Raw genomic sequence first — 55,130 nt, 5'->3', positions numbered from 1 at the left:
GGAACATCAGGGTCGCCACCGCCGCGCCCATGGTCGGGCTGCCGATCTGCGCCTGGTAGCCGAAGAAGGTGCGGTAGAAGAAGGTGCCCAGGATGTCGGTGGTGTAGTTCGGACCGGCCAGCGCGCCCTTGACCGAATAGATCAGGTCGAAGGCGTTGAAGTTGGCGACGAAGGTCAGGATGGTCACCAGCCCCAGCGTCGGCAGGATCAGCGGCAGCTTGATCTGCCAGAAGATGCGGAACGAGCTGGCGCCTTCGGCATAGGCTGCTTCCAGCACTTCTTCCGGCACCGCCAGCAGGGCGGCGTAGATCAGCATCATCGGGATGCCGACGTATTGCCAGACCGAGACCAGGCCGAGCGTCAGCAATGCGGTGCTTTCCTGTCCCAGCCACGGCGCAAAGTAATCGCCCAGGCCGACATGCGTCATCAAGCCTTCGCCGACGCCCCACAGCGGCGACAGGATCAGCTGCCAGATGAAACCGATGATCACCACCGACAGCAGGGTCGGCAGGAAAATCAGGGTGCGGTAGGTACGCGCGCCGCGCAGGCCCTTGAGGCTGAACAGGGTGGCCAGCAGCAGGCCGATCGGATTTTGCAGCAGCATGTGGATCGCGAAGAATTTCACGTTGTTCAGCATGGCGTTCCAGAACGCCTTGGACCAGTCCGAATCGAACAGGATGGTGTGGTAATTGGCGAGGCCGACGAAACTGTGGACGCCGGCGTCGTTGCTGGTGTAGAAGCCCAGGCGCAGGGTGTCCAGCAAAGGCAGGGCGCTGAACATGGAGTAGATGATGACCGCTGGCGCCAGGAATACCACGATGTGCCAAGGGAATTTCTTGTTTTGAAGATTCATTCGGGTTTTCGGTGATGGCAAAAAAATGCGCAGGTCTCCGCGGGCGCGGATGAAACACGGGGGAGATCGTGTTTCATCCGCGCCCGGCTTGGTCGACCATGGAATACGGGCATGACGACGGCTTATTTTTGACTTCCGTGCCGTAGATCACGGGCTTACCCGGCGGCAAGCCTTGGCTGCTGTGTGGCTTGCCGGCCAGGGTAGAGTCAATCTTAAACTCTTCCCCGGCCGGCGAACAGCAGTGCTTATTGTTGCGGTTTATACCATTTGGCAAAGCCGGTCTGGATCTGCGCCGCGGCTTCCTTCGGCGCCAGCTTGCCGTTGAGGACCTGGGCATTCACGTTCCACAGCTGGTTTTCCATGCTCGGCTCGCCGCGGTTGAGGATTTGCGCATTGAGGCGGATGGTCGACGAGCAGGATTTGCGCCAGTCGATCATCTGCTTGGCGACCGGATCCTTGACCGAAATCAGGTGGTCCGACAGCGAGAAGAAGCCGGTGACCTTGTTGGTATAGATGTCGGCGAATTCCTGCGAACCAAGCCAGGCCAGGAACTTGTAGGCATCTTCCTTGTTCTTGGATTTCTTGTTGACGCCCATGCCGATATCGTTGTGATCGGAGATATAGCATTTGTCGCCGGCTTTAGGCACTGGCGGCGGGAAGGCGCCCATCTCGAATTTGGCGTTGGTGTTGAAGTAGGCGATGTCCCAGGAGCCGGTAGGGTAGATGGCTGCCTTGCCGAGCGCGAACAGGTTCTGGCTGTCGCCGTAGGTTTGCGAGCTGGCGCCCTTGGACAGGTATTTGCCCAGCTTGGCTTCGTATTCAAACGCATTGACGAAGTTAGGATCGGTGAATTTTTCTTTGCCGGCGATCAGCGCCTTGCGGCCTTCTTCACCCTTCCAGTAGTTGGGGCCGACGCCGGTGAAGACCACCTGGCTGGATTCCCACTGGTCTGCGGTGCCCAGCGCCAGCGGCGTGTATTTGCCGTTGCTCTTGATGGTGTCGAGCACCTTGAAGAATTCCGCTTCGGTTTTTGGCGGCTGCAGGTTCAGTTCCTTGAAGATTTTCTGGTTGTACAGGAAGCCGTGCATCACCGACGCCACCGGCATGCAGAACGTGTCCTTGCCGTCATCTGTCTGCCACGCGGTCTTGGAGGAAGCCGGGAAGTGTTCCATGCCTGGCTTGCCGTCCAGCTTTTCCAGGTTGCCCTTCTTGTACAGGGACAGCGAGACATCGAAAGGACGGCAGGCGATCAGGTCGCCCGCGGTGCCGCCGGCCAGGCGTGCGGTCAGGCTGGAGTCGTACTCGGTAGGAGCGGTCGGCGCGAATTTGACTTCGATGCCAGGGTTCTTTTTCTGGAAAGCCGGGATCAGCACGGTTTCCCACAAAGTCTTGTCGTCGACGCGCCAGCTTTCGATGGTCAAGGTGCCGGCTTGCGCCGTGCCGGCTGCCGCCAGGGCGATCAGCACTGCATTGCGGATGGTACGAATTCGGTTGATGGTTTGCATCAAAGTCTCCTCTTGGGTTTTACCGCTTGGATTTATCGCTATCGCTTGGGGTTTTATTAGTGCGGCGCTTTCCAGGGGATGAAGCCCGTGAAACCGCCGCGCACAGACATTAGCACCATAAAAAATGTGTCGCCATCTTAGTTGGAAAGCATCTATGCAAATTACATAAGCTTTTGATTTTATTCAGGAAAATTAAAATATGCGATTTATGCGGATTACATATCTTTACAGTGTTGCCAGCGAATTGCGGCTGTTTCATCCGGCAATAAGGTCAAATCGCGGTAATGCCCTGCTTAGGCCAGTATAGATAAAATTACGAATACTTACGTTTCTTTACAAAACAAGAAGACTGCTAACGTTGTGAACCCGACTTGCGCTATAGTCACACGCGATGTTGGGGGGGAGGCAGGACAGGTTTTTATAAAAAAATCAATAAGGCGCTCGATGATTGACAAGCGATACGCTAATAAAAGGGGAGGCGCGAAAACCTGGTCCGCAGGATCGCGCAAATGGCTCGCATCATGGGCAATCGGCTGCCTGTTCCAGTACTCGGCAGGCATGGCCGATGCCGCCGCCGCGACGCCGGTTGCCGGCGCAGGCCAGCCGGCAGCGTCGCTGCAGGTGGTGCACTGGTGGACTTCGGCCGGGGAACGCAAGTCGGTTGACGTGCTGGCAGGCCGGCTCGCGGAAGAAAATATCCAGTGGCGCGACCTGGCCATTCCCGGCGGCGCCGGCCTGGGCGCCAGCAAGGTGCTCAAGAGCATGGTGTTGGCCGGCAAGGCGCCCGAGGCGACCCAGCTCAACGGCATTGTCTTCGGCGAATGGGCTGATCTCGGCCTGTTGCTGGAACTGGACGACGTCGCCACTCCGGGCGGCTGGCAGAAGCTGCTGTTCCCGACGGTATGGTCGCTGGTGCATAACCGTGGCCACGTAGTGGCGGCGCCGCTCGGCATACATCGCATCAATAACCTGTTTTATAACAAGAAGATTTTCGACCGGCTCGGCCTGGCGGCGCCCAGGACCTGGCCCGAATTCGAGCGGGTGGCGGAAAAACTCAAGCAGGCCGGCGTCACGCCGCTGGCGCAAAGCAGCGAAGCCTGGCAGGTCGCCACCCTGTTTGAAACGCTGGTGCTGGCGGAGAGCGGCCCGGCCTATTACCGCTCCCTGTTTGTCGACCTGAATCCGGCCGCGTTCGGCGACCCGCGCATGACCCATGCCTTGAAGCGCTTGCGGTCGCTCAAGCAGTGGATGCCGCAGCCGCTGCGGGAACGGCCGTGGCCGGAGGCGACGCGCCAGCTGGCGGACGGCGACGCCGCCATGTTCGTGATGGGCGACTGGGCCAAAGGGGAGCTGCTGGCCTGGGGCTTGAACACCGACCAGGATTTTTCTTGTGCGGCGGTGCCGGGCACGGCAGACTACCATCTATATAGCGTCGATACCCTGGCCATGTTCGCCGGCGACTATTCGCACCAGCCGGCGCAGGAAAAGCTGGCGCAGCTGATCATGTCGCAGCCGGTGCAAAGCGCTTACAATCAGGTCAAGGGCGCGATCCCGGTATGGCGTTCGCCGGATTTGTCGAAAATGGATAGCTGCGCGCGCGCTTCCTGGAGCGCGTTCAGCAAGGGCAGCGCATTCCAGGCGCCGAGCCTGGTGCACCGCATGGCCGCCGACGAAACCGCGAAAGACGCCATCGTGGCCGAGGTGCACCATTATTTTGTGGATGACAAGATGAGCGAGAGCGATATCCAGCGCAAGCTGGCCAGCATCGCCCGCTCTGTGTCGAAAACCGGAAAGCAGGAACAATAGGCCAAATGCGTAAGATATTGATCGTTGACGATGACCAGAAAACCAGGACGCTGCTGAAAGCCTACCTGGAAAAGAACCAGTACGAAGTGCGCCTGGCGCATAACGGCGAGGCGTTCCTGGCCGAGTTCCAGCGCTACGCTGAAGAACTGTCGCTGGTGATCCTGGACGTGATGCTGCCGGATACCGATGGCTTCGCCTTGTGCAAGACCGTCCGCCGCAAGTCCAACGTTCCCATCATCATGCTTACCGCCAGCTCCGACGAGACCGACCGCGTGGTCGGCCTGGAGCTGGGCGCCGACGACTATATCGCCAAGCCCTACAGCCCGCGTGAACTGCTGGCGCGGATCAAGGCCATCCATCGCCGCACCAGCATCGACAGCGCGGTGGCGCCGCGCTACTACCGCTTTGTCGGCTTCACGCTGGATACGGTGGAACGCACCTTGAGCGATCCTGACGGCCAGCTGGTGGCGCTGACCGGACTCGATTACCAGTTGCTGAAATATTTTGTCGAACATCCGGGCGACGTGCTCGACCGCGGTGTCCTGTGCGAGGAAACCCGCGGCCGCGATGTCGGCCCGCTGGACCGGTCGCTGGATGTGCAGATCAGCAAGCTGCGCCTGCGCCTGAACGACGGCGGCAAAGATCCGCACCTGATCAAGACCGTGCGCGGCGCCGGCTACGTATTCTCCGCCGATGTGGCCGCTGCGCAGATCTGAGGCGGCGCCCAAGCGTAGCTGGTCGGCCTGGTATAACCAGCTGCTGTCCTGGCTACTGCCGCATACGCTGCTGGGCCGCCTTTCGGTGGTGATGGTGTTCGGGGTGCTGGTGACGCAGCTGGCGGGCGGCCTGATCTGGTCGGCGCAGCTGCGCAGCAAGGCGGAAGTCGAAACCAGGACCGCGGCGCAGCATCTGGCGCACACCGCGGCCAGCGCGGTCCGTTTCTTCATGAGCCTGCCGGCGAATTACCGGCCGATCCTGATCCAGCAACTGCGCGAGATGGGCGGCACCCGTTTTTTTGTGAACACCAACGACGGTCCGGTGACCATCCACACGATCGCCGACAACACCCTGGCCAACATGGCGCTGGCCGAGATCGGCGCCACCCTGAAAACCGACTTGCCGTTCCTGCCGGGTTTCCGCCTGGCGTTTGCCTGGCCCGACGACCTGGTGGTGTCGCCGCAAGGCTTGCAGGTGGCGGACCTGCCGGACAGCTGGGTCCAGCACACGCTGCTGATCAAGCCGAATCCGGCGCCGGTGCTGGTGATCCAGACCGAACTCGAACCCGGCAACTGGCTGTACCTGGCGGCGCTTATGCCGAATCCTTATTTCCTCGATAGCGATAACCCGTTGTCGCCGGAGCGCTTGCTGCTGCAAGGCTTGTCGCTGGCTACCGTGCTGCTGCTGTCGATCCTGGTGGTGCGCTGGACCACGCGGCCGCTGGCGGCGCTGTCGGACGCCGCCGAAGCATTCGGCAAAGGCGAGGCCGCGCCTGAATTGCCGGAAACCGGCAGCCGCGAATTCATCAAGACCGCGCGCGCCTTCAGGTCCATGCGCGAACGCATCAAGCGCTACCTGGATGATCGCGAACGCCTGTTCGTCTCGATCTCGCACGATTTGCGCACGCCGATCACGCGCCTGAAGCTACGCACCGAGCTGCTGGACGATGAGCATCTGCGCAGCGAATTCCACGAAGACCTGGATGAGCTCGACATGATGGTGAAGGGCGCCTTGCAATCGGTCAAGGATAGCGATATCCATGAAAACCGCACCGAGGTAAAGCTTGATGCGCTGATCTTGCGCATGATACGAGACGCCCGCATGGCCGGGCACGAAGTTGCGTTTGCCGAATCGGGCCTGACGGTGATGGCCAAGCCGCTGGCGCTCAAGCGCGCCATCGGCAACCTGTTCGATAATGCGCTGCACTATGGCGAGAAGGTGGAAATTTCGGTCGCTGGCCTGATCAATGCATCCGGAAACAATATCCAGATCCAGATCCGCGACCATGGTCCCGGTGTGCCAGAAGAAGCCTTGCACAGCCTGTTCGAGCCTTACACCCGGCTGGAGCACGGGCGCGACCAGAATGCCGGCGGCATGGGGCTGGGCCTGGGCATTGCGCGCAACATCGTGCAGGCGCATGGCGGCGAGCTGCAGCTGCGCAATCATGCCGACGGCGGCCTGGTGGCTACCATCGTCCTGCCTGCGGATTAGCAATTTTTTGGGGCGTCAGCCGTTTTTCGGCGCAAGCCTGTCGATGGTTTGCCTGTGCCGAGGATTCTTGTCGCGAAATGCCGCCAGGTCTTCCGGCCCGGCAATCTTGAATTTCGCGAACTCGAACGGACCTTTGCATTCGCAGGTGACGAGTCCGTATTCTCCAGCCGGGTAGGCGCCGAACCAGTCGCCGAAGCCGTCGTTCTTTTCTATGACGACGTCATTTTCATACGTGACGTTTTCTTCCGATTTCCACAGCCCGCCGCCATCTATTTTCGGGATGCATAAAGCATCTCCCGAGATCAGCTTGAATCTCTCTTTGGTGTCTTGCAGGCTGTGCCAGCTGGAAATGGCTTGCTCGGGCAGCAGGTAGAAAATCACGGTGCAGGCGCCGGTGCGGATGAATTCACGATAGAAGCCGCCCTCGGGGTGGGGCTCCAGTGCGAGTCCCTGTTCAATATGTTTTGCAGTCAGGCGCCGGTTTGCAGGAAGCGTTTCGAGTTTTCCTACGTAGGCTTCTATATTCGATTTTTCTATAAGCAAGCGGTCTTTTTCAGCAGCGGCGGTTCCTGCTGAAACCAGGTCTTTCAATTCTTCGATGTAAACGCTTAAATTTTCAATCAGTCTTTCAGGCGAATACATTCTGGTTCCTCTTATAGGCCGAAGTCATGGTTTTTTGCGACACAGAGAGCGGCTAGGCTAGCACATATTTAGAATTGATTTTTGCAGGGGATGATGGATTTAACGCCCTCAAACGGCCGGATGCATTCACCATGACGCATTGCCTGCATTCAAAAAAAATCATTGCGCCGATCCGAACGCCCCAGATTGCAGCCTGGACAAGATGAAGCGCAACCTTTCTTCGACTGGCGTTCGCGGCAGCTCGATCAGTTCATAGCCATACTTTGCATAAATGGCGACCATGGAATCATAGGTACGCACGGCTTCTTCAAATGTCTGCTTTCGCTCCTTGTCTTGAGAGAAGATTTCCGGCCATGGCGGCGCAATGAATACTTGCGGATGGTAGCGAAAAGCTAATGCTGCTTTTTCCACGTGCGCGGGTATCTCCAGCCCCAGCAACTGTAAATATCCAGCCACATCCGGTACGCCGCGGTCGAAGAAAACCGGTCCGGTCATATTTGCCGCAAGGTGGTATGAACGCATTTCCCAACACAGCATTAACTCAGCAAATGACGCGGTGTCTTGCCATGGCAATGCATGTCCGCCAATTGCCACCTGGTCTTGTATGACACCTCTGCCTGCTTCGATCGAGCGCGCATAGCCGGCCTGCGCCAGGCTATCAATCAACGTGCTTTTTCCCGATCCGGGGCCTCCGGTTATAACAATCAATTGTTTAGGATCTACGGTCATAGTGACTCCCTAGTTGGCGTTACAGATCGCCGGCGCTGCTGCCAGGCCGCCGGCCTCATCAAGTTGGGTAGGGTGTGTAAAGCAAGTTTGGCATGTCCGCTTCCAGCCGAATAGGGTGGGCGCTGGCGCCCAAGCGGAAAGAGGACGCTACCGCGTAGGGAAAAAACTGCACCCGCGATGTTGATTATGCGGATGGCAATGCGGCTTTCTGCTACAGGCCGAAGTTATAGTTTTTCGCGACATGGACCGCGGCTTCGCGCAGGTCGTGGGCGAGTTCCGAGCGGATGCCGCCGCTCGGGTAGGCGAGCACGTATTTGTAGTTGATGTCAGCCTTGAACGGCCGCGTGACGACGCCATGGGGGAGCCAGATCTTCGCTGCGAACGGTTCCACGATGGCCACGCCGAAGCCGTTGGCGACCATGGCGTAGCGGGTGTGCGAGGTATGCGTCTGGATGGTGTAATTGGGGCGGATCGCGGCCGATTTCAGCGTCGACAATTCACGGTCGTAGGATTGCGCGCTGTTGGGCATCCAGCCGATCACGTTTTCGCCGTCCAGGTCTTCCGGCAGGATGACTTCCTTTTGCGCCAGGGGGTGGCTGGCCAGCATGGCACACAGCACGCTGGCTTCCATGAGCGGTTCGACCTCGATGCCGGCAAACGGCGGAAACGCCAGGCTCAGCGCCATGTCGACCTTGAGGTCCTGCAGGCCGACCAGGATCTCGGGCACGGTGCAGCTGTCGATCTTGACCGAGACATCGGGATGCTGCTTGAAGAAACGTTGCAGCACTTCCGGCAGCAGGGTGGTGGACAGCACCGGCAGGCAGGCGATGGTCAGGCCTTCCGGCGCTTCATGGCGGATATTGCCCGCCACTTGCATCAGCCGTTCCAGCCCCAGGAAATTTTCTTCCACCGCTTTATAAAAGCGCACGCCGGCATTGGTTGGCTCCAGGCGCCCCTTGGCCCGGTTGAACAGGCGAAAACCGAGGTCGGCCTCTAGATCTGCGATCAGGCGGCTGATCGCCGGCTGGGTAACGTGCAGGCGACGTGCCGCAGAGACGCTGGTGCCGGAAATCATCAGTGAGCGGAAAGCCTCGATTTGTCTGAAACGGATCATGATCTTATGCCAATGCAGGATGTGGTTGTAACGCTCTATAACAAACTGCTATGGCGCATACAAATTTGTGAGTGGACATGATATTCCATTCTTGTGACACTGTCTGCATTGGAGATGTTGTTATTGGCATGGCCGACAATACAATAACCCACACCGGATTCTACATTGAACGAGATTCAATGAACGCGCGGGCAGACCTGTTCTGCCGGTTGCTTGAAACGATTTCTGGTTATGTTCCAGATCTGCCCACAAGGCGCCCTGTTTTAAGAGATTTCGAGGCCCTCACGAGGTGGCTTTCGGATCCTGGGGCAATCCAGGCCGCCTAGCCTGCGATTCTATTCTGCTTCCTTCCCTTCGCATCCCCCGCACTACGTTTCCTTTGCCGCTGTCAGCGGATGAAATAGCCCGAGACTTTCCAGCTGCCGTCTTTTTCGCGCATGGGCGTAACGGTTTCGGTCGCCGATTTTTTGTTTTCGAACTGCGTCTCGTACTGGATCACGACATATTCGCCGTCCGGCGCGCCGGGCAGGGTGGTCGCATATTCCGTGCTTTTCAGCTCGCGCGCCTTTACCGGGCCGAGTGGCGCACGCAATGAGCGGACTCCGGTTTCCCAGGTGTTTTTTGCGATGCCGGTCTTGAAGAATGTGCCTGCGCGCTCCCAGCTTTCGCCGTATTTGCCGGCATCGGTCAGCGCCATCCAGGTTTTGGCCGCGGTTTCGGCTTGCTGGATGAGTTCGGCTTGCGGGTCTGCGGCGAAGGAGGGAGCAGCAGCGGTCAGCAGCGCAGCGGTGACCAGCGTCAGTATCGTTTTCATTTTTCTTACTCCGGATGAGCTGCTGCCTTATTGGATTGGAAAGTACGTTCAAATCATAGGGGTTGGAGCAGGCATGCGCAATGCCCGTGACACTATAGAATTGGGGCAACACTATCAGGATGCCTCCATGTATCGTTTGCCGACCACCGCCACCGCCCCATTTTGTCCTTCCGAAGTTGCCGGCACCGTTGCCGTCCCGAGCAGCGGCCCGTTCTGGAAAAAAATCCTCAGGTCCGTCGGGCCCGGCTTGCTGGTCTCGGTCGGCTACATGGATCCCGGCAACTGGGCCACTTCGATCCAGGCCGGATCGCAGTTCGGCTACCAGCTGCTGTTCGTGGTGCTGCTGTCCAGCCTGGCGGCAATTGTCCTGCAATGCCTCAGCATGCGCCTCGGTATCGCTACCGGCAAGGACCTGGCGGTGCATTCGCGCGAGAACTACAGTCCGCGCGTCAGCAAAGGCATGTGGTTTTTCGCGGAGATTTCCATCATCGCCTGCGACCTGGCGGAGGTGCTGGGATGTGCGCTGGCGTTCAAGCTGCTGCTCGGCGTCTCGCTGCCGGTCGGCGTGTTGCTGACAGCGTTTGATACGCTGCTGGTGCTGGGATTGAAAGGCAAAGGATTCCGCCAGATCGAGGCGATCATCCTCGGCTTGGTGCTGACCATCGCCGCCTGCCTGTTTGTCGAGCTGGTGTTCCTGAAGCCGGACTGGCATGCGGTGGCCGCCGGCATGCTGCCATCCTTGAGCGCGCTGTCGAGCCGGGAGCCGCTGTACCTGGCGATCGGCATCCTCGGCGCTACCGTGATGCCGCACAATCTCTACCTGCATTCGTCGATAGTGCAAACGCGGGTGGTGGAAAAAAATGACCGCAGCCGCGGGCAGGCGATACAGCTGTCGCGGCTCGATACCATTGTCTCGCTGCTGCTGGCGCTGCTGGTCAACGGCGCCATCCTGGTGCTGGCGGCGAGCGCATTCCATGCTACCGGAAATACGGCGGTGATCGATATCGACCAGGCATACCGCCTGCTCGATCCGATCACCGGCAGCGCCGCGGCCGGCATCCTGTTCGGCCTGGCGCTGCTGGCCTCGGGACAGAGTTCGACATTTACCGGGACGATCGCCGGCCAGGTCATCATGGAGGGTTTCCTCAACCTCAAGATCCCGTGCTGGCAGCGGCGCCTGCTGACGCGCGGCCTGGCGCTGGCGCCGGCCATGGCCGGCGTGCTGGCATGGGGCGAGCATTCCGTGGGGCGCTTGCTGGTGCTCAGCCAGGTGGTGCTGAGCCTGCAGCTGCCGTTCGCCATGTATCCGCTGATCCGCCTCACCAGCCGGCGCGATGTGATGGGTGTGTTCGCCAATTCGTGGCTGACGGCCGGCGTGTCGTGGCTGCTGTTCGTGCTGATTTCAGGCGCGAATATCTGGCTGGTGCTGCAGGTATTCGGCCTCGGCTAGTTGGCGAATGCCGGGATGCCGGTCTGCGCCCGTCCCAGGATCAGCGCGTGCACGTCGTGCGTTCCTTCGTAGGTATTCACCACTTCCAGGTTGACCAGGTGGCGGATCACGCCGAACTCGTCGGAAATGCCGTTGCCGCCCAACATGTCGCGCGCAACACGGGCGATGTCCAGCGCCTTGCCGCAGGAGTTGCGCTTCATGATGGAGGTGATTTCCACCGAGGCGCTGCCTTCGTCTTTCATGCGGCCCAGCCGCAGGCAGCCCTGCAGCGCCATGGTGATCTCGGTTTGCATGTTCACCAGCTTCACCTGCACCAGCTGGTTGGCGGCCAGCGGCCGGCCGAACTGTTTGCGGTCCATGGTGTACCGGCGCGCCGCGTGCCAGCAGAATTCGGCGGCGCCGAGCGCGCCCCAGGCGATGCCGAAGCGTGCCGAGTTGAGGCAGGTAAACGGGCCTTTCAAGCCGCGCACTTCGGGGAAGGCGTTTTCTTCGGGGCAGAACACCTGGTCCATGACGATCTCGCCGGTGATCGAGGTGCGCAAGCCGACCTTGCCGTGGATGACCGGCGTCGATAATCCCTTCCAGCTTTTTTCAAGGACGAAACCGCGGATCGCGCCTTCGTCGTCCTTGGCCCAGACCACAAATACGTCGGCGATCGGGCTGTTGGTGATCCACATCTTGTTGCCGGTAAGCTGGTAGCCGCCGTCGACCTTGCGTGCGCGTGCGGCCATGCTGCCGGGATCGGAACCGTGGTCCGGTTCGGTCAGGCCGAAGCAGCCGATCAGTTCGCCGCTGGCTAGCCGCGGCAGGTATTTTTGCCTGGTGGCTTCGCTGCCGAATTCGAAAATCGGCAGCATCACGAGCGAGCTTTGCACGCTCATCATGGAGCGGTAGCCGGAGTCGATGCGTTCGATTTCGCGGGCGATCAGGCCGTAGCTGACGTAGTTCAGGCCGGCGCCGCCGTATGCTTCGGGAATGGTTGCGCCGAGCAGGCCGAGCGCGCCCATTTCGCGGAAAATGCCGGCGTCGGTCTGCTCGTTGCGGAACGACATCAACACGCGCGGCGCCAGCTTGTCGCGGGCGTAGGCGGCTGCGCTGTCGCGCACCAGGCGTTCTTCGCCGCTGAGCTGCTGTTCTAGCAGGAGCGGGTCGTCCCAATGGAAGCTGGCGTGTGATGTAGACATGGGTTTTCTCCGAGATTTTGTTGTGTGCTGGCTGCTTATCTTGCGGCAGGCGCCGGCGTCGCTATCGTACTAAAGTTCCAGTCATATTACTTGATACCTTCCGCTCGCAACGGTTCAAGTCCCAACTGCGCAGTTAAATGGGGTCAGAGTTTTTTTTCGCGCCTTTTGCGAAAATTACTCTGACCCCATTTAACGGGCCACGGAGTGCGTTCGGTGGCATGCGACGACTTCGTTCGTCGTTATCTAAAACGTTTGCTACTCCGTGGATGCTAGCCGGGGGTAGCCCGGCAGCTACTCACTTTCTTTGCTTCGCCCCTAGCCGGGCGCCAAAAAGTAAGCAAAGAAAGGCGACCGCAAAGCCGTTGCCTTCCCTTCGGTCAGGTCCCCAAATCCGGCGCGTGCCAGCCGGGTGGGGAAAGCAACTCGCCTTCGGCTCAAACATCTTTCCCCACAATTCCCGGCTGACACGCGCCGGATTTGGCAACGTCTCAATGCGGAATTCAAAAGCAACGGCAACTTCAACCCCAAGGTCAAAATCAACGGCAACGGCAACGGCAACGGCAACGGCAACGGCAACGGCAACGGCAACGGCAAAAGCCACAGCCCTGCATTTTTTTCAGGCGGATTTCATAATCTCGGGACGAAAAAAATCCCGCTCGCCGGAATTTTTCAGTGCGCAAGCGGGATTGGAGAAGACGTTGCTTTGTTTATGCTTCGGTCAGCGCCGGGTAGTCGGTGTAGCCGTGTTCGCCTACGCCGCCGTACAGCGGTGCGTCTTCGAACGGTACGTTCAGCGGCAGGTTGTGCTGCAGGCGATGCACCAGGTCTGGGTTGGTGATGAAGGCGCGGCCGAAGGCGACCAGGTCGGCGTGGCCGCTGGCGATGGCTTGGCGCGCCATCATGCGGTCGTAGCCGTTGTTCACCAGCCAGGCGCCGTCGAAACGCTGGTGCAGTGCTTCGTAGTCGAACGGTGCGTTGTCGCGCGGACCGCCGGTGTGGCCTTCTACTACGTGCAGGTAAGCCAGGCCGAACTGGTTGAGCTGTTCTACCACGTAATTGAACAGCGGCTGCGGCTGGCTTTCGCTGGAATCGTTGACCGGCGATACCGGCGAGAGGCGCACGCCGACCCGGCCGCCGCCGATTTCGGCAGTGGTTGCGGCCACCACTTCCAGCAGCAGGCGGCTGCGGTTTTCGATGCTGCCGCCGTAGATGTCGGTGCGGTGGTTGGAGCCGTCGCGCAGGAAGCTGTCGAGCAGGTAGCCGTGTGCGCCGTGGATTTCAATGCCGTCGAAACCGGCATCCATCGCGCGTCTTGCGGTCTGGCGGAAGTCGTCCACCACGCCCGGGATCTCTTCCAGCGTCAGTTCACGCGGCACCGAAGTATCGACAAAACCTTCGCCGACCACAAAGGTCTTGGCCTCGGCGCGGATCGCCGACGGCGCTACCGGCGCCAGGCGGCCAGGCTGGAAGGAGACATGCGACATGCGGCCCGTATGCCAGATCTGCACCACGATGCGGCCGCCTTTTTCATGCACGGCGTCGGTGATTTTTTTCCAGGCGGCGACCTGTTCCGGCGTATGCAGGCCAGGCGTGTTGGCGTAACCCTGGGCCTGGGCCGACACCTGGGTCGCTTCGGTGACGATCAGGCCGGCGCCTGCGCGCTGGGCATAGTATTTCAGGTTCAGCGCGTTCGGCACATTGCCTTCGCCGGCGCGGTTGCGGGTCAGCGGCGCCATCACGATGCGGTTGGCTACTTCGATGTCGCCGATGCGGGCGGGCTGGAACAGGCTGTCTTCGGTACGGGTTTCTGGGGTGCGGCTCATGGACATTCCTTCGTGAATAAATCGCTGTCAGGCGATTGGTGGTTTGACTTGCTGCTGAAAAAAACAAACTGCAACACAGGTTGATAAGTGACCGGTCGTCTTGGATTCGCTTAAAAAAATCGATGCAATTCCTTCTGTGGCGTTACGGCAGGAAAAAATGATCGAACATCAGGTTCACGCAGGCGCGCACCGGCGCCGTCGAACGTTCGATTTTCATGCGCAGCATGGCGCCTTCCCAGGCGTTCCAGAAAAAATCGGTGAGTTGTTCCGCACTCAGGTCGGTGCGCACCGAACCATCGGCCTGGGCCTTGCGCAGGTAGCTGGCGAAGCGCTTGCGCCAGCCGGCCACCACTTCCTGCAGGGTAAGGCGGCAGAGCTCGCTGGACTCCGACATTTCAGCGGCAAAATTGCCCAGCAGGCAGCCGGCCTTCACTGTGCACTGTTCGTGGTAGCCGATGATGCGCTCGTAGGTATAGCGCAGCGCGGCCAGCGGCTGTTGCGGGCCCTCGGCAAAATAGCCGGACCATTTGTCGGCGAAGCCGTCGGCGTAGAAAGAGATGACCTCGGCACCGAAGTCTTCCTTGCTCTTGAAATAGTTGTAGAACGAACCCTTGGGCACGCCGGCGGCATCGACGATTTCCTTGATGCCGGTGCCGTTGTAGCCTTGTTCCGCGAACAGCCTGAGCCCGGTTTCGAGCAGGGTGGCGTGGGTGTCGTTGAGGGCGTGGACTTTATTCATTCCGCTATTATATGACCAGTCGTCTCAAATTGCTTGGCTTTGAAAATAGATGCTTTATTGATAATTTTTCACATGATCGAAAGCAGCGGTAAAAAGACAGGAAAATAATCCCGCGCAGCATTCGTTTCGCCTATGAACGCACGGCATATTTAATTTCCGGATATGGATAAAAGCGGACGGCATTACTGCTATCATTTGTTCAATGTTCCCATCAGGAACAATATGCACCGCGCTTACTTATCCAGTGTTGCCGCCTTCAAAGAGTTGCCATCATTTTTACTGCATTCCGTCTATTTTTCATGCGCAAGCTGTCGGCCGACCCGATGCTGCGCCACCACGACTTCCGCCGCTTCTGGCTGACCACGGTCCTCGCCAGCTTCGGCGAACAGATCAGCAGCCTGGCGATTCCGCTCACCGCAGTGCTGCTGCTGCAAGCCACCCCGGCCCAGATGGGCACGCTGATCGCATTGCAGACCTTGCCGTTCGCGCTGTTCTCGCTGCCGGTCGGGGTCTGGCTGGACCGGCGCAGCAAATATCCGGTGCTGCTGTGGTCGGAATTCCTGTTCGGCGTCGTGCTGGCGGTGATCCCGCTGAGCTACTGGCTGGGTTTGCTGAACATGCATGTGCTGTACGCGGTAGGTTTCCTGATGGGGATCGGCTTTGTCATCGGCGGCAGCGCTTCCCAGGTGTTTCTGGCGCAGCTGGTGGGGCGCGAGCAGCTGCTGGATGCGCAAAGCAAATTCGCTGCAACCGATTCGATGGCGCGGCTGGTCGGTCCCGGCATCGCCGGCATGCTGGTGCAGCTGCTGACGGCGCCGGTGGCGGTGCTGGTCGATGCCCTCGGTTTTGTTGGCTCCTGGTGGAACCTGCGTTACCTGCGCAAGCGCGACAGCTATCCGGCGCCGTCCGACCGCCATCCCTTCCGCGAGATGGTGGACGGCATCAAGATGGTCTGGAACCACGAGGTGCTGTGGGCGCTGGCCTGGGGCACCGCCTTGTGGCAAGTGCTGTTCAATGGCTACCTGGCCTTGCAGATCCTGTTCGCCACCCATCAGCTCGGCATGTCGCCAGGCGTGCTGGGCGCGGCGCAAACCTTGGGCGGGCTGGGAGTGCTGGTCAGCTCCATGCTGCTCAAGCCCTTGTCGCGCAGGTTCGGCAGCGGCCGCACCATCCTGATCGGCCTCGGCGGCACCGGCGCGGCATGGCTGCTGCTGGCGATGATTCCAGCCAACCTGTTTGGTTCGCCGCTGCTGAGCGCGCTGGCGTATGGCGTGGTGGTGTTCATCTTCGATTGCAGCGCCATGCTGTATTTCATGCCTTACCTGGCGTTGCGGCTGAAGCTGACGCCGGATGCCTACCACGGCCGCATGGTGTCGACCATGCGTTTCATGACGGTGGCGGCGGCGCCGCTGGGCGCTTTGTCGGCCGGCTGGATTGCAGAACACCTGGGCGTGCGCAGCGGACTGATTGCCATCGCCGCGGGCGGCAGCCTGCTGACTTTCGGCTTGCTGAAGACTTCGCCCCTGCGCGATATCCGGGACTGAAGCCGGATCCAATCTTGGACGGCGAGGCCGGCGGAAAAAAAGCCTGCGTCAGCGCGTCGAGTTCGACTTCGGCCGAGGCAGGCTGGAGAGAAGCTTCATGTGCTGGCATGGTGGGCAGCCAGGCAAACGTATCTTTGGAGATGGCGGTGCGGCGCGGGCAGCACCGCCATTTTTCTTTGCTACCTGGCCAATGCCAAGGCGCTGTTGCCGGCCGCGGCCGGTTCCCAGCCGCCGCCCAGCGCCCGGATCAGGCCGACCGAAGCGACTGCCCGCTGGCCCACGCTCTGGCTTTTCGCACGCTGTGCGGAGAGGCTCGAACGTTGCGCATCGATCACTTCAAAGTAGCTGGTAGAACCGTTCCGATAGCGTGAATCGGCGAGGCGGGCGGCGAGCTGCGCCGACTTCACCGCATCTTCCTGGAAGCGGATCTGGTTATCCAGGGTGCGCAGGGCGCTCAGGTTGTCTTCCACATCCTGGAAGCCGACCAGCACCTGCTGCCGGTAGTTGGCCACCACCGATTCATAACTGGCGTCGGCGCGCGCCAGGTTGGCCTTGTTGCGGCCGCCGTCCAGCAAAGGCAAGTTGAGCATGGTGCCGACCAGCGGCCCCAGCAGCCAGCTGCGGCTCGACCACTGGAACAGGTTGTGCAGCGCATCCGAGCCGTAGCCGCCGGATGCGGTCAGCACCAGGCTCGGAAAGAATGCTGCCTTGGCGACGCCGATGCGGGCGCTGGCGGCAGCCAGCTGGCGCTGCGCCTGGGCGATGTCGGGCCGGCGCTGCAGCAGGTCGGAAGGCAGGCCGGGCGGCACCGCGACCGTCACCGGCTGCAGCGGTTCAGGCGCCAGCGTGAACTGCGCCGGCGCCTTGCCAAGCAGGATCGCCAGCGCATGGTCGCGCTGGGCGCGGCTGCGGCTGACGCCTTCCTGCTCGGCCTGGGTCACCGACAGTTCGGTATTGGCTTGCGCCACATCGAGCTCGCTGGTGTCGCCGGCATCGTAGCGATGCTGCACCAGGCGCAGGTTTTCCTGGCGCAGCTTGACGGTTTGCTGCAGCACGTCGAGTTCCGAGTCGAGCGAACGGATCGCAAAATACTGCTGGGCGACGTCGGCCTGCAAAGCCAGCAGCACCGAGCGATAGGCCGCTTCCTGTCCTTCCGCATCAAGCCGGGCGGCGCGGCTGCTGTCCGACAGCCGGCCGAACAGGTCGACTTCATAAGATGCATTCAGCTGCGCGCGCCACTGCGTCGAAGCGCCGGTGGCGTCGCCCTGGCGGGTCGGGCCGAAACCTGCGCCGAGCTGGAAGGCGCGATCGGCGTCGGCCAGGCCGGCGGTGGCGCGTGCATCCTTGACGCGCGCCATGGCCATCACCAGGGTCGGGCTGGATGCGGTGGCGTCGGTAATCAGCTTGCTGAGCTCGGCATCGCCGAACACCGACCACCAGGCGCCGCGGTCAGCGCCGTCGGCCGGCTGGGCGACTTGCCATTCGCCGTCCAGCGTCGCCGCTTCGCGGTACTGGCCGGGCAGGTCGACCGCGACCTGTTCCGGCGGCTTGGTGGTGGAGCAGCCGGCCAGCACCAGTGCGGCTACCAGCGTGCTGAGTTTGAGATTGAAAGTTTTCATATTCAGATTCCTTCGATGTGCGCCACAGTGGCAAGCGCTGGCGCCGCCGGACCATGGCTGGTCGGTGCGGGGCCCGCATGCTGTTCTGCTTCCGGCTTGGCGCTGGTAAAGCGCGATGCCAGGGTGCGCAGCAGTACATAAAAGATCGGCGTCAGGAACAGCCCGAATGCGGTCACGCCGATCATGCCGGAGAACACCGCAACCCCCATTGCATGGCGCATTTCAGCGCCCGCGCCGGTCGACAGGATCAGCGGGATGACGCCGGCGATGAAGGCGATGGAGGTCATCAGGATAGGGCGCAGGCGCAGGTGGGCGGCTTCGATCGCGGCGGCGTAGATGGAACGTCCCTGCAATTCCAGCTCATGCGCAAACTCCACGATCAGGATCGCGTTCTTGCACGCCAGCCCCACCAGCACGATCAGGCTGATCTGGGTAAAGATGTTGTCGTCGCCGCGGGTCAGCCAGACGCCGAAGATCGCCGACAGGATACCCATGGGCACGATCAGCAGCACCGCCAGCGGCAAAGTCAGGCTCTCGTATTGCGCCGCCAGCACGAAGAACACCAGCAGGATCGACAGCGGCAGGATGATGAACAGCGTGTCGCCGGCGATCTTGTCCTGGTAAGTGATTTCGGTCCATTCGTAGCTGATGCCGCGCGGCAGGGTTTCGGCTGCGATGCGTTCGACCGCGGCCTGGGCCTGGCCTGTGCTGTAGCCGGGCGCCGGACCGCCGTTGACGTCGGCCGACGGGAAGGCGTTATAGCGTATCGCCTGGTCGGGGCCGTAGCTTTGCGTCATCTTCAGCAGGGACGACAGCGGCACCATCTCGCCGCGGTCGTTGCGCGCTTTCAGCAAGCCGATGTCTTCGGCATGGGCGCGGAACGGCGCATCGGCCTGGACCCGTACCTGGAAGGTGCGGCCGAACTTGTTGAAATCGTTCACGTAGAGCGAGCCGAGATAGATCTGCAAGGTGTCGAACACAGCGGGGATCGATACGCCCAGCTGCTGGGCGCGGACACGGTCGACGTCGGCGTACAGCTGCGGCACGTTGATCTGGAAGCTGGAGAACATGCCCGCCAGTTCCGGCGCCTTCTGCGCTTTCGCCATGAAAGCTTGCAAGCCGTCGTTCAAGGCCTGGTTGCCCAGCGCGGCGCGGTCTTCGATCTGCAGCTTGAAACCGCCGATGGTGCCCAGCCCTTGCACAGGCGGCGGCGGGAACACGGCAATGAATGCGCCCTGGATCGCGGCGAATTTCTGGTTCAGCTGCTGCGCGATCGCGATGCCGCTCTGGTCGGCGCCGCGGCGCTCGCTAAACGGCTTGAGCGTGGTGAACACGATGCCGGAGTTAGGGCTGTTGACGAAGCCGTTGATCGACAGGCCAGGGAAGGCCACGGCCGATTCCACGCCAGGCTGCTTCAGCGCGATTTCCGACATCTTGCGCATCACGTCTTCGGTGCGGTCCAGCGACGAAGCGTCAGGCAACTGCGCAAAACCTACCAGGTACTGTTTGTCCTGGGCCGGGATAAAGCCGTTCGGCACGGTATGGAACAGCAGCACGGTGATGCCGATCAGCACTGCATACACCGCCAGCGCCGCGCTTTTGCGTTTCAGGATGCCGGTCACGCCGCCGCTGTAAGAGTCGGAGGCGCGATGGAAGACCCGGTTGAACACAGTAAAAAAGCCGCCGAAGAAACGGTCGATCAGGCGCTGGAAAGCGTCCTTCTTGGCGCCGTGGCCCTTCAGCAGCAAAGCTGCCAGCGCTGGCGACAAGGTCAGCGAATTGAATGCCGAGATCACGGTGGAAATCGCGATGGTCAGGGCGAACTGCTTGAAGAACTGGCCGGTCAGGCCGCTGACGAAAGCCAGCGGGATGAACACCGCGCACAGGGTCAGGGCGATCGCAATGATCGGCCCGGACACTTCGCGCATGGCCTTGTAGGTGGCTTCCTTGGCAGACAGGCCGTTCTCGATGTTGCGTTCGACGTTCTCCACCACCACGATGGCGTCATCGACCACGATCCCGATCGCCAGCACCAGCCCGAACAGGCTCAAGGCGTTGATCGAAAAACCGAGACCCATCATCACCGCAAAGGTGCCGATCACCGATACCGGCACCGCCAGCAAGGGAATGATCGAAGCGCGCCAGGTTTGCAGGAAGATGATCACCACGATCACCACCAGCAGGATCGCTTCCAGCAGGGTATGGACCACCGCCTCGATGGAGGAGCGGACGAACTGGGTCGGGTCATAGACGATCTTGTAGTCGACGCCTTCCGGCATGTCCTGCTTCAGCTCGGCCATGGTGCGGCGGACGTTGTCGGAAATTTCCAGCGCGTTGGAGCCGGGCGCCTGGAAGATCGGGATTGCTACCGCCTGTTTGTTGTCGAGCAGCGAGCGCAGCGCATATTCGCTGGCGCCGAGTTCGATCCGGGCCACGTCTTTCAGGTAAGTGACGACGCCATCGGGCGAGGTGCGGATCACGATGTTGCCGAATTCTTCTTCATTGGCCAGGCGGCCGCGGGCATTCACCGAGATCTGGTAGTTGACGCCTGGGACCGACGGCGAAGCGCCGATCACGCCGGCGGCGACGTTGACGTTTTGCTGGCGGATGGCGTTGACCACATCGGAAGCGGCCAGGCCGCGTTCGGCCACCTTGCGCGGATCGAGCCAGACCCGCATCGAATAGTCGCCGGAACCGAACAGCTGCACCGAACCGATGCCAGGCAGGCGCGCCAGGCGGTCCTTGACGTTCAGCACGGCGTAGTTGCGCAGGTAGGCCATGTCGTAGCGGTCGTTAGGCGACAGCAAGTGCACCACCATGGTCAGGTTGGGCGAACTCTTGACCGTGGTCACGCCCAGCCGCTGGACTACGTCCGGCAAGCGCGGCAAGGCCTGGTTGACGCGGTTCTGCACCAGCTGCTGGGCCTGGTCCGGCGAAGTGCCCAGCTTGAAGGTGATGGTCAGGGTCATCAAGCCGTCCGACGTGGCTTGCGAAGACATGTACAGCATGTCTTCGACGCCGTTGATCTGTTCCTCGATCGGCGTCGCCACGGTTTCGGCGATGGTTTGCGGATTGGCACCCGGATACTGCGCCTTGACGATGACCGACGGCGGAATCACTTCCGGATATTCGGAAATCGGCAGGCTGAGCATGGAAATCAGGCCGCCGATCAGGATGATCGCAGATAACACGCCCGCAAAGATCGGGCGGTCGATAAAGAATTTTGAAATATTCATGGTGTTGGGCTCTGCTGGGTATTTGGCGTTGATGCTGGTGTTGATGCAACCGTGAGGATCGTCATCGCCTTTGTTATTTAGCGCTGGCCACCGTCACCGCAGCCTTGGCGGGAGAGCTGTTTTCTCCATCCATGGTTACCGTGACCGGCGTGACCAGGTCATTCGGGCGTATCCGTTGCAAGCCGTTGACGACGATCCGTTCATCTTTCTTGAGGCCGGAACGGACCACGCGCAAGCCGTCGACGATAGGGCCGAGCTTGACCGCGCGATAGGTGACCTTGTTGTCGGCGCCCAGCACCATGACGAATTTCTTGTCCTGGTCGTTGCCGACAGCCCTGTCGTCGATCAGCACCGCGGTTTCCGCCGCCGAGCCGCCGGTGCGCACCCGGGCGTACATGCCGGGGGTGAGGGCGCCGTTCTGGTTGTCGAACACGGCGCGCACGCGCATGGTGCCGGAGGCGGTGTCAAGCCGGTTGTCGAAAGCCTTGATCTGGCCCTGGTGCGGATAACCTTCTTCGCTCGCCAGGCCGATGGAAACCGGCAAGCGGCTTACGCCCGAATTGCCGACAGCGCCGTTGGCGGCGTAGCGGATATAGGTTTGCTCATCCACCTCGAAGCTGACGTACACCGGCGACACCGATACCACGGTAGTCAATGCCGGCGAAGCAACGCCGGCGCCGACCAGGTTGCCCACCGTGATCTCGGCGCGCGACACGCGGCCGCTGACCGGTGCCGCAATCGATGTGTATTGCAGGTTCAGGCGCGCGGTCTGCACTGCTGCGTCCGCCGCCTTGAGGCTGGCGTCGGCTTCCAGCAAGGCGTTGTTGCGCTGGTCCAGCTCGCGCTGGGCTACCGCATGTTCTTCAATCAGGCGGCCGGTGCGGGCCAGCTCGGTTTTTGCCAGCGCCAGCCCGGCCTGGGCGCCGGCCTGGGTTGCCACCGCGCGCGCCAGTTCAGCTTGATAAGGGCGGGGATCGATGGTGAACAGCAGGTCGCCTTTCTTGACCAGCTGGCCTTCCTGGAAATGCACGGCATCGATGGTGCCCGATACGCGCGGGCGGATTTCAACCCGTTCGATGGCTTCCACGCGGCCCGAAAAATCATCCCATTCGGTAACCGATTTTTCCAGGGCGGCGGCGACCGAGACCGATGCTGCAGGAGGCGGTGCGGCGACCGCCTTGGCCTGGCGGCTGGTCAGGGTGAAGGTGCCGGCGGCGGCGAGGACGAGGATGCCAACCGCAATCGCAATGGCTTTGCGAGAAAATAATGGTGTCGAAGTTTGCATGTGAGACCCCTGGGTATATGTGTGGAAACGGAAATGGATAACTGCGTAATCGGAAACAATCGCTTGAGCGCAAGGCCGTCCGGGTGAGATTTCAGCTTGGTCTGGCGACCGACAATGGCGTTCTTGAGTGGCTCGGATTGCTTCAAATCATGATTAGCAATATATGACTGACTGCCTGCCAGCCGATAGCCGCTTACTGGACGCTTCTTGTCTGATCCTCCAGATGTGCTGGTTTTTCCCTTATCTGAAAGCAAAAAAACACGCTCGGAAAACATCAAATTTCATTCTGTGAGACACTGAAGTTTCCATTTGGCCACATCCGGCGTCTTCAGGATTTCTATTTAATAGCGATCACTACGATTTAGGGTTCGACTCTAGCGGGGTTGTTTTACGCTGTCAAGTAGTTTAATATCGATCACTATGGAAATGACACAAGACAAGCCGCGCAAGAAGGCCGGCCGTCCTTTATCGTTCGATAGGGAACTTGCGCTGGAGCGCGCGATGCTGGTTTTCTGGCGTTACGGCTATGAGGCGACTTCGCTCAATGACCTGACCGGCGCCATGGGAATCACGCCGCCCAGCCTGTATACGGCATTCGGCGACAAGGAACGCCTGTTCCTGGAAGCGGTGGAATATTACCTGGCGAAAAAACCATGTTTTTTCGAGTCGATCGTGGCCGAGCCGCTGACGGCGAAAGAAAGCATCCGCAGTTATCTCGAGGTCATCGCCATCTCGCAGACCGACCCCAACCAGCCGCCCGGCTGCATGGTCGTTACTTCAGCCACCAATTGCACCGCCGCCTCTTCGCATGTGCAGGAAGTGCTGGCGGATTATCGCGGACAGATGGAGGCCGGCATCAAGGATCGCCTGGACCGCGGCGTGCGCGAGGGTGAACTGGCCGCCGATACCGATACGGCGGCGCTGGCGAGTTTTTTCGTGACTGTCATCCATGGCATGTCGACCCAGGCGCGCGACAACGCCGGCCGCGAGAAACTGCTGGCGATAGGCGCACAAGCGATGCGCGCCTGGCCGGATCCGCTTTAAGGCGGCTTGAGGGGCGAACATGGCCTTTCAATTTCAGACATTTCTTATATTTTCTGACGAACCCCGTGGCTAGAATGTCAAGCCAGTACCTCGGTTCATTGCCATGAGCAACTGAAGCGGGTAGTGCAACGACATTCTTTCTGGAGGCCGTCACGATGAGTCAAGTGCAGAAGCAGGAAATGAAGCTTCGGGATGAACAATGGCAAAAGCTGGAGCCGCTCCTGACCGGCAAGCAGAGCGATCCCGGCGCCAATGCAAAAAACAACCGCCTGTTTATCGAGGGCGTGCTGTGGGTAGTCCTGAACAACAGTTTGTGGCGTCATCTGCCTCAGCAGTTCGGCAGTTCAAGCACGGCGTACATGCGTTTCCGGCGCTGGACCGAATGCGATTTCTGGCGCCAGCTGGCGCAAAGCCAGGTCGAGGACGCTGAATTGGCGCAGATGCTGGAACGCATAGTCGAGCACGCCGACTTGTATACCCGGCGCATCGAACAGCGCCTGCTGAGAAAAGCCCAGAAGGCCGTCTACCTGTCGGCCAAGGGCGTCGTCAAGGCCGCGCCGCCGTCCAGGCACCCCATTGTTGGGGTGGACGAATCAACCTTGCATTGGGTCGGTCTGGTCACGGCGTGACGATCCGCCGGCGCCTGCGCGAGGGCAGAAACAACGGCCTATATGCAAACTGATAGAAATTCTTACGAAGGGCTGGCAAAAATAATAAACAGCCGCTATAATTCGTCCCCTGTTGGGGCGTTAGCTCAGCTGGTAGAGCAGCGGACTCTTAATCCGTAGGTCGTGTGTTCGAATCACACACGCCCCACCAACAGATTCAAAGCCTCCCGAGCAATCGGGAGGCTTTTTTATTTCCGTCAGATATTTCCGTCAAATAAGCGCTTTATTCGACACGTCTGATATCCAGTGGTCCATGCAGTGCCATTTCATTCGGCATTACAACCCATTTGCGGTGAGTTCTACATCGCAGTTCTGCGATTTTCTTTATCCGGTGCGCCGGCAGCAAGCCGACTTGGTACGCAAACGCACAGACCCCATGCCTTTTCCTGAATATTCTGGGTTGCAATCGCAGCGCACCGGCAGCATGCAGGTCTTCGGACCAAGTTCGCAATTCGGCCGGCGCTGCGATCGTGCAGTAGCGATGGCCTGATCTGCCGGCGCTCATCATTGTCGCCAGAGATTGATCAAATCTGGGTGGCTGCTCGCAATCTTGTGGGCAGTTCTGGTTAGTCAAACAAAGGAAATCATCATGAAGTACTTGATACAGTTTGCCGCAGCGTTGGCGACGCTCACACTGGCTGGTTGTTTTACCTTGCCTACGGGTCCTGCCGGGCCGCAAGGCGCGACCGGGTACACCGGCGCGACCGGCAGCACCGGCTACACAGGTGCGCCTGGCCGTGCCGGAGCCACTGGCGGCACCGGTGCAACCGGGGATACCGGCGCGACCGGAGGCACCGGAGCGACAGGGGATACCGGAGCAACCGGCTATACCGGTGCAACCGGCAGCACGGGTGCACGAGGAAGTACAGGCGCCAAAGGAAGCACCGAGGCTGGAACTGTTGTCGTTATCCCGGCCCGTTAAAACGGCTGGTGGCGGACCCTTGCTGATGCTTGGGGGTTCGCCAAAAAATGCATGGATGTGTCTGTGGACAAAAAGAATTCATATGTCCGCGATGTACATGACGAGGCTGTGCGGAAGATGCCGGGTCAAGAGATCCTGATGCGCTTGCCGTTGCAGCTGGCCCTGATCGCCTTGCTGCACCAGTACAGCGATCTTTCCTGCTGCGGCTCGCAGCCGGTCAGCAAGCACATGGCCGTGACGCCCAGGATGTAGAACCTGAACCACCAGGCCATCTTGAATTCGATCATGCCGGCGGACATGGCGCTTTCCCGATAGTGATGGCGACGGGATCGCTGGCAGGAAAACTTTCGTCCAGTGCTTCATCGAGCGCACTTTCAACGCTGCTTTCCTTGTTTTCGATAGCGTCGCCTTCTTTGTGCGGCGGATCGGCGTCAGGATGGATATTTTGCCTGGGTTGCATTTGGTTCCTCTCGGCGTCTACGTGAATTTCCTGACGCTGATGCGGTTGATTATCTTGCCGACCCCGGCTACCCGCTTTACCACGGCTATGCTGCGGTCGATCTGGACTTGATCGTCGGCGAATCCGCGTAGCACGACTGCACCGTTTCTTATCTGGATTCTTATATCAAGATTTTCTAGGTCGCTACTTGCCAATAAAGCCGTTTTGATTTTGGCGGTGAGCATGGAGCTGTCGGTTGTGGCCTTGGCCATGGCGGACGGCGCAACGGCGGGCATGCTGTGCGCGTCGTTACAGCCAACCAGGAATGCGGGCAGCGCACATATCGCAATTGCGGCCAGGAATGTAAAAGGATTTGCGAGCGCAACCATGGTTTGCCAATGCAAAGAGGGGAAGTTCCAATGTATGCACTGGACTCTGCTCCTTTAAGCGCTGCCTTTCTGTTCGCTAGCGTACGTAGATAGTATTGTTGTTCCAATCCGGATGGTGCGGGAAATATCGCTTGCCCGCGAACGGCATTGCGGAAATTTTGTGCAATGTGGGATAGCGAACGGATCTGGCGATAAATAAGCTCTATAAGATCTTTCATTGAGTAAGCAATACAGAGCTCCTTCTCGTTGTATCCGTTGTTCCGCACTTATTCGATACGCGCAAAAAAAGGAGAGCCGCGATGGACAAATATATTCCGGGACGGATTCTTGGCGCGCCGATGATCCTGTTGATAGCGCTTTATTTTTTGTGCATTAGCCGATTGCGTAGCTGGCGGTAAATTGTCTCCTGACAAAAAGGAAGCGACATGGGAATGGAATGGATGAGCGGCTGGGCGAGAAAATACGCTGCGACGCCGGAAAAACTGGCGGAAGGTGAATTGCGCGATGCGCGTCTCTCGCTGTTTCAGGCGGAACGGCAGTTGCTGGAGGCGGAAATGCGCGTCGACTACTATCGCAGCGTCCTGGTTTTCCTTGAAGCGATTGCCATTGACGGCGTGGAAAGCGTCGCTGACAGGCAAAGGCCGCACCAGCTGGCCTTGCCGCAACGTCCCATGGTGTTGCATCAGATATTGCAAGAAGAACCGGCAGACGCCAGAAGAGCTGTGTGAGCTTGAAAGAGGACCGGGAAAATCATGGTCGCGCTTCTGAAGCGTTTCGTCCGTCCGGGCGTTGTCGCTGTGTGCACCCTGCTTGTCTCGCTGCCAGGCTGCAACAAGACAAAAGACATGACTGGAAATCCGCCGCCTGTTGCCGTCGATACTGCAGTTGACGATGCTGTCATCACTGCCAAAGTCAACGCCGCGTTATTGACGAGCGGCGATCTCAAAAGCCTGGGCTTGCAAGTCCAGGTCCAGAACCACGAAGTGACCTTGAGCGGCCTCGCCGACAGCAAGGCCCAGGTCGAGACCGGCATTGTGGTCGCCAAGGGAGTCGATAGGGTAACCAACGTGGTCAACCATATCAATATCAAGAAGTGAATGACCGGTTTGCGGGTCGATGCGAGCGTGAAGGGTTCTGCCATGGAATGCAACGTTGATTGGAGCCAGGCGCCGCAGGGCGCAAGGTGGTGGGTGATGGACGGCGACGGCCGGGCGCACTGGTTTGGCGAGCCCGAGGTCATCCTGCAGACCAGTTTCTGGTTCACGGATCCCGTGCCGGCTCCCGCTTTCGATTATGTGGGCGACTGGCGCTCAAGCCTGGTAGAACGGCCGGCCCACGGCTGGGATAGCGTCTTGCTGCGCCCAGGCAATGCGGCAGAAAATTTTCTGGGAGCGTGAAAAAGCGCCCGGATCAAAATCCGCGGTTTCATGTGCCGTGGATTGTCACTGCGTTTTCTGTCGTTCAGTTACCTGTACGTCGAGTTTCAGGCACGCCGGCTGCGCCGGCATGAACCTCGGGTTCACGGCCACTACCTGCACCGGCTTGCCGGCCAGCGCGTTGAGCGCCTGCTGCAGCTGCCAATCCTTGGCGGTGCCGAATTCCTTTTGCGGCAACGCTGCGCTGTTGGCCGGATCCAGCTTGGCAAGTGCGCGCCGCTCGCGCAGGCGCTGGCGTTCCTTGCGCACATCGGCGAAGGGATCGGGCGCGGTTTTGCTGGCGTAGGCGGCGCGCGGAATGTCGACTTCGCGATAGCCGAGCAGGACGCCGTCCATGTCGGCGTCTTTGCGTGGCGGCACGATCCAGTCCGGCACCACGCCGTGACCTTCCATCGGGCAGCCGTTCGGCCGCAAGTTGCGCGCATTGCTCCAGGAAACCTGCGTGCCGTCGCGGATGTCGACCCCGGTTTGCGCCATGCCCTTGCCATAGGTCGGCGTGCCCAGCAGCCTGGCGCGGCCGAGGTCTTTCAGCGCCGCGGCGGTGGCTTCGGCGGCAGAGGCGCTTTGGCCGTCGACCAGCACGATGAGGGGCACGTTGCGCCACCAGTCGTCGCCTTGCAAGGGGGCGAGCGGGTCCTGGCCTTGCATTACCGGCAGGTCGTAATCCGGCCAATTGGTGCTGATGCGGTGCTGGATTTTATCGTCGCGCTGCAGCGTCACCATTGCCGTCTTGTCGCGGCCGGTGAACAGCGCCGTCATGCCGATCGCCGCGTTGAGCGCGCCGCCGCCGTTGATGCGCAGGTCGAGGATCACTGCCGCGGCCGGCGGCCCTTTCTTGCGCTCCGCTTGCACCACGTCTATATAGTCGCCGATGGTAGGCTCGGGAAAACTGGCCAGCCGGGTATACAGCACATTGCCGTCGAGCCGCTTGACGCTGGCCGGCCGCGGCTTGATGACGGCGCGCAGCGGGGCCAACTCCAGCCGCTGCTGCGATGGGCCGCGCAACAGCGTGAGCTTGAGCGGCGCACCGGCTTCGCCGTTGGCATATTTGGCAATCTCGGCATTGTCGATGCCGACCATGCTGTTGCCGTCCATCGCCACCACCAGGTCGCCGGTGCGCACGCCGGCTTGCGCGGCGGGCGCATCAGGCACCACATCGATGATATGCAAGCCGTCAGGCAAGGTCTCGAAAATGATGCCGATGCCAGGCGCGCCGTTGCGCGTGCGCTGGTCTTTTTTTATTAGTTCCTGCCGTTCCTGGGCATTGAAGAACCTGGCGTAGGGCAGCGTTTTGACGCCGAGGCGGATGGTTTCGTCGAGGAAGGCCGGGACGTCGATCTCGGTCAGGTGCTCTTTCTTGAGCACGTCCACCACCGCCTTCAGTTCGCAGATCTGGACTTCCCAGTCCGGCGGGCAGGGCGACGCTTCGGCTGCACCGGCCGACGAGCAGAAGCTGGATGCCAGCAGCACGAGCGGCGCAAATAGTGCCGCGCGTACAGGGCGACGCCCGGTAGCGGGTTGGGGGCGAACGCCGTCGAGCATTGTCCTGGTTGCGGAATTCGATTCACCTCTGGTCGCGCTGTGCATTTTTCTTCCATCGGATAGGTGGGAAGCAGGGAGATTGAAGTCTACCAGCCATCGTCTGGAAAACGATTCGCGCTTGGATGGAAAAGCGTCAAAAAAAACTTGCGTCGAAGAAATCCGTGTTGCATACTTGGTCGCACGTACAGACTTTCGTGCGCATCCAGAATTTGTCCGATGGCAGATACTTGAGTAGATTCATTCGCGGCGTAGTCACTTTGCAGATAGCACTGGATTACGCGAATCTCCTCAAGTATCGGTCATTACCAAAGCTCGCTTCGGCGGGCTTTTTTCATATGGTTTGCGTGGCGGTGGCTGGCGTGGGCCAAGTCCCGTAACAGGGCAGGCCATTTCCAGCCGACTCCGATCAACCTCGCCGCTGCCCCGATGCTGCCATTCATCCGCCCCTATACAGACACGCCGCATCGCAACAACGGCCTGGACACGCTGCGCGCCGCAGCGATCGCGCTGGTGTTCATGTACCACTACATGGCCTTCGTCAGCGGCACGCCGACATTCGGCTGGGCCAGCAGGGTGGGCTGGGCCGGCGTCGACCTGTTCTTCGTGCTGAGCGGATACCTCATCAGCAACCAGATCTTTGCCGGCGTCGTCCGCGGACGGCAGCTGTCGCTCAAGCATTTCTACGCCAGGAGATTCCTGCGGACGCTGCCCAATTTCTACGTCGTGCTGGCGCTGTATTTTCTTTTTCCCCTGGCCATGGGGGGCAACGGGCTGCCGCCGCTGTGGCGTTTCCTCACCTTCACGCAAAACCTGTGGCTGCAGCCGGGAACCGCTTTTTCCCATGCCTGGTCGCTGTGCATAGAAGAACAGTTTTATCTGCTGCTGCCAGCCGTCGTCATCGTCGCTGCCCGGTATGGCAAGTCGATCCGGCTCGCGTGGGGCGCCCTGGGCCTGCTGATGCTGGCCGGGATCGCGCTGCGCAGCGTATTGTGGCTGCAGTATGGGCGGGAAGCGGGTGGTGCGGTCGGCGGCTATTACCCGAATATCTATTACTCAAGCTTTTGCCGCTTCGATGAATTCCTGCCTGGCATCGCCGTCGCCCTGCTGAAGAATTTTCACCGGGACCTATGGCAAAAGATCCTGCGCCGGGGCCATCTGTCGCTGCTTGCCGGCGGCCTGGCGGTGGCGCTGCTTTTCTACCTGATCGTCAATTATTACTATATAGAAGACTACGGCTACGGATTCTTCATGAGCGGGTTCGGCTATTCGCTGGTTGCCGTCGCCTTCGCGCTGCTGGTGGTGGCCGCGCTCAGTCCGTGCAGCTGGCTTTACCGCTGGCGGATGCCGGGCGCTGCCCAGCTGGCGGCATGGTCGTATGCGATCTACCTGGTGCACAAGCCGCTCGCCGTGATCGCGCACCGGGCCCTGAAAAGCGCGGAGATCAACTCCGCAGTTGAAGCGGGTTTGATTGCCATTGTCTGCATCGGCGGCGGTTACCTGCTGTACCGGCTGGTCGAAACGCCCTTCATGAAGTTGCGGGACGCGCGTTTTCCCAGCAACTTTGCAGCGGCCGGCGGCGAGCCGCCGCAAACGGAGTCCCCGGCCTATATCAGGTAACCGGCGCAGGCAACCGGCGCAGGCAACCGGCGCAGGCAACCGGCGCAGGCAACCGGCGCAGGCAACCGGCGCAGGCAACCGGCTTAAGCCGCTGCGCCGTTTCCGATCCGCTTGTAGAAGACGGTGGTGGCGCACAAGCGGCCATCCGGCCATAGCGCGTAGTCGGGAATCACCCCCGACACCTGCCATCCCAGCCGCTTGTACAGCTGTTCGGCCGGACTGCCGGTGACCGTATCCAATACCAGCAAGCGTTTGCCGGCGAGCGCCGCGGCATGTTCCGCCGCCGTCACCAGCGCCGCACCCAGGCCGGTCCGGCGCGCCTTGCGGTGGACCAGCAGTTTTGCCACATCGGCCCGATGCGGCTGGTTCTCGGGCTGCTTTAAGACTACCTGCACCGTGCCGACAATTTCACCATCGGGGGCCAGGGCCACCAGCAGCAGGCGTTCGCCGGCGGCGACGCCGGGAGCGACGTCATTCCAGAAATTGTCCGCCCGCGTGCGGGTCAGGGGATGCATGAAGCTGACCGAAGCGCCGCCGTCGACGCAATCGACCAGGATCTCGCTCAGGGCGGCGAGCGCAGCCGGATCGAGCGATTCCAGGCGACGGATTTGTATGTGGTCTTGCATGTCCGGCTCCTTACGGGCGCGCGCTGTCCGTGCTGCTGATCACGGCGTAGCGCGCAGGTTTGCGATCAGGGTTGTGATAGGCGACCGGGCGGTCCAGCTGGAACGCCAGGCAGTCGCCGGCTTCGATCGAATATTGCGCATCGCCGACGGTGATATCCATCCTGCCTTCCAGGATCCATATCTGCTGGTAGACAAGCGCCTCGCGCGCCGAGGTTTCGTAAGTGACCCGGGCGCCGGCCGGAAACAGCACTTCCACGATCCGCAGCGGCGATTGCGGATGCGGCGGCGAAACATTGCGGCGCAGGTAGCCCGATTGCGGATCGCGCCATTGCGGCTGGTCGGCGTGGCGGATGAGGGGCGCGGCCTGCGGCTGCGGATCTTCGAACAAGGCGGGCAGCATCACGCCGAGCCCGGTCGCCAGTTTTTCCAGGACCACCGCGGTGGCGTTGCTCTGGCCTCGCTCGATCAGGGAAATCATGGAACGGCTGACGCTGCATTTGGTGGCCAGCGCATCCAGCGACAGGCCGCGCTCCTGGCGCAGGAAGCTGACGCGGGCGGCAATGCGGGCATTGATATCCATGATGGGCAGGGTTCTCGGTATCTATAATAATGGAAATATTATCCATTATATTGGACGTGGAAGTCAACGCTGGAATCGAGGGCATAGGCCCTGCTGCATTATCGGCCCCGTTCCAGGGCGAATCGGCAGGGCCGTGATTCAATGTATTATTCTCGTGGTACAGGAATGGACAGGCTATTAAAAAGCACTGCCAGGGACCACCTCGTTACGATGCCTACACGATGCCAATAAGCGCCACGATAGAAGATATTTACCGCAGCGAATCGCGACGCGTGTTCGCTACCTTGATTCGCCTGCTGGGCGACTTCGATCTGGCCGAAGAAGCCTTGCAGGATGCGTTCAAGGCTGCGATGGAACAATGGCCGCGCGACGGCATCCCCCACAAGCCGGTGCCTTGGCTGGTGTCCGCCGGGCGCTTCAAGGCGATCGACGGCATACGGCGCGGCGCCAGGTTCACCGCCTATGACGAGGTGGCGGAATCGATCGAAGCGATTGCCGACGACAGTCCTGGTCCGGACGACGACCGCGAGCACGTCGAGGACGACCGCCTGCGCCTCGTCTTTACCTGCTGCCATCCCTCGCTGGCGCCGGACGCGCAGATCGCGCTGACCTTGCGCGAAGTGTGCGGCCTGAGCACGGAAGAGATCGCCCATGCTTTCCTGACCCCGGCGCCGACGCTGGCGCAGCGCATCGTGCGCGCCAAGGCGAAGATCCGCGACGCCCGCATCCCTTACCAGGTTCCCGGCCGCGACGAATTGCCGGCGCGCCTGCACACGGTGCTGCGCGTCATCTACCTGGTGTTCAACGAAGGGTATTCCGCCTCCTCGGGCGCGACGCTGACGCGCCATGACCTGTCGCAAGAAGCGATCCGCCTGGCCCGGCTCCTGCTGGAACTGCTGCCGGAACCGGAGGTGATGAGCTTGCTGGCGTTGATGCTGCTGCATGAATCTCGCCGCATCGCACGCAGCACCGCGGACGGCGACCTGATCCCGCTGGACGAGCAAGACCGCAGCTTGTGGAGCGCAGAACATATTGCCGAAGGATCGGCGCTGGTGGAGCGCGCCCTGTCGGCCGGGAGTTTCGGCGCCTATGCGCTGCAGGCAGCGATTTCCGCGGTCCATGCCCATGCCCGCCATGCCGATGCGACTGACTGGGGGCAGATAGTTGGCCTGTATGACGCCTTGCTGCGCCTGGAGCCGACGCCGGTGGTCGAATTGAACCGTGCGGTGGCGGTCGCCATGCACCAGGGGCCGGATGCGGGCCTGGTCCTGGTCAACAACCTGATTGCCGGCGGCCAGTTGCAAAATTATCATCTGGCGCACGCGGCGCAAGCCGACCTGCACCGCCGCCTTGGCCACGTTGCGGAAGCGCGCGCCGCCTACGGGCGGGCGCTGGCGCTGACCCAGCAAGAGCCGGAGCGGCGCTTCCTGAATCGGCGGCTGGCGGGCCTGGCCGAACAATAAAAATATCTGGAGTACTGTCGATTCCGCTGCCCGCGGTTCGACTATCTAGTGCAGGTGCATATAAACCGACGCCGGCGGGGCCCTGCGCCACCGGCTGTCGCCGACCGTTCCTTGTCATTTACTGGAGACCATCATGAACTATCTGTGCCTTGTCTACCTTGCCCAGGACAAGCTGCATGCCTGTCCGGACAGCACCTGTTTCGCCTTCGCCGAGGAACTGCGCGGCAGCGGCCATTTTGTCGCCGGACAAGCGCTGCAGCCGATCGATACGGCTACTACCGTCCGGGTGCGCAACGGCCAGATGTCCTTGACCGACGGCCCGTTTGCCGAAACCAAGGAGCAACTGGCGGGTTTCTACATGATCGAAGCCAAGGACCTCAACGAGGCGATCCACTGGGCCTCGAAAATCCCCCCTGCACGTTACGGCAGCATCGAGGTGCGCCCGGTGCGCGAACTCGACGTCAGCGATATCGCCGCGACGCAAGCAGCTGTCTGAAACCGATAAACCCATTCAAAAGGAACGATCATGCACAAGCAGATCTACATCAACCTGCCGGTCAAGGACTTGCCGAAATCAAAGGATTTCTTCAAGAGCCTCGGTTATGAGTTCAACCCGAAATTCACCAACGACCAAGGAGCCTGCATGATCCTTGGCGAGAACCTGTATGCCATGCTGCTCACCGAGGATTTTTTCCAGGGTTTTGCGAAACAGCCGGTGTGCGACGCCACCAAGCAGAGCGAGGTGCTGCTTTGTGTTTCATGCGACAGCCGCGCCCAGGTCGACCAGCTGGTAGCCGCCGGCCGCGCTGCCGGGGGGCGCACCACGGAAGAACCGCAAGACTACGGCTTCATGTATAGCCACGGTTTCCGCGACCTGGACGGCCACGCTTGGGAATTCGCGTATATGGTGCCGGCAGCCGGCGAGTAGCTTGCGGACAGGAGTCGCTATCTTTGGGCAGAAGCGGTTCTCCACGTTTCCTTTCGTATTTTCTTCCGCATTTTCTTCCGCATTTTCTTCACTTAGGAGCAGCAAAAATGCAGAAAATTTCTCCATTCCTGTGGTTCGACGGCAAGGCCGAAGAGGCGATGAATTTCTATACGTCGGTTTTCAAGGATGCAAAAATCGGCAACGTGTCGCGCTACGGCGATGCCGGGCCGGGTCCCAAGGGAGCGGTGATGTCGGCCACGTTCCAGCTGCATGGCCAGGATTTCATCGCCCTGAACGGCGGGCCCCAGTTCAGCTTCACGCCGGCGATTTCGTTTTTCGTGAATTGCGAAAACCAGGAAGAGGTCGATGAACTCTGGGCCAGGTTTTCCGAAGGCGGCGAGCCGCAGGGCTGCGGCTGGATCAAGGACAAGTTCGGCCTGTCGTGGCAAATCATCCCGAAGGTCCTGGGCGAGCTGCTGCAAGACAAGGATCCCCAGAAAGCCCAACGGGTCATGCAGGCGATGATGAAGATGGTCAAGATCGACATCAAGCTCCTGCAGCAGGCTTACGCACAGCAATAGGAAAGCGGCGTGCCGCCGCCCTGCGTCAGCGGGGCGGCACGGCTATCGGAGCCTGCTTGGCATTGCCCGCCGGCGCAACGGTTTTCAGCTGCGCCTGCCATGTCTTCAGGTACTGGTCGATCGCGGCGGTGTGATATATCTGCGGTTCCGAATGCATTACGCCGCCGCCTTTGCCTGCGCTCTTGATGTCGTCGTTTTCCCAGGTGGCGACCAGGGCCTTGGCTTTGTCGAAGGCCGCGCTGAAGGAGGCGCTGCCGGGCAGGGACTTCTGGAAGAACGCCCGGCCGAAGTAGGTGAAGTCATTGTCGTCGGCGCAGCCGAAAGAAGTGCGGTCAGGGCGGGCGGCGGCAATCACCATCGTGCGCTCGTCTTTTAATGGGGGGATGAAACCGCCCGCATAGCAGGCCGACACTACCACCACCTTCCAGCGTATGCCGGACTCCGCCAGCATTTTCCCCAGTTCCGCCGCCTTGAGATAGCGCAGCTCCAGGCCGTTCTGGGACAGCATCAGTTCATGGTCGCGCGAACCGTGGCTGGTCAGGTACAGGAACAGGATGTCGTTCTGCTTGTCCATTTTAGCGGCGATGGCGTTCAGGCTTTCGCGGATGCTGGTGACTGTCGCCATCGGCTCCTTGGTAATCGTGTTGCGGCTGTTGACCAGCACCACCGAGCGTCCCTGGGTGCCGAAATCGCGGTCGAACTGCGTGCGCACAAAATCCGTCTCGCGGTGAAATACTTCCTGCGAACCGTCGCCGGCGACAGCCAGCAGGTACATGTTGACCTTGCCCGGCTCACGCGGCGCGACCGCCGCCAGGGTCTTGTCGAGCAGGGCGCGCTGCTGGTACAGCGCGGTTTCCAGGTTCAGCTTGGCTTGCGCTTCAGCCGTAGCATCTTCCAGGACGCCTTCGCTCCAGATGCCACTGTCCTTGGTGCGGCCGTCTTTTTGCGGAGAAGCATAAGTCAGCGTGCCTTCGCCTTCATAGAAACCATACGAGAAATTTCCTGTATACCGGTCGCCTTTGGCATTCCGGAAAATCCCTTGCCCGTGGTATTTCCAGTTCTTGAATCCGCCCTGGTAGCTGCTGCCGTCCTTGCCGGCATAGCGTCCTTGCCCGACCAGGCGGCCGTCAGCAAACATGCCTTCGTAGACGTTGCCGCGGATATCGGTCAGCCGGCCGCCGCCGTGCGGCAGCCATTTCTTGAAGGCGCCTGCATAACGCGAGCCGTCCTGCCTCTGGTAGATCCCATATCCGGCGAATTCTCCCTTGTCGAATTCGCCCTCGTAGAATTCTTCACCCTTTACCTCATACCGTCCCTTGCCCTGGAATTGGCCGTCGGCGAATTCGCCCTTGTAGGTTCGCCCGTTGGTGTACTTGATTTCCCCTTTGCCGGCATAGGTTCCGTGCTTGAACTGCCCGGTATACTCGCCGTCCTTGGCCGTCAGCTTGCCGAAGCCGTCGAATTCGTTGTTGGCGAAATGTCCGACGTACACCGAACCGCTGGGGTCGACCGCGCGGCCCTGGCCGGACCGCATGCCATCCTTGAACTCGCCTTCGTACAGGTAGCCGGGATCTATACGGTATTTTCCTTTTCCTGAAAATAGTCCTTTTTCAAAGCCGCCCTCGTAAACAGCGCCATTCGCCCATTCCATTTTTCCCTGGCCCTGCAGCTTGCCGTCTGCCAGCTGGCCATAATATTTGCCGCCGTCGGGAGTAATGGCGTCCGGGGCGGATGGTGCGGCTGCAACGCCGGCGGCCAGGAAGCCTGAAAAAAACACGCATATCGCAGCCGTGCTTGCTGCAGTCAGCATTCGGTTGCGATGGCCAATGATGACTTTGTTGTTATGCATATATTTCCCTGTTCCCGATGATTTTCAGACGCTGCAAGTTGCGGCATGGAAATTTACCACGAGATATTGTCTTTTTGCATAAAAATCCCGGCACTGCCGCAATCAGCAATGTTTTAGGCATCAGCGGCGCGCCGGCTTTGTGCACTAGCGTACACACCCGTCGGCCAGGCGACTATACTCAAAATTCCGGCAGCAGCATTTCCAGAGGTTAAATCCGCTTTGGAGTTTCATTATGGACAAGTCTCCAGACCCCAGAAAGAATCACCTGCTGGCCGCGCTTCCCGACGCAGAATGGCAACGCTGGCTGCCGCAGCTGGAACCGGTCGAGATGCCGCTCGGCCAGGTATTGTATGAATCGGGCAGTACGCTGAGTTATGTCTATTTCCCGACGACTTCCATCGTTTCGCTGCTGTACCTGCTGGAAAACGGCGCCTCGGCCGAGATCGCGGTGGTCGGGAACGAGGGCATTGTCGGCGTTTCCTTGTTCATGGGTGGTGAATCCACGCCCAGCAGGGCGGTGGTGCAAAGCGCCGGCCACGGTTTTCGGTTAAGGGCGCGCTCGATGATAGACGAGTTCAACCGCGCCGGTCCGGTATTGCACCTGCTGTTGCGCTATACCCAGGCGCTGATCACCCAGATGTCGCAGACGGCGGTATGCAACCGGCACCATACGCTGGACCAGCAGCTGTGCCGCTGGCTGCTGCTGAGCCTGGACCGGCTGCAAGGCAACGACCTGGTGATGACGCAGGAACTGATCGCCAACATGCTTGGCGTACGCCGGGAAGGCGTCACCGAAGCTGCCGGCAGCCTGCAGGCAGCCGGGCTGATCCGCTACGTGCGCGGCCACATCACGGTGCTGGACCGGCCGGGGCTGGAGAAACGTACTTGTGAATGTTATGCGGTGGTCAAGAAAGAATGCGACCGCTTGCTGCCTGACAAACTGGCGATCTGACATAGCATCGGCCGCAGCGCTGCCGCAGTTGCGCCTGCCTATTGCAGGGATGGCGCGTCGATTCAATCTCCGTTATGTGCGCTAGCAGACGGTCAGCCGCGGCTGCCTGCAGCACACTGCCAGTACTACCCCGACATCGTATTCGCCAATAACACGATCTTCATCTCGGCTCGTCAAGCTGATGGGCCGGCAATATACCGGAGAACCAGTTTGGGCACCGTCGAGAATCATCTGATCGAGCTGCTTCCGCGCAAGGATCGCCTGCATTTGCTGGGCGTCAGCGAACCAGTGGAGCTGGAGCTGGGCGAAGTGCTGTGCGAGCCCGGCCACGTTATCCGCCATGTGTATTTTCCTGTCGAAGCGTCGATTTCCCTGATTGCGCACATTGCGGGCAGTCCTGGGGTCGAGGTCGGCATGGTGGGGCGGGAAGGCATGCTGGGAGCGCAGATGGCGCTGGGCGTGGCGACCGCGCCGGTGCACGCCGTGGTGCAAAGCCCGGGGGTGGCGCGGCGCATCGGCGCCAATGATTTCCGCAGCGAACTGGCGCACAGTCCGGCTTTGCTGAAAGGCATGCATCAATACCTGTATGTCCGCATGGCGCAGATGGCCACTTCGGCCGCCTGCCTGCGTTTTCATCTGATCGGTCCGCGCCTGGCACGCTGGCTCCTGATGAGCCAGGACCGGGCCCATTCCGACAGTTTCCGGGTCACCCACGAATTCCTGGCCGCTATGCTCGGGGTGCGCCGCGAGGGCATCACCGCAGCGGCCAGCGCCTTGCAGCGCAGCGGGCTGATCGAATACCGGCGCGGCAACCTCAAGGTGATCGACAGGCTTGGACTGGAGGCGGCGGCATGCGGCTGTTATGCCGTTGAACGGCAGGTTTATGCAGCGTTGCTGTGTTGAGGGCCTGAGGGCCAATAGCTATGACCCAAGCCGCGGCATGCCATTTTCATGGCAAGACGCAGGCAAGCCCGCTGCCAGCAAGCGTGCCGGGCCTGGCCGGTTATTTCCCGATTTCGTGACCGATCACGCCGCCGACTGCGGCGCCGCCAACCGTACCAAGGGCGCTGCCGTTGGTTAATACCGCACCGCCCACAGCGCCTACGCCTGCGCCGATTGCTGTGTTCTGTCCGCGACGCGACATGCCGTCGCATGCGCCCAGGCCAAGCAACATGACAACAGTGATTGCCGTGGCAGTAAGTTTTTGCATGGTTTTCATAGGAATACCTCTTTATCGATACGCGGTCGCAGGGAAATGCCCTGGCCTTGGAGTCAACAGTAGCGCTAAAACCGGCCATGGTCGGTGCGCTGGCGCACCTAAGCCGGGATTCTGGATTCAGGCTTCCAGTCTTGCATCCAGGGTAATCTTGGCGTTCAGCAGTTTTGAAACCGGGCAACCCGCCTTGGCCTTGTTCGCCGCTGCCTCGAAGCTTGCCTGGGTCGCCCCGGGAATCCGGGCGCTCAGGTCCAGGTGAACCGCGGTAATCGAGAAGCCGCCGTCGATTTTCTCCAGCGTCACCGCGGCGCTGGTCTTGATGCTTTCCGCTGTCATGCCGGCTTCACCCAGCTGCGCCGCCAGGGCCATGCTGAAACAGCCGGCGTGCGCCGCTCCGATCAATTCTTCCGGATTGGTGCCGGGACCGTCTTCGAAGCGGGTAGTGAAGCCATATTGCGCATCGGCCAGCACGCCGCTTTGCGTCGAGATACTGCCTTTGCCATCCTTGAGGCCGCCGGCCCAGGCAGCTGATGCTGTACGTTTCATAGCCATGTCTCCTTGGTGAAAAAAGGTCGTCCATTGAATGCCCTTGGCTACAGTCTCATGCCGTACCGGGAAACGTCAGTTCGATAGCCAACATAGCCATCCCGTAACCTGGCGCCGGCGGTTGCCATGCCGCTGCATTCGTGGCAGCATGGTCGCGAAGACTTTTTGCAGTCTGCAGTCATCACTGGGAGTAACCAGCAATGAATATCGACGAGCTGAAGTCGGTGGCTAGCGCCATCGTGACAGGGCAGAAAGGCATCTTGGCGGCGGACGAAAGCGGGCCGACCATCAAGAAACGGTTTGACGCCATCAAACTGGAATGCAGCGAGGAAAGCCGTCGCCGCTATCGTGAAATCCTGTTTACCACCGAGGGCGTCGAGCCCTATCTTGGCGGGGTCATCCTGTACGATGAAACGCTGCGCCAGAGCGGCGCCGACGGCACCCCGTTTGCCGAATTGCTGGCGCGCCGCGGCATCCTCCCCGGCATCAAGGTCGATAGCGGCGCCAAGCTGCTGGCCTTGCATGCCGGCGAGAAAATCACCGAAGGACTGGACGGCTTGCGCGAGCGCCTGCAGGAATACCAGCAGCTGGGAGCGAAGTTCGCCAAGTGGCGCGGCGTGATCGAGATCAGCGAGCAGGGCATTCCGACGCTCTCCGCGATACAGGCAAACGCCCACGCCCTGGCGCGTTATGCCGCACTGTGCCAGGAGGCCGGTATCGTGCCGATCGTCGAACCGGAAGTGCTGATGGACGGTTCGCACGATATCGTGCGTTGCGAGGCAGTGACTTCGCAGGTGCTGGAAATCGTGTTTGCCGAACTGGATAACCAGCGCGTTGTGTTCGAGGGTATGCTGCTCAAGCCGAACATGGTGATCGCCGGCATGAAATGCCCGCAGCAAGCCGGTGTGCAGCAAGTTGCCGAAGCCACCATGCGCTGCCTGGAGCGTCATGTGCCGCCGGCGGTGTCCGGCATCGTGTTCCTGTCAGGCGGCCAGAGCGCGCAAGACGCGACCGCGCACTTGAACGCCATGAACCTGCTTGGCGCGCATCCGTGGCCGGTCAGTTTCTCTTATGGGCGAGCATTGCAGGCGCCGGTGCTGACAACCTGGAAGGGCCAGGAACAGAACGTGGCCGAAGCGCAAAAAACCTTCTTGCGCCGCTGCCGGCTGAACGGCCTGGCGCACCTCGGCCAGTACGACAGTTCGATGGAGAATGCACCCGCATGAGGCGCCGCATCCCGCGCCTTGGCAAGGCGCGGGTCAGCCAGTCCTGTTCCGTATTTTTGCGACGGCGGGCGAACGCAGGCGGAAGCCGTCCGGCATGCCTGAGCCTAGCAGCGGCTGCAGGTACAGCCGGAAGGCGTCGGTGACGTCGGTGCCGCTGGCGGCGATCAATTCATCTTCCATCACGCGCGTCTTGCCTGCCACCACATCCAGGTCCAGCAATTCATAGTTGACCGCATAAGCGCCGCTGCGCTTGATGGCGACGGTGCCGTTGCGGTTTTCATGAAGCGCGAACTGCAGCGCTTTTTCGCCGACCTCGCGCGCTTCGCGCTGGTCCACATCCGAGACGCAACCCATGAACGAGCGCTGCAGGTAGCCGAAGGTATCGCCGCGCACGCGCTTGATGTTCAGTTTCGACTTGATCTCTTCGCACAGCAGGTCAGCCAGCGCGCCGTTGCCGGACAGCTGCACATTGCCATGGGCGTCGCGCTCCACCGTCTTCGCCAGCAGGCTGGCGATAGGCGTGCCGGATGCGTCGTGTATGCCTTCGGAAACGGCAATCACGCAGCGGCCGTGGCGCTGGTAGGCTTGCTTGACGTCGGCCAGGAAATTCTCCAGTACAAACACCCGTTCCGGCAGGTAGATCAGATGCGGCCCGTCATCGGCAAACTTCCTGCCCAGCGCCGCCGCCGCCGTCAGGAAGCCGGCGTGCCGGCCCATCACCACGCCGACATAGACGCCGGGCAGGGCGGCGTTATCCAGGTTGGCGCCGGCAAACGCCTGCGCTACGAAGCGCGCGGCCGATGGAAAGCCTGGCGTGTGATCGTTGCTGACCAGGTCGTTGTCTATGGTTTTCGGAATGTGGATGCAGCGCAGGGGAAAGGCCAGCTTTTCCGCTTCCAGGCTAAGGATGCGCAGGGTGTCGGATGAATCGTTGCCGCCGATGTAGAAGAAGTGGTTGATCTGGTGCGCCTGCAGCACCTGGATGATTTCCTGGCAATACTTGAGGTCGGGTTTGTCGCGCGTCGAACCTAGCGCGGAAGAGGGGGTGTTGGCCACCAGCTCCAGGTTGCTGCTGGTTTCCTGGCCCAGGTCCAGGAAGTCTTCGTCGACGATGCCGCGCACGCCGTTGCGGGCGCCGTACACCAGGTCGACATTGGACACCCCGTGTGCCGCCAGCACTACTCCCACCAAAGACTGGTTGATGACGGCGGTCGGGCCGCCGCCTTGCGCGATAAGGATTCTTCTCGAATGCATCTGATTTCTCCTTGGACCATGGTTGAACCGAGCTGTCGTCCGTCGATTCTACCTCCATCGCGCAAGCGCCGGCCAATCGCGTTATTTCCCCCAGATTTTCTTGTACTCGCTGCGGTAGCCGTTATTCGGTTCGAAGGTGTTTTGCTGGCCGCCGTGGAAGGCGATGTTCTGCTCCGTCACCAGGTAAGCCGGGGTGGCGTAGGAACTGGCTTTTTCGCCGGAAAACGAGCGGTTCAGCTCGTCGACGATTTGCCAGCCTTGCTGGCTGAACGGTTCCGGCACCGTGGCGAGCTGCACCGTCTTGCTGCGGATGCGCTGGTAGGCCGATTCGGAACCTTCGCCGGCGGACAGCGCCTCGATCTTGCTGCTGGCGATGACCGCGGCCGCGGCCGGCGTCGCCAGCAGGTCAAGGTAATTGTCGTTGACGCCGATGACGTGCGTCCACTTCTTGCCGAAGCGCTGCGCCAGCGCCGTCAGGATGGCAGGCATCTTGTCGGCGCTGGTGGTGGCCGGCAATGCCTCCACGCTGAGCAGGCTGCAGCTGCGGCACTGCTTGATCACCGACGCCACTTCGTTCGACTTCGATTGCGCGTACAGGCTGTTCGGATCGGTGAAGACGACCACCCCGGCCTTGCCGTTGGAGTTGACCACGCCCAGCAAGGCCGCAATCGTCGCTTCCTCTTTCGGATCGGCGGTGACATTGGTAAACAAGCCGTCGCTCGGGCCTATCCTGGTGGATGCATGCCAGCCGACTACCGGCACGCTCTGGGTGTGGGCGGCATTCATTTCCTTGGGCTGTTCGTTGGCGTCGATGCCGGCCAGGACGATGCCGTTCGGCTTCAGCGCCAGCGCTCGGCTGAAGGCTTCCGCGTGCTTGCTGTTGACGCCCCAGCAATCGATCACGAACACGTCCCAGCCGGCTACCGCCGCCGCTTCCTTGAGGCCGTTGGCGACGCGCAGGACGCTGTTGTTCTTCAGGTTTGACGCGATCAGCACAATCGATTTTTTCTGGGCTGCGATTTTCGGTCCGCTGGTGGGGCCGTCCCAGCTGGTTTTGAAGGCCATCGCCTTGGCGACCCTGGCATTGGCGCGGTTCAGGAACAAGGTCGGATCTTCCTGTGCGAACGCGGAACTGACGAGGCCGAAGACAAGTGCTACCGTTACGAAATTAAAGTGTGTCAATTTCATTATTTTTATCCGGATTTGACTGCGTATGGTCGGAGCGGATTTCCCGCCTGTCTTTTTTATTGCAAACTAATCGTTGCAGACTACTCCCTGTATTGCAAAATGCACACATCTCCCTGAGCCAGTGCTGACGCCGCTTTCAAGCAAAATGACAAGCTCGGAAGACGGTGCCGGCAATAGCGTGCCTTAGCTTACGCAAAGGTTAAATCATTGTCTATTGGAAATCAGTTCCAGGATCGGCAAGAGCGTTTTTTTCTGTCCGGATATTTATTATTTTAATAATTTTTTGTGCCGCCGCAGGCCGGGCTTGCGCCAAGGAAAGGTAAACGGACAAAGGGCTGCCCGTCATCCGGACGGGCAGCCCTTTATGGTTCACAGCGATGCAGGCAAGTTGCCGCTTCAGGTCAGCGCCGAGGTGACTTTCAAGACTTCTTCCACCGTGGTGACGCCTTCCAGCACCTTCAGCGCGCCAGCCAGGCGCAGGGGTTTCATGCCATCGCTGATGCTCTGCTGCTTCAGCGCATGGATGTCGGTTTCGGTCTGGATCAGTTTGGAGAACGGCTGGGTCACGGTCAGCAGCTCGTACAGGCCGGTGCGTCCGCGGTAGCCGGTCTGGCGGCATTCCGGGCAGCCGACCGGATGGTAGACGTTGGCCGGCTTGGGCACGTTCCAGTTTTCCGCCAGCGTGGCCCAGACGTCGTCGGCGACCTGGCCGTCGGGGCTCTTGCAATGGGTGCAGAGCGTGCGCACCAGGCGCTGCGCCATGATGCCGATCAAGGTGGTTTCCAGCAGGTAGTAGGGCACGCCCAGTTCCAGCAGCCGCATCACGGCCGACGGCGCGTCGTTGGTATGCAGGGTCGACAGCACCAGGTGGCCGGTGAGGGCGGCCTGGATCGCCATTTCGGCGGTTTCCAGGTCACGGATTTCGCCCACCATGATGATGTCCGGATCCTGCCGCATCAGGGCCCGCACGCCGTCGGCGAAAGTCAGGTCGATGCCATGGTTGACCTGCATCTGGTTGAACGAAGCTTCCACCATTTCGATCGGGTCTTCCACCGAACAGACATTCACCTCGGAAGTGGCGAGCGCCTTGAGCGTGGTGTACAGCGTCGTGGTCTTGCCGGAGCCGGTGGGGCCGGTCACCAGGATGATGCCGTGCGGACGCTTGGTCAGCGCATCCCAGCGCAAGGCGTCGTCGACCGGAAAACCCAGTTCCGGCAAGGTCTTGACCACCACCTCCGGATCGAAAATCCGCATCACCAGTTTCTCGCCGAAGGCAGTCGGCAGGGTAGACAGACGCAGCTCGATTTCCTGGCCGCCGGCGGTACGGGTCTTGATGCGGCCGTCCTGCGGCCGGCGCTTTTCGATCACGTCCATCCGTCCCAGCAGCTTGATGCGCGCGGTCATGGCGATCATGACTACCGCCGGCACCTGGTACACCTGGTGCAGGACGCCGTCGATGCGGAAGCGGATGGCGCTGAAGTCGCGCTTGGGTTCCATGTGGATGTCGGAAGCGCGCTGCTCAAACGCGTACTGCCACAGCCAGTCGACGATGTTGACGATGTGCTGGTCGTTGGCGTCGACCTGCTTGTTCGACTTGCCGAGCTCCACCAGCTGCTCGAAGTTGTTGCGCAGCGCCAGTTCCTGGCCGCCCGATTTATGGGCGCTCTTGATCGATTTCGCCAGCGTGAAGAACTGCGTGATGTATTGCGTGATATCGAGCGGATTGGCGATCACCAGGCGGATATTGCGGCGCGAAATCTTGGCGATTTCCGCTTGCCATTCGGTGCGGAACGGCTCGGCGGTGGCGATCACCAGGTCGGTCAGGCTCAGTTCGACCGGCAGGATATTGAAACGGGTGGCGTAGCTGGCGGACATGACATCGGCCACCTTGGCGAAATCGATCTTGAGCGGATCGATCCGGTAGAACGGCATCTGCACCTGGCGCGCCAGCCACTCGGTCAGCCATTCGAGGGTGATGGCGCGGTGCGGCGGCAGCGCCGACTGGCGCTTGCACTGGGCCACCGCGTTGAGCGGATGGATCGCGATCGGAGCGTTGCGGAAAATGCCTTGCGCCTGGGTATAGAAGGCTTTGACATCGTTCTTGTCGACCGTGCCGTCGTTCAGCAGCCAGGTGAAGATCTGCTGCAGGTCTAGTATTTTGGGCGGAGCAGTATTCATTGCGATGGAAGTATCGATTGGTTGAGCAGCATGGGTTGGTCCAGCCTAGCCTGTTACTGTGGCGAATGCCAGGCTTTCAAGCCGTTGACCCAGGATTTGGCAGGCAGCTTGGTGGCTGCGGTAATTTCGGCGGCGCGTTCATACAAGGCGCTGAAATCTACCGGCGGGGTTTTCTTGAAAGCGATGGCGATGACATTGCCTTCATGGACTTCAGGCAGGCACCAGACATCGTCGAAAGCGAACATCATGGCTTTCAGGTTCTTGGCATAGCTGGGGTGGTCGCCGAACAGGTTGACGGTCATGATGCCGTCGTCCTTCAGGCAAGCCGCGCAAGCGCTGTAGAACTCGGGCGTGTCGAGCACCGGGCCGCGCGCGGTGGCGTCGTACAGGTCGACCTGCAGGGCGTCGATGCTGCCGTGGTTGAGCGGATCCATGACGAAATCCATGGCGTCCATCTCGAGCACCGACAGCCGTTCGTCGTCGGGCGGCAGCTTGAACATGGAGGCGCAGATCGCCAGCACAGACGGGTTCAGCTCAATCGCGGTGACGCGCGCGGCGGGGAACTGGCGGTAGCTGAACTTGGTCAGCGCCGCGGTGCCCAGGCCCAGCTGCACTATGTGCTGCGGCTCCGGGTTGAACAGCATCCAGGCCATCATTTGCTGGGCGTACTCGAGCTCCGGCCAGTCCGGCTTGCGCAGCCGCATCGCGCCTTGCACCCACTCGGTGCCGAAATGCAGGAAGCGCACGCCGTCCTGCTCGGACAGCGTGACCGGTGCAAACTTGGGTTTGCGCGGCGGTTTTGGCGTGTCTTTTTTTGCAACTTCGGAACGTTTGCGCGGGCCATCCATGCGGTTGGCGTCGGCTTCTATGGATTTGCGTTTGATCAGCATTAGAGAAATAAATAGCGTCAGGTAAAAATGTAGGGCAATGATACCGTGCCCCGGCGGCAACTAGCGCTAAATATTGTCTGATCAGGAGGGGCAACGATGCCCGTGGTCGCTACGGCTTATTTTTGTAACCGCTCAGGCCAGGCAGTCTCGCAGAGCCAGCCAGGCTTCCAGCTTTTCCGCATATGGCCGGGTATAGGCCGGGCTGCTTGAAGGGAGCAGTATGATGCGGTAGTCCGCGGCCCGCGGTCCCAGCGCCTTCAGTCCGAGCTTGGCGGCGGTGCCGCCGTTGAAGGCGATCGCGGTCAGTTGCGGCAGCGATGCGGCGAGGGTGGGCAGGTCGTTGTGCACATGGTCGCGGATGTTGCTGTCGAGGCTGCCGTCGCGCCGCGCTTCCGCCACCACGTCCCACAAGCCTACATGCCTGGCCAGCAGGGCTTGCAGCCGGTCGGCATACGGCAACGCCGGCAGGTCGGCGCCGGTCACTTCCGCCAGCAGTTTCCAGAAACGGTTTTGCGGATGCGCATAATACTGGCTGTGCGCCAGCGAGACGTTGCCCGGCAGGCTGCCCAATATCAAAAGGCGGACCTGCTCATCCACTACCGGGGGAAAGCTGCGCTTGCGGGTCATCGAGGTCAGGAATGGAACTGGCGCAAGCCGTCCAGGTCGAGGATGGTGATGCTGCCGTAATCGACTTTCAGCAACCCGGCTTTCTCCAGCACCTGCAGCGCCTGGTTGGCGCGCTGGCGCGAGGCGCCGGAAAGATTGCCGACTTCTTCCTGGGAAATCTGCAGCTCGCGGCCTATGCCGGGATTCAGGTAGGGATTGAACAGCGCCGCCAGGCAGCGCGCGACGCGTGCATCGGGTTCCAGCATGCGGTCGTATTCCACCAGCGAGATGAACAGCGCCAGCCGTTCATTCAATTGCGTGACCAGGAAGCGGTTGAACTGGATGCTGTTGTCGAGCAGCCATAGATAGGTGGTTTTCGGCATGTACAGCAGTTCGCTGTCGCGCAGCGCCACCACGTCGTATTTGCGCGGCTCGCTCTTGAGCAGGGAGCCTTCGCCCAGCCAGCCGCCGTTCGCCATGCCGGCAAAGGAAACCGTTTTCCCTTCGGGGGAGACGCTGCTCATCTTCAGCAATCCCTCGTGCACGCCGATCCAGTGCGTGACCGGATCGCCTTTGTGGCAGACGAATGCGCCGCCGGCTATCTTGCGGCTGAACATCTCGGCTTCCACCCGCGCCAGTTGCGCCTCGGTAAGCGAACGCGCCCACATGGTCTTGGCCAGCATGTCTTGGATGGAAGTCTCTTTGATCATTATGATGCGTTGCAATATCGAAAATTTGGCAATTGTCTGCGAGATGACAACCCCATCTCCCGACTCCCACTACTATCATCGCATAAAAGCAGCACGTGACCGGCGGTTACTGTCCGCTAGAGTAAGCGCGACGTAAGCATGCCGGCCCAGACTGACTTGATACGGACAGGCACATGGCTTCGATCTCGTTGCCGTGGGACCAGATAAAAAAGGTGGGACGATGGTGGAGACAACACGACGTCCAGGAGTGCAGACATTTCCGGATCTGCTCCTGAAACATGCACAGGAACGCCCGCAGCAGCCGGCGTTCCGGGAAAAAGACCTCGGTATCTGGCAGGCGACCGGCTGGGCCGAAGTGGCCGCCGAAGTGCGGGCTTTTGCCTGCGGCCTGGCGGCGCTCGGTTTCCGGCGCGGCATGAGCCTGGCGATTGTCGGCAATAACTGCCCGCGGCTGTATTGGGCGATGTCGGCCGCGCAGTGCCTGGGCGGGATGCCGGTGCCGCTGTACCAGGATGCGCCTGCGGCCGACATGGCTTACGTGCTGGACGATGCCGAAATCGATTTTGTGGTGGTGGAAGACCAGGAGCAGGTCGACAAGGTGTTCGAGATCAAGCAGACGCTGCTGCGCATCAGCCGCATCATCGTCGACGATGAACGCGGCCTGCGCAATTACCACCAGCCCGAGTTGTCTTCCTTTGCCAAAGTGGCAGAGATCGGGCGCGCCTACGACCTGGCGCATCCCGGCTTCTTCATGAACGAAGTCGATGCCGGGCGCGCCGACGACATCGCCATCATCCTGTATACCTCCGGCACCACCGGCAAACCGAAAGGCGTCTGCCATTCGCATGCGGCGATGATCACCACCGCGCGGACGCTGGTCGAGTTCGACCAGCTGGACCAGGACGACGACCTGCTGTGCTACCTGCCGCTGGCCTGGGTCGGCGATTTCCTGTATTCGTTTGCGCAGGCGCATGTCGCCGGCTTCTGCCTGAACTGCCCGGAATCGCCGAATACCGTGATGACCGACCTGCGCGAGATCGGCCCGACCTATTATTTTGCGCCGCCGCGCATCTACGAAAATATCCTGACGCAGGTAATGATCAGGATCGAAGACGCCGGCTGGATCAAGCGCAAGCTGTTCCACGGCTTCATGGGGATCGCACGGCGCGTCGGCATACGCATACTCGACAAGAAGCCGGATGTGTCGCTGGCCGACCGCCTGCTGTACGGGCTCGGCAACCTGCTGATCTACGGTCCGCTGAAGAATGTGCTGGGCATGTCGCGGATTCGCGTCGCCTATACCGGCGGCGAAGCGATCGGACCCGACCTGTTCGATTTTTATCGTTCGCTGGGGATCAACCTGAAGCAGCTGTATGGGATGACGGAAACCTGCGTCACCGTGTGCATGCAGCCTTCCGGCGACGTCAAGCTGGACACGGTAGGACGGCCGATGAAAGGCGTGGAAGTGCATATCGACAGCAAGGGCGAAGTGCTGGTGCGCTCGCCCGGCTTGATGAAATCCTATTTCAAGCGGCCCGAGGCCACGGCCGAAGCGATCGATGCCGACGGTTATTTCCATACGGGCGACGCCGGCTTTTTCGACGGCGACGGCCACCTGAAAATCATCGACCGCGCCAAGGATGTGGGCAAGATGGCCGGCGGCACCTTGTTTGCGCCGAAGTATATAGAAAACAAGCTGAAATTCTTCCCCTTCATCAAGGAAGCGGTGGTGTTCGGCAACCGGCGCCAGCAATGCACGGCCTTCATCAACATCGACATGGATGCGGTCGGCAACTGGGCCGAGCGCCGCAACCTGGCTTACAGCAGCTATGCCGACCTGGCCGCGCAGCAGGCAGTGTATGCGCTGATCGCCGGCTGCGTTGAAAAGGTCAACGCCGACCTGGCGCAGGATCCTTTGCTGGCGGCCTCGCAGATCCACCGTTTCCTGATCCTGCACAAGGAACTGGATGCCGATGACGACGAGCTGACGCGCACCCGCAAGGTACGGCGCGACTTCATCGCCGGCAAGTATGCCGTGCTGATCGACGCCTTGTACGGCGGCAAGCAGTCGCAATTCATAGAAACCCTGGTCAAGTTCGAGGACGGCCGGCAAGGCATGATCGCTGCCGACTTGCGGATCGCCGACGCCAAGATTTTTGCCACCATCGATAAAGCAGCCTGAACCCTATGAGCGCGATCATGAAAAGACATGCCACGGCAGAAATCCTCCCGGCAGAACCGGCGCCGCCGGCTCCGGCCCTGCACAAGCCGGAACAGCAGGTCATGGGGCGGGAGCGCAACATCGGCGAAGTGGTGCTGGACCTGCAGAACATTTCGTTGTCCTTCGGCGGCGTCAAGGCGCTTACCGATATTTCCTTCAATGTGAAAGAGCATGAAATCCGCGCCATCATCGGCCCCAACGGCGCTGGAAAAAGTTCGATGATCAATGTCATCAACGGTGTCTACCATCCGCAAAAAGGCAGCATCGTATTCCACGGCGTGCCGCGGCACAGCATGCATCCCAGCAAAGTGGCGCGGCAGGGGATTGCGCGCACCTTCCAGAACATCGCCCTGTTCAAGGGCATGACGGTGCTCGACAACATCATGACCGGCCGCAATACCAAGATGCACTCCGGCCTGCTGGCGAACGCCGTCTGGTGGGGGCGGGCGCGCAACGAGGAAATGCAGCACCGGCGCAAGGTCGAGGAGGTGATCGATTTTCTGGAGATCCAGCATATCCGCAAGACACCGGTCGGGCGCCTGCCTTACGGCTTGCAAAAACGCGTCGAGCTGGCGCGCGCCCTGGCGGCAGAACCCAGCATGCTGCTGCTGGACGAGCCGATGGCCGGCATGAACGTGGAAGAAAAGCAGGACATGTGCCGCTTCATCCTGGATGTCAACTACCAGTTCGGCAGCACCATCGTGCTGATCGAGCACGACATGGGCGTGGTGATGGATATCTCGGACCGCGTGGTGGTGCTTGATTACGGCAAGAAAATCGGCGACGGCACGCCGGAGGAAGTCATGAACAATCCCGAAGTCATCAAAGCCTACCTCGGCAGCTCGCACTGAACGGAGACGACCAATGCAATTTTTCTTTGAAGTGACGCTGAGCGGCTTGCTCTCGGGCCTGATGTATTCGCTGGTGGCGCTGGGCTTCGTGCTGATCTACAAGGCGTCGGGCGTGTTCAATTTCGCCCAGGGCGCCATGGTCTATTTCGCGGCGCTGGCAGTGGTGGGCCTGATGGACAAGGGTTGGCCGATGTGGGCGGCGATCATCGGCGCCTTTGCGGTAATGGTGGGCGTGGCGGTAGCGACCGAGCGCCTGGTGCTGCGCAAGCTGGTCAACCAGCCGCCGATCACCTTGTTCATGGCCACCATCGGCCTGGCCTTTTTCCTGGAAGGACTGGGGCCGATGCTGTTCGGCAGCGAAGTGCGGGCGATCAACCTTGGCATCGTCGACGAGCCTATCGCTTCGGTCATGGACAGTTTCGGCATCGGCATCTCCAAATTCGACCTGTTTGCTTCCGGCATGGTGATCGGGCTGGTGCTATTGCTGGCGCTGTTTTTCCAGAAAACCAAGGTCGGCCGGGCGCTGAGGGCAGTGGCTGACGATCACCAGGCGGCGCTGTCGCTGGGCATCCCGCTGCGCCATATCTGGGTGATTGTCTGGGGCGTGGCCGGTTTCGTTGCGCTGGTTGCCGGTTTGCTGTGGGGTTCGCGCAACGGCGTCCAGTTCGCGTTGACGATGACTGCCTTGAAGGCCTTGCCGGTATTGATACTCGGCGGCTTTACCTCGATCCCGGGAGCGATTGCCGGCGGCCTGATCATCGGCGTCTCCGAAAAGCTGGCCGAGATCTATATCCCGCCGGTCATGCAAGACCTGTTCGGCGGCAATTTCGGCGGTATAGAAGGATGGTTCCCCTATGTGTTTGCATTGCTGTTCCTGCTGGTGCGGCCGGAGGGGCTGTTCGGCGAGCGGCATATCGATCGTGTGTGACGGCCTGCCAACCTGCAAGATGATTCGAACGGAGAAATGCCATGTTTTATCGTGAGGCCGGACAGTTTAAAACCTCGTACATCGCGGATAGCCAGATATTCCCGATCCGCCAGGACCGCATCGGCATGGCCGTGCTGCTGGCGGTCGCCTTTGTCGGCATTCCCCTGGTCGGCAGCGAATACTGGTTTTCGGCGATCCTGATCCCGTTCCTGGTGTTTGCGCTGGCGGCGCTGGGCCTGAACATACTCACCGGCTATGCCGGCCAGCTATCGCTCGGCTCGGCCGCGTTCATGGCGGTGGGCGCCTATGCCGCCTACAACTTCCAGCTGAGGATAGAGGGCATTCCTATCCTGCTGTCCTTCATCCTGGCCGGCTGCTGCGCGGCGGCGGTCGGCGTCCTGTTCGGCCTGCCTTCGCTGCGGATCAAAGGGTTTTACCTGGCGGTGGCGACGCTGGCTGCGCAATTTTTCGTGATCTGGGTGCTGACCAAGTTCCCCTGGTTTTCCAACGACAGTTCTTCCGGCGTGATCAGTGCGCAAAAGATCGACCTGTTCGGCATCGCCATCAACAGCCCGGTCAGGAAATACCTGTTCGTGCTGGCGATTGTCTGCGTGATGGCGCTGCTGGCGAAAAACCTGGTGCGTTCCTCCACCGGCCGCGCATGGATGGCGGTGCGCGACATGGACGTGGCGGCGGAAGTGATCGGCATCCGCCTGATGCAGACCAAGCTGCTGGCGTTTGCCGTCAGCTCGTTTTTCTGCGGCGTGGCCGGCGCCCTGTACGCTTTCTGTTACCTCGGTTCGGTGGAGCCGGACGGCTTTTCGCTGGATTTGTCGTTCCGCATCCTGTTCATGATCATCGTCGGCGGCGTCGGCAGCATCCTCGGCGCTTTCCTCGGTTCCGCCTTCATCCTGCTGCTGCCGATTTTCCTGGATAACGTCTTGCCGCCGCTGGCGGCCTGGCTGCACCTGCCGTTCACCAACGCCACGGTGTCGCATATCCAGATGATGCTGTTCGGCGCCCTGATCATTTTCTTCCTGATTGTAGAACCGCACGGGCTGGCGCGCCTGTGGCAGATCACCAAGGAAAAGCTGCGCTTGTGGCCGTTCCCGCATTGACCGATGCGGCAGTTTTTTTGCAGTCCCGATAACTAGCACGACAAAAGGAGACAAGATAATGAAAAACCTTAAACGGATCATGCTCGCCGTCGCGGCCACAGCCAGCCTGCTGGCGCCGGCCTTGCCGGCGATGGCGCAGGCGAGCGACCAGTTCATTGCGATTCCCAGCTATCGGGTCGGTCCTTACGGCACCAACGGCCAGTCGTATTACGGCGGCTATATCGACTACCTGAGCTACGTCAACCTGAAAGAGGGCGGCATCAACGGCGTCAAGCTGTCCTGGGAAGAGTGCGAAACCGAGTACAACAACGCCAAGGGCGTCGAGTGCTACGAACGGCTCAAGGGCAAGAACCCGGTCACCAAGGGCACCGCCATCAACGCCATGGCGACCGGCATCGCCTATGCGCTGATCGACAAGACGGCGGAAGACAAGGTGCCGCTGCTGATGGTCGGCTACGGCCGTACCGATGCGGTCGACGGCTCGGTGTTCCCGTACGCCTTCCCGCTGGTGACGACCTACCAGATGCAGGTGTCGGCAATCGTCAAATACCTGGCGAGCAAGAACAATGGTTCGCTGGCCGGCAAGAAGATCGTGTTCCTGTACCACGACTCGGCCTACGGCAAGGAGCCGGTCGTGGCGCTGGAAGCCGAGGCGACGCTGGGCAAGTTCAAGCTGGTGCAGATTCCGGTGGCCCATCCCGGCAACGAACAGGGCGCGCAATGGCTGAAGATCCGCCAGGAGAATCCCGACTACGTGATCTTCTGGGGCTGGGGCGTGATGAACCAGACTGCCTTGAAGGCGGCGCAGAAAGTCGGGTTCGCCCGCGACAAGATCATCGGTTCCTGGTGGGCCGGATCTGAGGAAGACACGGTGCCGGCCGGCGACGCCGCCAAGGGCTACCTGAGCGCGACCTGGAATGTGTCCGGCAAGGGCGTGCCGCTGATCGCCGATATCGAAAAGGTGGTGTACGGCGCCGGCAAGGGCAACATGCAGGACAAGGCCAAGATCGGTTCGATCCTGTACAACCGCGGCGTATCGGCGGCACTGGCGACGGTGGAAGCGATACGCACCGCGCAGGCCAAGTACGGCAAGGGCAAGGTGATGAGCGGCGAGGACGTGCGCTGGGGGCTGGAGAACCTCAACATCACCAACGCGCGGCTGCAGCAGCTGGGCGCGTCCGGCCTGCTGCCTGAAATCAAGACGTCCTGCGATAACCATGAGGGATCGGGCAAGATCAAGATCCAGCAATGGGATGGCGGCAAGTGGGTGCTGGTGTCGGACTGGATCGAAGGCAACAAGAACCTGATCCATCCGCTGTTCAAGGCTTCCGCCGCCAAGTATGCCAAGGAAAAAGGCATCACGCCTGCCTGCATGAAGTAGTCCCGGCGTCGGCGCCCGTCCGGGTTGCCGGCGCTTTTTTACCGCATAGCCGAGGAAAGCATGGGTACTGCACTCAACATCAATAATATCGAAGTGATCTACGACCATGTCATCCTGGTGCTGAAAGGGGTGTCGCTGGCGGTGCCGGAAGGGAAGATCGTCGCTTTGCTGGGCGCCAACGGCGCCGGCAAAAGCACGACGCTGAAAGCGATCTCCAACCTGCTGTCGGCGGAGCGCGGCGATGTCACCAAGGGCAGCATCGAATACCGGGGCGAGCGGGTCGACCGCCTGACGCCGAACGACCTGGTCAGGCGCGGCGTGATCCAGGTGATGGAAGGACGCCATTGTTTCGGCCACCTGACGGTGGAAGAAAATCTCCTGACCGGCGCCTATACGCGCCAGGCCAGCAATGTCCAGGTCAAGCGCGACCTGGAAAAGATCTACGATTATTTCCCACGCCTGAAAGAAAGGCGCAAATCGCAGTCCGGCTACACCTCCGGCGGCGAGCAGCAGATGACGGCGATCGGCCGGGCGATGATGGCCAAGCCGTCGATGATCCTGCTGGACGAGCCGTCGATGGGGCTGGCGCCGCAAGTGGTCGAAGAGATTTTCGAGATCGTCAAGGATTTGAACCGGCGCGAAAACGTGTCTTTCCTGCTGGCTGAGCAAAACACCATGGTGGCGCTGCGCTACGCCGATTTCGGCTACATCCTGGAAAACGGCCGGGTAGTGATGGAAGGCGCTGCCAGCGAACTGGCCAGCAACGAAGACGTGAAGGAGTTCTACCTGGGCGTCTCCGGCGCGGGACGCAAGAATTTCCGCGACATGAAATTCTACCGGCGCCGCAAACGCTGGCTGGCTTGACATTACCTCTACGCTGCTCCTCCGTCCACGCATACAGGCCCGCCCATGTCTGACACTCTCGACTTCCTTGAACAACGCCATCCGCTGCAGCGCGAGGCGGACCTGATGAGCGGCTTGCCGCAATTGATCGCGCGGGCGCAAGGCGCGCAGGGCTGGGCGCGCATCCTGCACGGCGTTGCCGCCGGCGAGATCCGCGACCGCGCCGCGCTGGCGCAATTGCCGCTCACGCGCAAATCGGACCTGCATGGACTGCAGGCGCGGCAACCGCCGCTCGGCGCCCTGAACACCACGCCGCACCGCCAGCTGCGCCGCCTGTACGTGTCGCCCGGGCCGATCTTCGATCCCGAGGGATACGGCCAGGACTGG

The 55,130-nt window shown here is 60.7% G+C and carries 54 protein-coding genes and 1 tRNA gene (2 of these 55 only partly in view); 27 read left to right on the top strand and 28 right to left on the bottom strand.

Annotation, left to right across the window (positions count from 1 at the left end; translation table 11 throughout):
- A protein-coding gene (locus V8G57_RS06045) for a carbohydrate ABC transporter permease (RefSeq protein ID WP_041742035.1) crosses the window boundary here: on the bottom strand, window positions 1-853 show its 5' portion. 71 nt of this gene lie to the left of the window's left edge; only the first 853 of its 924 coding nucleotides appear in the window; its start codon is at window positions 851-853; its stop codon lies beyond the left edge, outside the window.
- A gap of 245 nt (window positions 854-1,098) precedes the next feature.
- Window positions 1,099-2,358 (bottom strand): ABC transporter substrate-binding protein, encoded by a 1,260-nt coding sequence (locus V8G57_RS06040; RefSeq protein WP_342828580.1) that lies wholly within the window; start codon window positions 2,356-2,358, stop codon window positions 1,099-1,101.
- A gap of 558 nt (window positions 2,359-2,916) precedes the next feature.
- On the opposite strand from V8G57_RS06040, the gene V8G57_RS06035 reads away from it, so the two are divergent.
- Genes V8G57_RS06035 through V8G57_RS06025 form a run of 3 tightly spaced genes read left to right on the top strand, consistent with a single transcriptional unit; the run spans window position 2,917 to window position 6,372 of the window.
- Window positions 2,917-4,164 (top strand): ABC transporter substrate-binding protein, encoded by a 1,248-nt coding sequence (locus tag V8G57_RS06035; RefSeq protein ID WP_342828579.1) that lies wholly within the window; start codon window positions 2,917-2,919, stop codon window positions 4,162-4,164.
- A gap of 5 nt (window positions 4,165-4,169) precedes the next feature.
- Window positions 4,170-4,880: a response regulator gene (locus V8G57_RS06030; protein ID WP_342828578.1), complete on the top strand. Its 711-nt coding sequence runs from the start codon at window positions 4,170-4,172 to the stop codon at window positions 4,878-4,880.
- Complete coding sequence (locus V8G57_RS06025) at window positions 4,858-6,372, top strand: ATP-binding protein (protein WP_092401322.1); 1,515 nt, start codon at window positions 4,858-4,860, stop codon at window positions 6,370-6,372. Before V8G57_RS06030 ends, V8G57_RS06025 begins: the two co-directional genes overlap by 23 nt.
- A 15-nt stretch (window positions 6,373-6,387) precedes the next feature.
- On the opposite strand, the gene V8G57_RS06020 is transcribed toward V8G57_RS06025, so the two are convergent.
- From V8G57_RS06020 to V8G57_RS06005, 4 genes are all read right to left on the bottom strand, one after another.
- Entirely contained in the window at window positions 6,388-7,014 is a 627-nt protein-coding gene (locus tag V8G57_RS06020; protein WP_342828577.1) for a cupin domain-containing protein, read from the bottom strand.
- A 159-nt stretch (window positions 7,015-7,173) separates the two neighbouring features.
- A complete protein-coding gene (locus V8G57_RS06015; RefSeq protein ID WP_342828576.1) occupies window positions 7,174-7,743 on the bottom strand; it encodes an AAA family ATPase in 570 nt (189 codons plus the stop codon).
- A 211-nt stretch (window positions 7,744-7,954) separates the two neighbouring features.
- Entirely contained in the window at window positions 7,955-8,857 is a 903-nt protein-coding gene (locus tag V8G57_RS06010) for a LysR substrate-binding domain-containing protein (protein ID WP_092401313.1), read from the bottom strand.
- A 388-nt stretch (window positions 8,858-9,245) separates the two neighbouring features.
- On the bottom strand, window positions 9,246-9,671 hold the full coding sequence (locus V8G57_RS06005; protein WP_342828574.1) for a DUF4019 domain-containing protein: 426 nt from the start codon (window positions 9,669-9,671) through the stop codon (window positions 9,246-9,248).
- Window positions 9,672-9,798: 127 nt separating this feature from the next.
- On the opposite strand from V8G57_RS06005, the gene V8G57_RS06000 reads away from it, so the two are divergent.
- Entirely contained in the window at window positions 9,799-11,121 is a 1,323-nt protein-coding gene (locus tag V8G57_RS06000) for an Nramp family divalent metal transporter (RefSeq protein ID WP_342828636.1), read from the top strand.
- Here V8G57_RS06000 and V8G57_RS05995 read toward each other — a convergent pair.
- The 4 genes from V8G57_RS05995 to V8G57_RS05980 all read right to left on the bottom strand — a co-directional run bounded on the left by V8G57_RS05995 (window position 11,118) and on the right by V8G57_RS05980 (window position 14,867).
- Window positions 11,118-12,305, bottom strand: coding sequence for an acyl-CoA dehydrogenase (locus tag V8G57_RS05995; protein ID WP_342828573.1), 1,188 nt, complete (start codon window positions 12,303-12,305; stop codon window positions 11,118-11,120). The two genes, V8G57_RS06000 and V8G57_RS05995, sit on opposite strands and share 4 nt — an antisense overlap.
- A gap of 295 nt (window positions 12,306-12,600) precedes the next feature.
- Window positions 12,601-12,906 (bottom strand): hypothetical protein, encoded by a 306-nt coding sequence (locus V8G57_RS05990; RefSeq protein ID WP_342828572.1) that lies wholly within the window; start codon window positions 12,904-12,906, stop codon window positions 12,601-12,603.
- Between the two features lie 106 nt (window positions 12,907-13,012).
- A complete protein-coding gene (locus V8G57_RS05985) occupies window positions 13,013-14,134 on the bottom strand; it encodes an alkene reductase (RefSeq protein ID WP_342828571.1) in 1,122 nt (373 codons plus the stop codon).
- 136 nt (window positions 14,135-14,270) lie between these two features.
- Window positions 14,271-14,867 (bottom strand): TetR/AcrR family transcriptional regulator, encoded by a 597-nt coding sequence (locus V8G57_RS05980; RefSeq protein WP_342828570.1) that lies wholly within the window; start codon window positions 14,865-14,867, stop codon window positions 14,271-14,273.
- Between the two features lie 299 nt (window positions 14,868-15,166).
- On the opposite strand from V8G57_RS05980, the gene V8G57_RS05975 reads away from it, so the two are divergent.
- Entirely contained in the window at window positions 15,167-16,411 is a 1,245-nt protein-coding gene (locus tag V8G57_RS05975) for an MFS transporter (protein WP_342828569.1), read from the top strand.
- Window positions 16,412-16,590: 179 nt separating this feature from the next.
- On the opposite strand, the gene V8G57_RS05970 is transcribed toward V8G57_RS05975, so the two are convergent.
- The 3 genes from V8G57_RS05970 to V8G57_RS05960 form a co-directional block, all read right to left on the bottom strand.
- On the bottom strand, window positions 16,591-18,030 hold the full coding sequence (locus V8G57_RS05970; RefSeq protein ID WP_342828568.1) for an efflux transporter outer membrane subunit: 1,440 nt from the start codon (window positions 18,028-18,030) through the stop codon (window positions 16,591-16,593).
- 2 nt (window positions 18,031-18,032) lie between these two features.
- Window positions 18,033-21,266, bottom strand: coding sequence for an efflux RND transporter permease subunit (locus V8G57_RS05965; protein ID WP_342828567.1), 3,234 nt, complete (start codon window positions 21,264-21,266; stop codon window positions 18,033-18,035).
- Between the two features lie 73 nt (window positions 21,267-21,339).
- On the bottom strand, window positions 21,340-22,551 hold the full coding sequence (locus tag V8G57_RS05960; RefSeq protein WP_342828566.1) for an efflux RND transporter periplasmic adaptor subunit: 1,212 nt from the start codon (window positions 22,549-22,551) through the stop codon (window positions 21,340-21,342).
- Window positions 22,552-22,971: 420 nt separating this feature from the next.
- Here V8G57_RS05960 and V8G57_RS05955 point away from each other — a divergent pair, with 420 nt between their 5' ends.
- From V8G57_RS05955 to V8G57_RS05940, 4 genes are all read left to right on the top strand, one after another.
- On the top strand, window positions 22,972-23,595 hold the full coding sequence (locus tag V8G57_RS05955; protein WP_342828565.1) for a TetR/AcrR family transcriptional regulator: 624 nt from the start codon (window positions 22,972-22,974) through the stop codon (window positions 23,593-23,595).
- A 179-nt stretch (window positions 23,596-23,774) separates the two neighbouring features.
- Window positions 23,775-24,224, top strand: coding sequence for a transposase (locus tag V8G57_RS05950; RefSeq protein WP_342828564.1), 450 nt, complete (start codon window positions 23,775-23,777; stop codon window positions 24,222-24,224).
- A 114-nt stretch (window positions 24,225-24,338) separates the two neighbouring features.
- Window positions 24,339-24,414: transfer RNA gene (locus V8G57_RS05945), tRNA-Lys, on the top strand.
- Between the two features lie 438 nt (window positions 24,415-24,852).
- A complete protein-coding gene (locus tag V8G57_RS05940) occupies window positions 24,853-25,185 on the top strand; it encodes a hypothetical protein (protein WP_092401664.1) in 333 nt (110 codons plus the stop codon).
- Window positions 25,186-25,310: 125 nt separating this feature from the next.
- On the opposite strand, the gene V8G57_RS05935 is transcribed toward V8G57_RS05940, so the two are convergent.
- Genes V8G57_RS05935 through V8G57_RS05925 form a run of 3 tightly spaced genes read right to left on the bottom strand, consistent with a single transcriptional unit; the run spans window position 25,311 to window position 26,013 of the window.
- The gene (locus tag V8G57_RS05935; protein ID WP_342828563.1) at window positions 25,311-25,484 is read right to left on the bottom strand and encodes a hypothetical protein; all 174 of its coding nucleotides are present in this window, start codon (window positions 25,482-25,484) and stop codon (window positions 25,311-25,313) included.
- Complete coding sequence (locus V8G57_RS05930; RefSeq protein ID WP_342828562.1) at window positions 25,469-25,645, bottom strand: hypothetical protein; 177 nt, start codon at window positions 25,643-25,645, stop codon at window positions 25,469-25,471. Before V8G57_RS05930 ends, V8G57_RS05935 begins: the two co-directional genes overlap by 16 nt.
- A gap of 17 nt (window positions 25,646-25,662) precedes the next feature.
- Window positions 25,663-26,013: a BON domain-containing protein gene (locus V8G57_RS05925; RefSeq protein WP_342828561.1), complete on the bottom strand. Its 351-nt coding sequence runs from the start codon at window positions 26,011-26,013 to the stop codon at window positions 25,663-25,665.
- A gap of 425 nt (window positions 26,014-26,438) precedes the next feature.
- Here V8G57_RS05925 and V8G57_RS05920 point away from each other — a divergent pair, with 425 nt between their 5' ends.
- Genes V8G57_RS05920 through V8G57_RS05910 form a run of 3 tightly spaced genes read left to right on the top strand, consistent with a single transcriptional unit; the run spans window position 26,439 to window position 27,410 of the window.
- Window positions 26,439-26,741, top strand: coding sequence for a hypothetical protein (locus V8G57_RS05920; RefSeq protein WP_254785226.1), 303 nt, complete (start codon window positions 26,439-26,441; stop codon window positions 26,739-26,741).
- Window positions 26,742-26,765: 24 nt separating this feature from the next.
- A complete protein-coding gene (locus tag V8G57_RS05915; protein ID WP_342828560.1) occupies window positions 26,766-27,110 on the top strand; it encodes a BON domain-containing protein in 345 nt (114 codons plus the stop codon).
- A 42-nt stretch (window positions 27,111-27,152) separates the two neighbouring features.
- Window positions 27,153-27,410, top strand: coding sequence for a hypothetical protein (locus tag V8G57_RS05910; RefSeq protein ID WP_342828559.1), 258 nt, complete (start codon window positions 27,153-27,155; stop codon window positions 27,408-27,410).
- A gap of 45 nt (window positions 27,411-27,455) precedes the next feature.
- Here the strand turns inward: V8G57_RS05910 and V8G57_RS05905 are convergent, their stop codons facing one another.
- Complete coding sequence (locus tag V8G57_RS05905) at window positions 27,456-28,991, bottom strand: S41 family peptidase (RefSeq protein WP_342828635.1); 1,536 nt, start codon at window positions 28,989-28,991, stop codon at window positions 27,456-27,458.
- Window positions 28,992-29,417: 426 nt separating this feature from the next.
- On the opposite strand from V8G57_RS05905, the gene V8G57_RS05900 reads away from it, so the two are divergent.
- Window positions 29,418-30,608 (top strand): acyltransferase family protein, encoded by a 1,191-nt coding sequence (locus tag V8G57_RS05900; RefSeq protein ID WP_342828558.1) that lies wholly within the window; start codon window positions 29,418-29,420, stop codon window positions 30,606-30,608.
- An 83-nt stretch (window positions 30,609-30,691) separates the two neighbouring features.
- On the opposite strand, the gene V8G57_RS05895 is transcribed toward V8G57_RS05900, so the two are convergent.
- On the bottom strand, window positions 30,692-31,234 hold the full coding sequence (locus tag V8G57_RS05895) for a GNAT family N-acetyltransferase (RefSeq protein ID WP_092401679.1): 543 nt from the start codon (window positions 31,232-31,234) through the stop codon (window positions 30,692-30,694).
- 10 nt (window positions 31,235-31,244) lie between these two features.
- On the bottom strand, window positions 31,245-31,814 hold the full coding sequence (locus V8G57_RS05890; RefSeq protein WP_092401681.1) for a helix-turn-helix domain-containing protein: 570 nt from the start codon (window positions 31,812-31,814) through the stop codon (window positions 31,245-31,247).
- A 221-nt stretch (window positions 31,815-32,035) separates the two neighbouring features.
- On the opposite strand from V8G57_RS05890, the gene V8G57_RS05885 reads away from it, so the two are divergent.
- The 4 genes from V8G57_RS05885 to V8G57_RS05870 all read left to right on the top strand — a co-directional run bounded on the left by V8G57_RS05885 (window position 32,036) and on the right by V8G57_RS05870 (window position 34,786).
- Window positions 32,036-33,277 carry an RNA polymerase sigma factor gene (locus tag V8G57_RS05885; protein WP_342828557.1) on the top strand — a complete coding sequence of 414 codons (1,242 nt, stop codon included), beginning with the start codon at window positions 32,036-32,038 and terminating at the stop codon, window positions 33,275-33,277.
- A gap of 133 nt (window positions 33,278-33,410) precedes the next feature.
- Window positions 33,411-33,773, top strand: coding sequence for a YciI family protein (locus V8G57_RS05880; RefSeq protein ID WP_092401687.1), 363 nt, complete (start codon window positions 33,411-33,413; stop codon window positions 33,771-33,773).
- A 30-nt stretch (window positions 33,774-33,803) separates the two neighbouring features.
- The gene (locus V8G57_RS05875) at window positions 33,804-34,205 is read left to right on the top strand and encodes a VOC family protein (protein ID WP_092401690.1); all 402 of its coding nucleotides are present in this window, start codon (window positions 33,804-33,806) and stop codon (window positions 34,203-34,205) included.
- 107 nt (window positions 34,206-34,312) lie between these two features.
- Entirely contained in the window at window positions 34,313-34,786 is a 474-nt protein-coding gene (locus V8G57_RS05870) for a VOC family protein (protein WP_092401693.1), read from the top strand.
- 25 nt (window positions 34,787-34,811) lie between these two features.
- On the opposite strand, the gene V8G57_RS05865 is transcribed toward V8G57_RS05870, so the two are convergent.
- A complete protein-coding gene (locus V8G57_RS05865) occupies window positions 34,812-36,635 on the bottom strand; it encodes a C13 family peptidase (RefSeq protein WP_342828555.1) in 1,824 nt (607 codons plus the stop codon).
- Window positions 36,636-36,867: 232 nt separating this feature from the next.
- On the opposite strand from V8G57_RS05865, the gene V8G57_RS05860 reads away from it, so the two are divergent.
- Together V8G57_RS05860 and V8G57_RS05855 are read left to right on the top strand one after the other, a co-directional pair.
- Entirely contained in the window at window positions 36,868-37,587 is a 720-nt protein-coding gene (locus V8G57_RS05860) for a Crp/Fnr family transcriptional regulator (RefSeq protein WP_092401699.1), read from the top strand.
- A gap of 210 nt (window positions 37,588-37,797) precedes the next feature.
- Window positions 37,798-38,490, top strand: coding sequence for a Crp/Fnr family transcriptional regulator (locus V8G57_RS05855; RefSeq protein WP_342828554.1), 693 nt, complete (start codon window positions 37,798-37,800; stop codon window positions 38,488-38,490).
- Between the two features lie 100 nt (window positions 38,491-38,590).
- Here the strand turns inward: V8G57_RS05855 and V8G57_RS05850 are convergent, their stop codons facing one another.
- Both V8G57_RS05850 and V8G57_RS05845 read right to left on the bottom strand, forming a co-directional pair.
- Entirely contained in the window at window positions 38,591-38,806 is a 216-nt protein-coding gene (locus tag V8G57_RS05850) for a glycine zipper 2TM domain-containing protein (protein ID WP_092401705.1), read from the bottom strand.
- Window positions 38,807-38,923: 117 nt separating this feature from the next.
- Window positions 38,924-39,355: an OsmC family protein gene (locus V8G57_RS05845; protein WP_342828553.1), complete on the bottom strand. Its 432-nt coding sequence runs from the start codon at window positions 39,353-39,355 to the stop codon at window positions 38,924-38,926.
- Window positions 39,356-39,549: 194 nt separating this feature from the next.
- Here V8G57_RS05845 and V8G57_RS05840 point away from each other — a divergent pair, with 194 nt between their 5' ends.
- Entirely contained in the window at window positions 39,550-40,575 is a 1,026-nt protein-coding gene (locus V8G57_RS05840) for a class I fructose-bisphosphate aldolase (RefSeq protein ID WP_342828552.1), read from the top strand.
- A 33-nt stretch (window positions 40,576-40,608) separates the two neighbouring features.
- Here the strand turns inward: V8G57_RS05840 and V8G57_RS05835 are convergent, their stop codons facing one another.
- The 6 genes from V8G57_RS05835 to V8G57_RS05810 form a co-directional block, all read right to left on the bottom strand.
- The gene (locus tag V8G57_RS05835; protein WP_342828551.1) at window positions 40,609-41,829 is read right to left on the bottom strand and encodes a 6-phosphofructokinase; all 1,221 of its coding nucleotides are present in this window, start codon (window positions 41,827-41,829) and stop codon (window positions 40,609-40,611) included.
- A gap of 81 nt (window positions 41,830-41,910) precedes the next feature.
- On the bottom strand, window positions 41,911-43,017 hold the full coding sequence (locus V8G57_RS05830) for a substrate-binding domain-containing protein (protein WP_342828550.1): 1,107 nt from the start codon (window positions 43,015-43,017) through the stop codon (window positions 41,911-41,913).
- Window positions 43,018-43,413: 396 nt separating this feature from the next.
- Entirely contained in the window at window positions 43,414-45,195 is a 1,782-nt protein-coding gene (tfpB, locus tag V8G57_RS05825; RefSeq protein ID WP_342828549.1) for a type IV pilus assembly ATPase TfpB, read from the bottom strand.
- Window positions 45,196-45,248: 53 nt separating this feature from the next.
- The gene (locus V8G57_RS05820) at window positions 45,249-46,085 is read right to left on the bottom strand and encodes a spermine/spermidine synthase domain-containing protein (RefSeq protein WP_092401722.1); all 837 of its coding nucleotides are present in this window, start codon (window positions 46,083-46,085) and stop codon (window positions 45,249-45,251) included.
- Between the two features lie 132 nt (window positions 46,086-46,217).
- A complete protein-coding gene (locus tag V8G57_RS05815) occupies window positions 46,218-46,712 on the bottom strand; it encodes a DNA-deoxyinosine glycosylase (RefSeq protein WP_342828546.1) in 495 nt (164 codons plus the stop codon).
- A 5-nt stretch (window positions 46,713-46,717) separates the two neighbouring features.
- On the bottom strand, window positions 46,718-47,374 hold the full coding sequence (locus V8G57_RS05810; protein WP_342828634.1) for a Crp/Fnr family transcriptional regulator: 657 nt from the start codon (window positions 47,372-47,374) through the stop codon (window positions 46,718-46,720).
- Between the two features lie 247 nt (window positions 47,375-47,621).
- Here V8G57_RS05810 and V8G57_RS05805 point away from each other — a divergent pair, with 247 nt between their 5' ends.
- The 7 genes in view from V8G57_RS05805 to V8G57_RS05775 are tightly spaced (at most 60 nt apart) and all read left to right on the top strand, a layout consistent with a single transcriptional unit that may run on beyond the window.
- The gene (locus V8G57_RS05805; protein ID WP_342828545.1) at window positions 47,622-49,583 is read left to right on the top strand and encodes an AMP-dependent synthetase/ligase; all 1,962 of its coding nucleotides are present in this window, start codon (window positions 47,622-47,624) and stop codon (window positions 49,581-49,583) included.
- A gap of 5 nt (window positions 49,584-49,588) precedes the next feature.
- Window positions 49,589-50,473 (top strand): ABC transporter ATP-binding protein, encoded by an 885-nt coding sequence (locus tag V8G57_RS05800; protein ID WP_342828544.1) that lies wholly within the window; start codon window positions 49,589-49,591, stop codon window positions 50,471-50,473.
- 13 nt (window positions 50,474-50,486) lie between these two features.
- Complete coding sequence (locus V8G57_RS05795) at window positions 50,487-51,401, top strand: branched-chain amino acid ABC transporter permease (protein ID WP_342828543.1); 915 nt, start codon at window positions 50,487-50,489, stop codon at window positions 51,399-51,401.
- A gap of 41 nt (window positions 51,402-51,442) precedes the next feature.
- Window positions 51,443-52,519, top strand: a complete 1,077-nt coding sequence (locus V8G57_RS05790) for a branched-chain amino acid ABC transporter permease (protein ID WP_342828542.1) — start codon at window positions 51,443-51,445, stop codon at window positions 52,517-52,519.
- 58 nt (window positions 52,520-52,577) lie between these two features.
- Complete coding sequence (locus V8G57_RS05785; protein WP_342828541.1) at window positions 52,578-53,900, top strand: ABC transporter substrate-binding protein; 1,323 nt, start codon at window positions 52,578-52,580, stop codon at window positions 53,898-53,900.
- 60 nt (window positions 53,901-53,960) lie between these two features.
- Window positions 53,961-54,764: an ABC transporter ATP-binding protein gene (locus V8G57_RS05780; protein WP_092394280.1), complete on the top strand. Its 804-nt coding sequence runs from the start codon at window positions 53,961-53,963 to the stop codon at window positions 54,762-54,764.
- A gap of 45 nt (window positions 54,765-54,809) precedes the next feature.
- A protein-coding gene (locus tag V8G57_RS05775) for a phenylacetate--CoA ligase family protein (RefSeq protein ID WP_342828539.1) crosses the window boundary here: on the top strand, window positions 54,810-55,130 show its 5' end (the start). Its footprint extends 927 nt past the window's final position; only the first 321 of its 1,248 coding nucleotides appear in the window; its start codon is at window positions 54,810-54,812; its stop codon lies beyond the right edge, outside the window.

Origin of the sequence: Collimonas rhizosphaerae (assembly GCF_038896935.1) — a bacterium.
GTDB classification, from domain to species: Bacteria; Pseudomonadota; Gammaproteobacteria; order Burkholderiales; family Burkholderiaceae_D; genus Collimonas; species Collimonas rhizosphaerae.
The sequence above is the reverse complement of the archived record's forward strand: the minus strand, read 5'-3'. Positions and strand labels throughout refer to the sequence as shown.

Excerpts from the sequence above, each read along its gene's own strand:
- V8G57_RS05785 (WP_342828541.1), top strand. The coding sequence starts at position 52,578 with ATGAAAAACCTTAAACGGATCATGCTCGCCGTCGCGGCCACAGCCAGC.
- V8G57_RS05890 (WP_092401681.1), bottom strand. The coding sequence starts at position 31,814 with ATGGATATCAATGCCCGCATTGCCGCCCGCGTCAGCTTCCTGCGCCAG.
- V8G57_RS05800 (WP_342828544.1), top strand. The coding sequence starts at position 49,589 with ATGAGCGCGATCATGAAAAGACATGCCACGGCAGAAATCCTCCCGGCA.
- V8G57_RS05830 (WP_342828550.1), bottom strand. The coding sequence starts at position 43,017 with ATGAAATTGACACACTTTAATTTCGTAACGGTAGCACTTGTCTTCGGC.
- V8G57_RS06015 (WP_342828576.1), bottom strand. The coding sequence starts at position 7,743 with ATGACCGTAGATCCTAAACAATTGATTGTTATAACCGGAGGCCCCGGA.
- V8G57_RS05790 (WP_342828542.1), top strand. The coding sequence starts at position 51,443 with ATGTTTTATCGTGAGGCCGGACAGTTTAAAACCTCGTACATCGCGGAT.
- V8G57_RS05900 (WP_342828558.1), top strand. The coding sequence starts at position 29,418 with ATGCTGCCATTCATCCGCCCCTATACAGACACGCCGCATCGCAACAAC.
- tfpB (WP_342828549.1), bottom strand. The coding sequence starts at position 45,195 with ATGAATACTGCTCCGCCCAAAATACTAGACCTGCAGCAGATCTTCACC.
- V8G57_RS05975 (WP_342828569.1), top strand. The coding sequence starts at position 15,167 with ATGCGCAAGCTGTCGGCCGACCCGATGCTGCGCCACCACGACTTCCGC.
- V8G57_RS06040 (WP_342828580.1), bottom strand. The coding sequence starts at position 2,358 with ATGCAAACCATCAACCGAATTCGTACCATCCGCAATGCAGTGCTGATC.
- V8G57_RS05985 (WP_342828571.1), bottom strand. The coding sequence starts at position 14,134 with ATGTCCATGAGCCGCACCCCAGAAACCCGTACCGAAGACAGCCTGTTC.
- V8G57_RS05850 (WP_092401705.1), bottom strand. The coding sequence starts at position 38,806 with ATGAAAACCATGCAAAAACTTACTGCCACGGCAATCACTGTTGTCATG.
- V8G57_RS05930 (WP_342828562.1), bottom strand. The coding sequence starts at position 25,645 with ATGCAACCCAGGCAAAATATCCATCCTGACGCCGATCCGCCGCACAAA.
- V8G57_RS06005 (WP_342828574.1), bottom strand. The coding sequence starts at position 9,671 with ATGAAAACGATACTGACGCTGGTCACCGCTGCGCTGCTGACCGCTGCT.
- V8G57_RS05865 (WP_342828555.1), bottom strand. The coding sequence starts at position 36,635 with ATGCATAACAACAAAGTCATCATTGGCCATCGCAACCGAATGCTGACT.
- V8G57_RS05880 (WP_092401687.1), top strand. The coding sequence starts at position 33,411 with ATGAACTATCTGTGCCTTGTCTACCTTGCCCAGGACAAGCTGCATGCC.
- V8G57_RS05885 (WP_342828557.1), top strand. The coding sequence starts at position 32,036 with ATGCCAATAAGCGCCACGATAGAAGATATTTACCGCAGCGAATCGCGA.
- V8G57_RS06020 (WP_342828577.1), bottom strand. The coding sequence starts at position 7,014 with ATGTATTCGCCTGAAAGACTGATTGAAAATTTAAGCGTTTACATCGAA.
- V8G57_RS05845 (WP_342828553.1), bottom strand. The coding sequence starts at position 39,355 with ATGGCTATGAAACGTACAGCATCAGCTGCCTGGGCCGGCGGCCTCAAG.
- V8G57_RS05995 (WP_342828573.1), bottom strand. The coding sequence starts at position 12,305 with ATGTCTACATCACACGCCAGCTTCCATTGGGACGACCCGCTCCTGCTA.
- V8G57_RS05965 (WP_342828567.1), bottom strand. The coding sequence starts at position 21,266 with ATGAATATTTCAAAATTCTTTATCGACCGCCCGATCTTTGCGGGCGTG.
- V8G57_RS06010 (WP_092401313.1), bottom strand. The coding sequence starts at position 8,857 with ATGATCCGTTTCAGACAAATCGAGGCTTTCCGCTCACTGATGATTTCC.
- V8G57_RS05970 (WP_342828568.1), bottom strand. The coding sequence starts at position 18,030 with ATGAAAACTTTCAATCTCAAACTCAGCACGCTGGTAGCCGCACTGGTG.
- V8G57_RS05960 (WP_342828566.1), bottom strand. The coding sequence starts at position 22,551 with ATGCAAACTTCGACACCATTATTTTCTCGCAAAGCCATTGCGATTGCG.
- V8G57_RS06025 (WP_092401322.1), top strand. The coding sequence starts at position 4,858 with ATGTGGCCGCTGCGCAGATCTGAGGCGGCGCCCAAGCGTAGCTGGTCG.
- V8G57_RS05840 (WP_342828552.1), top strand. The coding sequence starts at position 39,550 with ATGAATATCGACGAGCTGAAGTCGGTGGCTAGCGCCATCGTGACAGGG.
- V8G57_RS06000 (WP_342828636.1), top strand. The coding sequence starts at position 9,799 with ATGTATCGTTTGCCGACCACCGCCACCGCCCCATTTTGTCCTTCCGAA.
- V8G57_RS05870 (WP_092401693.1), top strand. The coding sequence starts at position 34,313 with ATGCAGAAAATTTCTCCATTCCTGTGGTTCGACGGCAAGGCCGAAGAG.
- V8G57_RS05910 (WP_342828559.1), top strand. The coding sequence starts at position 27,153 with ATGGAATGCAACGTTGATTGGAGCCAGGCGCCGCAGGGCGCAAGGTGG.
- V8G57_RS05780 (WP_092394280.1), top strand. The coding sequence starts at position 53,961 with ATGGGTACTGCACTCAACATCAATAATATCGAAGTGATCTACGACCAT.
- V8G57_RS05935 (WP_342828563.1), bottom strand. The coding sequence starts at position 25,484 with ATGTCCGCCGGCATGATCGAATTCAAGATGGCCTGGTGGTTCAGGTTC.
- V8G57_RS05810 (WP_342828634.1), bottom strand. The coding sequence starts at position 47,374 with ATGCTGGCCAAGACCATGTGGGCGCGTTCGCTTACCGAGGCGCAACTG.
- V8G57_RS06035 (WP_342828579.1), top strand. The coding sequence starts at position 2,917 with ATGGCCGATGCCGCCGCCGCGACGCCGGTTGCCGGCGCAGGCCAGCCG.
- V8G57_RS05835 (WP_342828551.1), bottom strand. The coding sequence starts at position 41,829 with ATGCATTCGAGAAGAATCCTTATCGCGCAAGGCGGCGGCCCGACCGCC.
- V8G57_RS05915 (WP_342828560.1), top strand. The coding sequence starts at position 26,766 with ATGGTCGCGCTTCTGAAGCGTTTCGTCCGTCCGGGCGTTGTCGCTGTG.
- V8G57_RS05815 (WP_342828546.1), bottom strand. The coding sequence starts at position 46,712 with ATGACCCGCAAGCGCAGCTTTCCCCCGGTAGTGGATGAGCAGGTCCGC.
- V8G57_RS05805 (WP_342828545.1), top strand. The coding sequence starts at position 47,622 with ATGGTGGAGACAACACGACGTCCAGGAGTGCAGACATTTCCGGATCTG.
- V8G57_RS05875 (WP_092401690.1), top strand. The coding sequence starts at position 33,804 with ATGCACAAGCAGATCTACATCAACCTGCCGGTCAAGGACTTGCCGAAA.
- V8G57_RS05950 (WP_342828564.1), top strand. The coding sequence starts at position 23,775 with ATGAAGCTTCGGGATGAACAATGGCAAAAGCTGGAGCCGCTCCTGACC.
- V8G57_RS05980 (WP_342828570.1), bottom strand. The coding sequence starts at position 14,867 with ATGAATAAAGTCCACGCCCTCAACGACACCCACGCCACCCTGCTCGAA.
- V8G57_RS05925 (WP_342828561.1), bottom strand. The coding sequence starts at position 26,013 with ATGGTTGCGCTCGCAAATCCTTTTACATTCCTGGCCGCAATTGCGATA.
- V8G57_RS05820 (WP_092401722.1), bottom strand. The coding sequence starts at position 46,085 with ATGCTGATCAAACGCAAATCCATAGAAGCCGACGCCAACCGCATGGAT.
- V8G57_RS05905 (WP_342828635.1), bottom strand. The coding sequence starts at position 28,991 with ATGCTCGACGGCGTTCGCCCCCAACCCGCTACCGGGCGTCGCCCTGTA.
- V8G57_RS05795 (WP_342828543.1), top strand. The coding sequence starts at position 50,487 with ATGCAATTTTTCTTTGAAGTGACGCTGAGCGGCTTGCTCTCGGGCCTG.
- V8G57_RS05920 (WP_254785226.1), top strand. The coding sequence starts at position 26,439 with ATGGGAATGGAATGGATGAGCGGCTGGGCGAGAAAATACGCTGCGACG.
- V8G57_RS05940 (WP_092401664.1), top strand. The coding sequence starts at position 24,853 with ATGAAGTACTTGATACAGTTTGCCGCAGCGTTGGCGACGCTCACACTG.
- V8G57_RS06030 (WP_342828578.1), top strand. The coding sequence starts at position 4,170 with ATGCGTAAGATATTGATCGTTGACGATGACCAGAAAACCAGGACGCTG.
- V8G57_RS05895 (WP_092401679.1), bottom strand. The coding sequence starts at position 31,234 with ATGCAAGACCACATACAAATCCGTCGCCTGGAATCGCTCGATCCGGCT.
- V8G57_RS05860 (WP_092401699.1), top strand. The coding sequence starts at position 36,868 with ATGGACAAGTCTCCAGACCCCAGAAAGAATCACCTGCTGGCCGCGCTT.
- V8G57_RS05955 (WP_342828565.1), top strand. The coding sequence starts at position 22,972 with ATGGAAATGACACAAGACAAGCCGCGCAAGAAGGCCGGCCGTCCTTTA.